This window comes from Streptomyces sp. NPDC001536, assembly GCF_042894505.1.
In the GTDB taxonomy this organism is placed as follows: domain Bacteria; phylum Actinomycetota; class Actinomycetes; order Streptomycetales; family Streptomycetaceae; genus Streptomyces.
The window spans coordinates 1-56,836 of record NZ_JBIAVQ010000008.1; the positions used below are offsets into that span (position 1 = coordinate 1).

Sequence of the window (56,836 nt, forward strand, 5' to 3'; positions counted from 1 at the left end):
TGCCGACGGGCGTGAAGTTCTTCAACTGGATCGGAACGATGTGGAAGGGCTCGCTGTCCTTCGAGACACCGATGCTCTGGGCCACCGGCTTCCTGGTCACGTTCGTCTTCGGCGGCCTGACCGGCGTGATGCTCGCTTCGCCGCCGCTCGACTTCCCGACCTCCGACACCTACTTCGTGGTCGCCCATTTCCACTACGTCATCTTCGGCACCGTCGTTTTCGCGATGTTCTCCGGCTTCCACTTCTGGTGGCCCAAGTTCACCGGCAAGATGCTCGACGAGCGCCTCGGCAAGATGACCTTCTGGACGCTGTTCATCGGCTTCCACGGCACGTTCCTGGTCCAGCACTGGCTCGGCGTGAACGGTATGCAGCGCCGGATTCCGGACTATCTCGCGGTGGAGGGCCTCACCCCGCTCAACACGTTGTCGAGCGTCTTCTCGTTCGTGCTCGGCGCGTCGCTGCTGCCCTTCTTCTACAACGTGTGGAAGGCGGCCAAGTACGGCGAGAAGATCGAGACCGACGACCCGTGGGGCTACGGCCGCTCGCTCGAGTGGGCGACCTCCTGCCCGCCCCCGCGCCACAACTTCGTGGCCCTGCCGCGGATCCGCAGCGAGTCCCCGGCGTTCGATCTGCACCACCCCGCCGAGCAGCAGAGGGAGTTGACCGCTCTGTGAGCAAGTTCCTCAGTGATGTCGAGGGCCATCTGCTGCTCGCCGCCACGCGCGAGGAGGGCCGCACGGCCGCCGAGCGCTTCACCGCGCCGCTGCACTGGCTCACAGACACCCAACGGGCCGAGGTGGAGCGGCGGTTCGAGGCGGAGTACCTCTCACTCGCCCGCGACTCCTGGCAACGCACCTCGACGCGTGCCGGGCGGCTGCGGGAGGAGTACGAGGCGAGGTACCACGAGCTGCGACGCCGACTGCTGGCCGGCTGCCTGCTGGGCTGTGCCGGGCTCGTCGCTGTCCTGGTGGTGTGGCTCCTCCCGCTGCTCCGGCCTTGACCTCCAGCGCAGTTGAGGTTCTACGGTCGGCACATGGCGATCAAGGAGTACTCGCAGGAGGAACTGGCCGCCCAGCCGATCGGGGCGTGGAGCGGTGAGGTGTACCGCCGGGTGGTGGGAGGCATCCGCGCCCAGCTGGCGGTGGAGAACCTGACGCAGCCCCACTGGTGGACGCTCAACCACGCCGCCGGTCATCCGGGACGGTGGACCCGTGCGGCGCTCGTCGAGCGGCTGACTCCCTACGACGACCAGGGCACGGACTTCGACGGCGTCTTCGACGACCTGGTCGCCCGCGGCTGGCTGACGGAGGGGCCCGACGGCATGCGGCTCACCGCGGCGGGCGAAGAGGGACGTGCCCGTGCCCGGGAGCGCAATCTGCGGGTCCACGAGCGGACGCACGACGGAATCGATCCGGCCGACTACGCGGTGACGGTCGATGTCCTGCGCCGGATGGTCGCGAACCTCGGCGGCGAGGGCGATCTCCCCGACTGAACGGCTCGCGGCCGCGGCGGAAGGGCGAGGCTGCGGTGGACACAGCCTCGCCCGCGCGGGGTGGTTCGCCTCCGCTAGTTCAGCGTCCACTTCTGGTTGGTGCCGGTGCCGCAGGACCACAGCACCAGCTGGCTGCCGTTGGCCGTCTGGTTGTTGTAGGCGTCCAGGCAGAGGCCGGAGTGGACGTTGGTGAGGGTGCCGTCCGTGTTGACGTTCCACTTCTGGTTGTTCTGGCCGTTGCAGTCCCAGATCACGACCTTGGTGCCATTGGTCGTGCCGAGGTTGTAGGCGTCGAGGCACTTGTTGCCGTACACCACGAGTTCCTTGCGGGAGGTGTACGTCCAGGCCTGGTTCTGACCGCCGTTGCAGTCCCAGAGCTGGGCCTGGATGCCGTTGGTGATGGTGTTGTCGTTGATGTCGAGGCAGCGGCTCGACTGGGTGCCGACGACCAGGTTGCCGTTGGCGCCGGGCAGCGGCCGCACCGTGATGTCGGCGAGGGTCGGGGCGCCCGTGAAGGTCAGTGTGTTCGAGGAGCCCTTGGAGAGGGCGACCTGGACGCTGATCGTGCCCTGGCTGGAGCCGGTCGGCGGGAAGGAGACCGCCGTGGTGCCCTGGCCGTTGACCTTGAGGGTGGCCTTGCGGGCGGTCGAGGTGTTGTTGGTGTAGGCGACGTCGACGGTCTTCAGGCCGGTGCTCCCGGCGACCACGCCGGAGAAGCTCGACGTGCCGGTGTAGGTGCTGCTCGCGGCCTCCGTGCCGCCCTTGACCGTGAGCATCACCGAGCCGCCCGCCGGGACGCTGGTGGTGTAACTCGTGCCGAACGAGCCGATGTTCTGCCGCGTCCACAGGTCACGGACGGTCGCGTTGGCGTTGGTCAGGCCGAGGTCGGACCAGCGGACGGTGATGTTCTGGGCGGCGGAGGTGCGGTTGAGGAGGACGACGGCGCGGTTGCCGGCGCCGGACAGGACCTTGCCGTACACCTGGAGTCCGGTGGTGTCCTCGGCGACCTCGACGCCCTGGAGGCCGCGCGGGTCCTGGTCGACGGCGATGACCTCGGGGTTCTTGAGGATGTTCGCGGTCTCGGTGGTCATGGTGGCGAGGTTGTTGCCGGCGAGGAGCGGGGCGCCGGAGACCGCCCAGAGGTTCATGTGGGTGCGGTTCTGGGCGGCGGTGAAGCCGTCCATGCCGACCATCAGCATGTCGGGGTCGTTGTAGTAGCCGGTGTGCTGGGCCGTGGGGTGCAGATTGGTGTCGTAGTTGGTCAGCAGACTGCTCATGGAGGGCTGGTTGCCCCAGTAGATGATGTCGGTGTTGGTCCGCCACATCTCGCCCTGGCCGGTGGCCCAGTTCCAGGGGTTCTGCTTGCCCCAGTTGCAGATCGACAGCGTGAGCGGGCGGCCCGTGGTGGCGGTGGCCGCGGCGACCGCGTCGCTGATCGCCTGGTACGTGCTCTTCGCGTCGAGGCCCTCGACGTCGCCGCCGCACCAGTCGACCTTGACGAAGTCGAAGCCCCACCGCGAGAACTGGAGCATGTCCTGCTCGTAGTGGCCCTCGCTGCCGGAGCCGGGCGCGGCCGGGCGGCCGGTCGGGAAGTAGTAGCCGCAGCCGTCCCTGCCGGCGTCGGTGTAGATACCGGCCTTGAGCCCCTTGCTGTGGATGTAGTCGGCGATGGCCTTCATGCCACCGGGCCACTCCGCCTCGTCGACGGTGATGTTGCCGGCACTGTCACGGGTGCCCTGCCACCAGCCTTCGTCGATGTTGATGTAGTCGTAGCCCGCCTCCGGCAGGCCGGCCGCCACGAACGCGTCGACCTGCTGCTTGATCACGTTGTAGTCGATGACGGCGGCGAAGCTGTTCCACGAGGCCCAGCCCATCGGGGCGGTGGGCACCGCTATCTGACGGCTCGTCGCCGCCTGCGCCTGGTTCGGCTGGGCGAACAGCAGAGCGGCGGTGGCTGTCAGGGCGAGGACCAGTGCGCGTACGGCTGCGGCTCTGACGCGGCCCACGAAACGCGGTGGGGGGTACATGCGGCTCCTTCGTGCGGTGAGGAACACTCACGATGTCGATATTTCGAACATGGATCGGCGAACCGAACACATCGCGCGCCGAAAGTAGAGCCCCGGGAGAGCGAAGTCAACGGATGTGACAGGCGTGAAGTCGCCGCACCCCACGGGTCGTTCGCCCGCCAGGGGCCGCCACCGCGCCATACTGACCGTCGTGCGCGTAGCGATCATGACGGCGGGATCGAGGGGCGACGTCGCCCCGTTCACCGGACTGGGGCACGGCCTGGTGCGGGCCGGACACGAGGTCACCCTGGTCACGCACGGCTCCTTCGAGCCGCTGGTGGCCGGGTCGGGGCTCGGGTTCCACGCCCTGCCGCTCGATCCCCGGGCGGAGCTGGAGTCCGCACGCGGGCGGGCGCTGCACGACAGTGCGACGGGCGCCGGAAAGCTGCTGCGGGTGGTGCGCATGGCGCGGACCCTGGCCCAGGAGATGGCGGACGACGTGCTGGCGGCCGCGCGCCGCAGCGATGTGCTGCTGCTGTCCGGTTCGCTCGCACCGCTGGGGCACACGATCGCCGAGGGCCTGTCGCTGCCCAGCATGGGCGCCTATCTCCAACCCCTCGCCCCCACACGGGAGTTCGGCCCTCCCATGCTCGGCGGCCGCTCCTGGGGAGCCGCCGGCAACCGGCTCGCCGGGCACGGCGTGGGTCTGGCCGTGGAGCAGGTCTTCGCCGCGACCGTCCCCGCGGTGCGCGGACGGCTGGGCATGCCCCGCGTCGGCGGCACTGCGGCGCTGCGGGCCCGGGAGCGGCAGGGGTGGCCGGTGCACCACGGCTTCAGCCCGCTGGTGGTGGCCCGGCCGCGCGACTGGCGGGCGGGACTGGACGTGACCGGCTACTGGTGGCCGTACGACGTGACGCCCGAACTCCCGCCCGAGCTGCGGGACTTCCTCGACGCGGGCGGGCCCCCGGTGTTCGTCGGTCTGGGCAGTGCGACCGTCCCGGAGCCCGAGCGGCTCAGCGCCGACATCGTGCGCGCGCTGCGCCGGGCCGGGCTGCGCGGGGTGATCCAGCAGGGCTGGGGCGGGCTCGCGGCCGACGGCGACGACATGCTGACCGTCGGCGAGGTCGCCCACTCGGCGCTCTTCCCGCACATGGCGGCGCTCGTCCACCACGCGGGCGCGGGCACCACCGCGGCGGGGCTGCGGGCCGGGGTGCCCGCCGTTCCGGTACCGGTCCAGTTCGACGCGGGCTTCTGGTCGGCACGGTTGGTCGCGCTGGGCGTGGCACCGCGTGCCGTACCACTGCGACGGCTCACCACGGACGCACTGGCCTCGGCGCTGACGCGGGTCACACGCGATCCGGGGTACCGGGAGCGGGCGCGGGCGCTGGGGGCGCGCATTCGCGAGGAGGACGGGGTCGGGCCGGTACTGGAGGCGGTGAACCGGCTCGCGGGGTAGGCATCCCCCGCAACCGCTTCAGCCTCCCGTCGGCTCCCACCCCACCGGCCGCAGAATCGCCAGCAGCTGCCGCACCAACTCCTCCACCACCTCGTCCAGCGTCGCGTCCACCCACCCCGCGCTCCAGTCGTGCAGCAGTCCGTTGACGGCGCCGATGAACGCCGCGGCCGGGATCCGGTAGTCCCGCGGCATCGCCTCCCCCCGCGTGACGGCCGCGTTCGCCTCGGTGCACAGCAGGTCGATCCACCCGGCGCGGCGGGCGAGGCGCTGTTCCTCCAGACGCGGGCTGACGCCGATGATCTCGACGAAGGTGATGCGGATGCGGCGGGGATCGCCGGTGACATTGGCGGCGTAGGCACGGAAGATCGCCGCCACTCGTTCGGCGAGCGGCAGCGACTCCGCGTCGGCCACCGCCGCGAGGACCGCTTCCTCGGCCCAGCCGTTGACCTGGAGGTGGAGGGCGGCGAGGACGTCCTCGAGGGTGCGGAACTCCTCGTAGAACTGCCGGGTCGACAGGCCGGCGGCCTCACTGAGCGCGGCGACCGTGGTGTTGCGGTAGCCGGGGGTGTCGCCGAACAGCTGGAGCGCGGCGTCCAGGAAACGCCCGCGCCGCAGCGCCTGCCGTTCTTCGGCGGTCTTGCCGCCGTAGCGGCCGGTCGGCGCCTTGAGCCTGCCCGCCACTGTCACCTCCGTTGATCGTCCCCCCGACTCGCCAAGTTTGTCGTGTACGCAGTCTTGTGGACAGGGCGCCCCTTCCTTACTTTTCAGTAAGTTGATTCTGAAAGCGTCTGTGTTCAGATTCACGAGCTTCGTCTTGGCATGTCCTACTCATGAACCCCACTCAGAGGAGAGAGCCGTCATGCCTGCCTTCAGACCCGGACACCTGTGCGCTCTGGCCGCCGCCGTCGCCCTGACCGTCACCGCCCCGGCGACCACCGCCACCGCCGCGGACGGCGCCGCCCTGCGCGAGGTGCTGTTCGTCGGCAACAACTGGGACGGCACCGCCGACGTCCTGAAGTCCACGGGCGATCTCGCGAAGATCGGCCGGATCAACGTCATCCCCGACAAGGACGCGCGGATGGCGGAGATCAACGCCGATCCGATCAAGTGGATCTACTTCATGGCGATCCGCAACGGCGTCGGCGAGGGCCACGACCAGTTCGTGGACGACATGTACACCACGCCGGACGGCGCGTCGGTCGTCGTCTCCCGGCCGAGCTTCGCCGACGTCGTCTCGATCAACCTGGCCACCGGGGCCATCAACTGGCGCTTCCCCGTGTCGGGTTACCGCTCGGACCACATGGCGGTCTCCCCCGACGGCAGCCGGGTGGCGGTGTCCGCCTCGACCTCGAACACCGTGCACGTGCTCGACATCGGCACCGGCAAGCAGCTCGGCAAGTTCGCCACCGGCGACAAGCCGCACGAGAACATCTTCACCAAGGACGGCAAGTACATCTACAACATGGCGATCGGCGACGTGAACACCGCCACCGACGCCCCGTGGCTGGACTGGACGAAGGGCGACCGGCGCATCACGGTCGTCGACGCCACGACGTACCAGCAGGTCAAGGTCATCGACATGCGGCCGAAGCTGGACGCGCTCGGTCTCACGGACTACTCCGACGCGGTCCGCCCGGCCGTGTTCTCCCCGGACGAGTCCAAGCTGTACTTCCAGGTGTCGTTCTTCAACGGCTTCTTCGAGTACGACCTCGCCACCGACAAGATCACCCGGACCAAGACCCTCCCCAAGAACCCGGCGACCAGCGACGACCGCACCACATACGTCAACGACTCCCGCCACCACGGCATCTCGATGAGCCCCGACGGCACCAAGCTGTGCGTCGCCGGGACCATGGACGACTACGCGACCGTCGTCAACCGCACGACCCTCCAGGAGGGCCCGCTCGTCACCGCCTCCAAGCCCTACTGGGCCACCGTCAGCGGCGACGGCAAGCTCTGCGTGGTCTCCGAGAGCGGCACCGACCAGGTCACGGCCATCGACTTCGCCACCGGCCGGAAGACGGTGTCCGTCCCGGTCGGCGACCACCCCCAGCGGGTACGGCTGGCGCACGTCCCGGCGAACTGGACGAGCCCCGCCTCCTGAACCTCAGCCGGCCAGCCGCTCCACGGCCTTGACCGCCTCACCCACCCCGTCCTCGGCGGCCAAGTGCTGTGCGGCGATCGCCGCGGCGCGGCTGTAGGCCTGCCGCCGTACGACACGGCCGAGCACGTCGGCGAGCACCTCGGCCGTGAGCGACCGGAACGGAACCGGGACGGTCGCGGCGCCCAGTGCGGCGAGCCGTCCCGCCCAGAACGGCTGGTCCGCCGTCACCGGCACGGGCACCGCGGGCACCCCGGCGCGCAGTCCGGCCGCCGCGGTGCCCGCTCCGGCGTGGTGGACCACGGCGGCGACCCGCGGGAACAGCAGCGCGTGCGGCACGTCCCCGACGGTCAGGACGTCGTCGCCGTCGGCCGCGAGCCCGGCGCTGCCGGTCTGCAGGATGCCGCGCAGCCCGGCCTGCCGCAGCGCCCCCACGGCGATCTCGCTCAGCCGCTCCCCCTGCCCGGCCGCCATGCTGCCGAACCCGATGAACACCGGCCGCGGTCCGGCCGCGAGGAAGCCCTCCAGTTCCTCGGGCAGTTGCCGCGCCGGGTCGACGTACGGCCACCAGGTGCCCACGACCTCCAGCTCCGGCCGCCAGTCGGACGGGCGGGGCACGAGGGCCGGGCTGAAGCCGTGCAGGACGGGCCATCCCGCCCTCTCCTGCCGTCGGCGCATCGCGTGGGGCGCGAGCGGGGAAAGGCCGAGGTTCCGGCGGAGTTCGGTGACCGCCGGTGTGTAGAGGCGGTCGGCCATGCGGAGCGCGAAGCGCCCGGCCGTGCGGTTGCCGAGGCGGCCCAGGGAGCGGGCTCCGGTGACCACGGACGGGAAGTCGCCGGTCGGGGCGGTGGGCACGAGGTAGGCGCCGAGCGCCGGGATGCCGGTGGCCTCGGACACGTGCCAGCCGAGGGGTGCCGTGGTCGTCGACAGCAGGAGCAGGTCCGTCTCCGGTGCCACCGCCTCGGCGAAACCCCGTCCGAGCTCGGTGATGAACTCGGCGGCGGTGCGCATCAGTTCACGCTTGGTCGCCGTGCCGCCGCCCTCCGCGCGGGCCGGGAGTCGGCGGTACTCCAGTCCGGCCTCCGCCACGAGGGGCGCGAAGGCGTCCGGTGCGGCGAGGGTCACCTCATGCCCGGCCCTCAGAAGAGCACTGCCGAGTCCCGTGTACGGCGCCACGTCGCCGCGCGATCCGGCCGCGGCGATCAGGATCCTCATCTCTCGTCCTCCGGGGAGTCGTTGCGGGCCGCGTTGGCGTGCACGGCCTTGCCCAAGTAGGCGGCGAGGCCGGGCCGTTGCTGCGACGGCGGGACGACGAGGGCGAAGGCGCGCGGGTCGGCGACGAAGTCGTCCGCGATCCGCCGGTGCATGGCGGGCGGACACGCGGTGAACCAGCGGGCGATGTGCTGCCGGTGCTCCTCGGCGAGGTCCATGGCCGCCTCGCCGTCGCTCGGCTCCCCCGCGTCGAAGGCCACGAGCAGCCGTGTCCGCCACTCGCCGGCCTCCGCCATGAGCCGCCGCCAGTCCTCCTTGGTGTGCGCGGCCGCCCGTGCCATCGACGCGCGCTGCCCCTCCGAGTCGGCCCACTTCAGCTGCCGTTCGGTGGCATAGCTGAGGTCGAAGCCGATCTCGCCGAAGACCTCGAAGCGTTCCTCGGGCGTCAGCCGCACCCCGGTCTGCTGGACCTCGATGGCCCGCTCGGCGACCTCGGAGAGCCGTTGGAGCCGGGCGATCTCCTCGCTCAACTCCCGTTGCCGGGCCCTGAGATGGTCCAGGACATTGGCTTGCGGATCCGCGAGGATGGCGGCGATCTCGTCGAGGGAGAAGCCCAGTTCGCGGTAGAAGAGGATCTGCTGGAGCCGGGCCAGGTCCGTCTCGTCGTAGAGGCGGTACCCGGCCCGGCTGCGGGTGCCGGGCGTGAGCAGGCCGGTCCGGTCGTAGTGATGGAGCGTGCGCACCGTCACTCCGGCCCAGGACGCGACCTGCCGCACGGAGTAGCTCATTCACCTGCCCTTTCGTCGGGGTCCAGCCTCAACCCTGACGTAAGGAGAGGGTCAAGCTCGGTCAGCTGAACTTCGACGCCGTCCAGGCCGCCAGTTCGGACCTGGCGGCGCTGAGCAGGGCTGCGGAGGGGGAGGTGGCCCCGTTGGTGACCAGTGCGTAGTGCAGGGTGCCGCTGTCGGTGTCGGTGAGCAGGAGGCGGCGGCTTCCGGTGCCGCCCGGTTCGGCGGTCGTGCCGATCGGGGTGGTCGAGGTGTACGCCGGCGGGGCGTACGCCGTGCCGAGGTCGGAGACCACGGTGGTGGAGGCGTTCGGGAAGGACGCCGGGAGGTGCAGTTCGGTCGGTGCCGAGCCGCTGTTCGAGCGCCACACCAGCAGGGAGTACTGGCCGGAGCCGACCAGCGAGGACACGTTCGGCAGACTGCTGGGGACCGGGTTCCAGGTCAGGGTCGTGGAGCCGTCGCGGGAGCGGTCCTCGTAGGTGAAGGCGAGGGTGCTGCCCGAGGTGGCGCTCGGGTAGATCCGGTCGAGGAGCCGGGCGTCCTGCCGCAGCACCGCCGTACCGGAGTCGTCGAGGCGTACGGCGGACAGGTCCTCGTCGTTCCAGGCGTCGCCGGTGGTGAGCACCTTGTCGGGGTTGCCGTTCATGAGCTCGTGGTGGCGGCCGTTGTAGATGTCCCACTGCCACTGCGAGCCGGACAGGACCGGGCCGGAAGTGGCGGGCGCGGTCCACCAGTTGGCGCCCTTCACCCGGGAGTCCAGGGCCTGGTACATCGCCTTGAGGACGGTCGGCGCCTTGCCGGCGGTGGAGCCGTTCAGGGGATGGCCGAACTCGCTGACGATGGCCGTGGTGCCGAGCGCCGAGGCCCGGTCGCGGACCGTGCCGAAGTCGGTCGTGTACTGGCCGTCCGAGGCGTTGCCCCACATGAGGATGCCGGAGATGGCCTTCTGGTCGTAGAAGTGGGTGTTGAAGACGTACCGGGAGCCGATGGTTCCCACGTCGAGGAGGCCGCCCTCCTCCTTGCTGACGTTGCCGTTCCAGAAGAGGTTCGGCTCGACGAGGGCGGGCTTGTCGGTCCAGCCGGCCGCGTCCATCCGGGCCCGGAACTTCACGTAGAAGGGCCACAGCAGGTCGCGTTCCCAGGTGCGGCTGGCCTGGCCGGAGTCGTAGGTGCCGGCGTAGGGCTCGTTGTAGGGGTCGAAGCCGAGGACGCCCGTGAACTGCTCGGCGGACAGGTTCTGCTTGATGTACGCCATGGTCTTCTGGGCCGTGGTGAGGAAGGAGTCCTGAAGGCCGTAGGCGTTGTGCCAGAAGTCGTACTGGGCGGCCTTCACCGCGCCGTTCTGGGTGATGTTCTGGCCCCAGAGGAAGCAGATCCCGCAGGATTCGTCCGGATAGTTGCCGAGGTCCACCGCCCATTTCGGGGCGCCGTCGCCGGTGTACCAGCTGTCCGGGTCGAAGAGGTGGCGGGAGTAGAGGTCCTGGTGGAAGTCGGGGTAGACGCGGATGCCCGCGTCCAGGAAGGCGCCCATCTGTGCGGTGGCGGCGGCCAGGTAGGCCGTGTCCACCTGGCCGCGCACCGGCTCGGCGTACGCCCAGGAGAGCAGGAAGCGGACGGAGTTGCCGCCGCCGAGGGCTCTCAGCGCGGTCGCCGACTTCCTGGCGTCGGCCACGGAGGCGAAGGGGAGTCCGTGGTTCTCGTCGAGCTTGGTCTCGCCGGAGACGTTGTAACCACGAAGGACCACCTCGCGGCCTTGGCCGTCGACGAAGCGGCCGTTCGACACGGTGAGCGCCGTGCCGTCGAACCAGAGGGAGTTGGGGACGGCGGCGGTGGCGGGCCCGGCACCCGCCACCGTCAGGGATCCGAAGAGGACAACCAGAACAGCCAGCAAACGCAACCGGATATTCGGCATGTCCACTACAGTCGGGTGATTTCCGGACACCGTCAACACTTCTGACTCATGAGTAAGTCTCAGGTTTTCTTCACACGTTCTTTCTCAGCCACCTCAACCGCCCACTCGGCGCGTCACGTTCAACAGGTACTCCTTGCGGTTCAGCGGGTTGTGGTCGGTGCGCGGACGGCTCGGCACGTCACCGCGCACGACCGGCGCGTAGTGGTCGAACCCGCTCTCCAACTCGCCCTCGCCGCGCGTGAGTCCGGGCAGCCGCTGCTCCAGCCCGTGCACCCGGGCCGCCGGTACCGCGCCCTCCAGAACGCACAGGTCACCACGGGTCTCCGTGGTCTGCGGCACGGCGCCCGAAGCGGCCAGCACCGGGAGCAACGCGCCCAGAGTGTCCGCCGGGGCCTCGATCCGGAAGCGGTGCATCGGCTCGTACACCTGGCTCCCGGCCCTGCGCAGCGCCTCGATCAGGACGAGCGGTGTGAGGCCGCGGAAGTCGGCTCCGGTGCTGGACATGCTCTTGTCGAAGCCCTGGTGGGCGTGGCTCTGTCGGGGCCAGTAGCCGGAGTGGGTCATGGTGACCGTGCAGTCGGTGACCTGCCAGCCGTTGAGGCCCTGGCCGAGGGTCTCGCGGACGGTGTCCTCGACGGCCTTGAAGAAGGCGTACGGCATGGCGCCCAGCTCCACCTCCAGCCGGAAGGCGACTCCCGACCCGGCCGGAGCGGGGTCGACACGCAGGCCGACGGTGGCGAGGAACGGGTTGGCGTCCTTCTTGATGAACTCGGCGGCCGCCCCTGTCCCGGCCGGCCTTTCGATGCACAGCGGAGTCGTCTCGCGGAAATCGACGGTGAGCCCGAACTCCTCCGCCAGAGTGGCTTGAATGACCTCCTTCTGGACCTCCCCGTACAGGGAGACGGAGGTCTCCTGGCGTACCTCGTCGTGGCGCAGCCCGATCAGCGGGTCCTGTTCGGCGAGTCGGCCGAGCGCGAGGTGCAGGGCCCTGCGGTCCGTGTCCGGGCCCGGCACGACCACGGTCTCCAGGGTCGGCGGGGCGAAGAAGTGGCCGTGTGTCTTGCGGGGTTCGCCGATCGCGTCGCCGATCCGCACCTCGGCGAGACCCCAGAGCCGGGCGATCCGCCCCGCCGGGACCGCGTCCTCGCGGATGTCCGTGCCGTGGTCGAAGACGCTGACCGCGGTGATCCGGCCCTCGGCCTGTGACTCACCGAAGTGGACGTGGTCACGGGTGCGCAGGGTGCCGGAGAACATCCGCGCGTAGGCGACCTTCTCCCCCGCCGGACCCCGCTCGACCTTGAAGACGGTCCCGGAGACCGGACCGTCGGGGTCACCGTCGGCGCGGGGCAGCAACTCCTTGATCCCGGCGATGAGTTCGGGCACGCCCGCACCGGTGACCGCGGAGCCGAAGAACACCGGGTGCGCGAGGCCCTGCCGGGTCCGGGCGACGAGGGCCGCGCGCACCCGGTCCTGGGTGAGCGTCCCCTCCACATAGGCCGCGAGCAGCTCGTCGTCGTGGTCGGCGAGGACATCGACGGGAACACGGTCGGGAACGAACGCGGCCTCACGGGTGCCGAGCCCGACGGCCCGCCCCATCGGGACGACCGCGGGCGTGAGCCGCTCGGAGAGCGCGCGCAGGACACCGTCGTACCGCGCCCCGCGGCGGTCGATCTTGTTGACGAAGATCAGCGTGGGGATCCCCAGCCGCTGGAGGGTGCGCATCAGGACGCGGGTCTGCGCCTGGACGCCCTCGACGGCCGAGACCACCAGCACGGCGCCGTCGAGAACACCGAGCACCCGCTCCACCTCGGCGATGAAGTCCGGGTGGCCGGGGGTGTCGATGAGGTTGACGGTGACGTCGTCGACCGCGAACGAGACGACGGCGGACTTGATGGTGATGCCGCGCTGCCGCTCCAGCGCGAGGGAATCGGTCTGTGTGCTGCCGGCGTCGACGCTGCCGATCTCGTCGATGACTCCGACGGAATGCAGCAGCCGCTCGGTGAGGCTGGTCTTACCGGCGTCTACGTGGGCGAGAATCCCGAGGTTGAGCAAGTGCACGAAGCGTCATGTCCTTTGAAGAGGGGGTCATTCCTTCTCGGGTGGACATGCGTGCTCCTCGCATTACTGCGCTCCTCGGTTGATCGCCTGTCGGTCCCTCGCAGTGCAGCAGACCCGTACGCCGGACGCCAACGAATTAACGGTCAACAAAGCCGCGTCCCAGCCCTCGCCCCCTCCCCCGACCGGTCCTAGAGTGACGCGCATCACGTCCGGTGTTTCCTGGGAGGGCACATGACCCGTATCTCGGTGAAGGTGGACGGCACGAACTACCAGGACGAGGTCGAACCCCGTCTGCTGCTGATCCACTACCTGCGTGACCGCCTCGGCCTGACCGGGACCCCGATCGGCTGCGACACCTCCAACTGCGGGGCCTGCACGGTCGACCTGGACGGCGCGAGCGTCAAGAGCTGCTCGGTCCTGGCCGTCCAGGCGGACGGGAGCGAAGTGACCACCGTCCAGGGGCTGGCGTCCAACGGGGAGTGGACCGGGCTCCAGCGGGCCTTCCACGAGCGGCACGCGCTCCAGTGCGGCTACTGCACTCCGGGCATGCTCATGGCGGCGCGGGATCTGCTGCGGGACAACCCGCACCCCACGTCGGACGAGGTCCGCCACGCCCTGGAGGGCAACCTGTGCCGCTGCACGGGCTACCAGAACATCGTGCGCGCGGTGCTCGACGTCTCCGAGGACGCCGACGCCCACGCCTCCGACCAGGAGGTGCGGACATGAGCGAGACCGTCGAACGCGAGGTCGGCCGCTCCCGCCCCCGCAAGGAGGACGCCCGGCTGCTCACCGGGCAGACCAACTGGACCGACAACATCACCGTGGGCGGACTGCTCCATCTGGCGATCCTGCGCAGCCCCATGGCACACGCCCGCATCGACCGTGTCGACGTGGCCCCCGCTCTCGAACGCCCGGGCGTCGTCGCGGCGTTCAGCGGCAGTGACCTCGCGGAGGGGATGGGCTCCCTGCCCTGTGCCTGGCCGGTGACCGAGGACATCGTGCTGCCCGACCACCCGCCGATCGCCGTCGACGAGGTGCGCTACGCCGGCGACCCGGTGGCGGTCGTCGTGGCCCGCGACCGGTACGCGGCCGCCGACGCCCTCGAAGCCATCGAGGTCGACTACACGCCCCTGCCGCCGGTACTGGACCTGGAGGCGGCCCTCACCGAGGACTCTCCCCTGGTCCACTCGGACAAGGGCACCAACCGCAGCTACCTGTGGCCGCTGAGGACCGGCGAGGACTTCGACGCCGTACGCGAACGCGCCGAGGTCACCCTCAAGCGCCGCTACGTCCACCAGCGGCTCATCCCCAACGCCATGGAACCGCGCGGAGTCGTCGTCACCCCGCTCGCCGCCTCCGGCGAGTACACCCTCTACTCCTCCACCCAGATCCCGCACATCCTGCGGATCATGCTGGCCGTGGTGACCGGGGTCCCCGAGCACAAGCTGCGGGTGATCGCCCCGGACGTGGGCGGCGGCTTCGGCTCCAAGCTCCAGGTGTACGGCGAGGAGGCCATCGCCCTCACGGTCGCCCGCCGCCTCGGCCGCCCGGTCAAGTGGACCGAGTCCCGCTCCGAGGGCTATCTGGCCACCCACCACGGCCGCGGCATGATCCAGGACATCGAGATCGCCGCGAACCGCGACGGCACACTGCTGGGCCTCAAGGCCGACCTGCTGGTCGACATGGGCGCCTACCTGATGCTCGTCACGCCGGGCATCCCGATCCTGGGCGCGTTCATGTATCCGGGGATCTACAAGATGGGCTCCTACGAGCTCAATGTCACCGGCGTCTTCACCACCCGGACCCCGACCGACGCCTACCGCGGCGCCGGGCGCCCGGAGGCGACGTACGCCATCGAGCGGATCATGGACGAGCTGGCCGTCGAACTCGGCCTGGATCCGGTGGAGTTGCGGCGCAGGAACTGGATCGGGCACGAGGAGTTCCCGTACACCACGATCGCAGGGCTCACCTACGACAGCGGCAACTACGAGGCCGCGACCGAGAAGGCACTCGCGCTCTTCGACTACGACAAGCTCCGCGCCGAGCAGGCGGACCGCAACCGCCGGGGAGACTCCGTACGCCTCGGCATCGGCGTCTCGACGTACACCGAGATGTGCGGGCTCGCGCCGAGCCGGGTGCTGCGGGACCTGCGGTACGCGGCCGGCGGCTGGGAGGCGGCGAGCATCCGGGTGCTGCCCACCGGCAAGGTCGAGGTGGTCACCGGGACCAGTCCGCACGGACAGGGCCATGTGACCTGCTGGAGCCAGATCGCCGCCGACGTCCTGGGCGTGCCGTTCGAGGACGTCCAGGTGGTGCACGGCGACACCAGGGCGGCCCCGCAGGGCATGGACACCTACGGCTCGCGCTCCCTCGTGGTGGGCGGCACCGCCATCCACCACGCGGCACGGAAGGTGGTGGACAAGGCCCGCAAGGTAGCCGCCCATCTACTCGAAGCCAGCGAGCAGGACCTGGAGTTCACCGACGGCGTCTTCTCCGTCAAAGGCTCCCCCGACGCCCGCAAGACCCTCCAGGAGCTCGCCTTCGAGACGTTCTCCGCACACGACCTGCCCGACGGCATGGAACCCACCATCAACGCCGGACACGTCACCGACCCGGACGACTTCTCCTACCCGCACGGCACCCACCTGTGCGCGGTCGAGGTGGACACCGAGACGGGGCGGACCCACATCCGGTCCTACGTCTGCGTCGACGACGTCGGCAAGGTCATCAACCCGATGATCGTCGAGGGGCAGGTGCACGGCGGCCTCGCACAGGGCATCGCGCAGGCGCTGTACGAGGAGGCGGTCTACGACGACCAGGGCAACCTCGTCTCCGGCACGATGGCCGACTACCTCGTCCCGTCCGCGCCGGACCTGCCCGACTTCGTGACGGACCGCACGGAGACGCCGTCGACCACAAACCCCCTGGGCGTCAAAGGCGTTGGGGAAGCAGGCACGATCGCGTCGACGCCCGCCGTCGTCAACGCCGTCGTGGACGCGCTGCGCCCGCTGGGCGTGACGGAGGTACGGATGCCCTGCACCCCCGAACGGGTGTGGCGAGCCATCGAGGAGGCCTCGGCATGATCCCCCCGGCATTCGACTACGCCCGTCCCGCCGACGTCGACGAGGCGGTCCGCACCCTCGCCGAGGCCGGCGAGGACGCCAAGGTACTGGCCGGCGGGCAGAGCCTGCTCCCGTTGCTCAGGCTTCGCCTCGCCTTCCCCGAACTGGTCGTGGACGTCGCCCGCATCCCCGAGCTGCACGGGGTGCGGGAGGACGGCGACGCCCTCGTCATCGGCGCGATGACCACCCACCACGAGGTGCTCCGCGATCCGCTGGTCCGCCGCCACGCGGGCCTGCTCGCCGCCGCCACGGCGACCGTCGCGGATCCCGCCGTACGGCACCGGGGCACCCTCGGCGGCTCGCTCGCGCACGCCGATCCGGCGGCCGACCTGCCCGCGGTGGTGCTGGCGCTGGACGGCGAGCTGGTGGTCCAGGGGCCGCGCGGACGGCGCACGATCCCGGCCCGGCAGTTCTTCGTCGACTATCTGCAATCCGCCCTGGAATCCGACGAGTTGCTCGTCGAGGTGCGGGTGCCCAAGACGGACGGCTGGGGCTTCCACTACGAGAAGTTCCACCAGGTCGCCCAGGCCTGGCCGATCGTCGGGGTGGCCGCGCTGGTGCGCCGGGACAACGGACGGATCGCCGAGGCACGCGTCGGTCTGGCCAACATGGGCACGACCCCGCTGCGCGCCACGGCCGCCGAGGAGGCCCTGACCGGTGCCGGCGACGCGGAGGCCGTGGCGCGGGCCACGGAGGCGGCGGCGGTCGGGACCCAGCCGGCGCAGGACCTGTCCGGCTCGCCGGAGTACCGGGCGCATCTGGCCCGCGTGCTCACCAAGCGGGCGGTGCTGACCGCCGCCGGAATGGGGTGAGGGGCGATCACGGAGCTCGACGGCCCGGAACAGGTGCGGGCCCGCCTGGAGGAGACGGGGTACCTCGTCGACCACGGGCTGGCCGTCGCCTGCTTCCTGGCCCTGCGGCTGGCCCGGCCGATCTTCTGCGAGGGCGACGCGGGCGTCGGCAAGACCGCGCTCGCGTCCGCCCTCGCCGAGGCCCTCGACGCCCCGCTGATCCGGCTCCAGTGCCACGAGGGCATCGAGGCCTCGCAGGCCCTGTACGACTGGGACTTCCCACGCCAGCTGCTGCATCTGCGCGCCGCCGAGGCGGCCGGGGTCACCGACGCCGACCGGCTGGAGAGCGAGCTGTACGACCGGCGCTTCCTGATCGCCCGGCCGCTGCTGCGCGCGCTGGAGACCCAGCCGTCGGTCCTGCTGGTCGACGAGATCGACCGCGCGGACGACGAGTTCGAGGCGTTTCTGCTGGAGCTGCTCTCGGAGTACTCGGTGACGATTCCGGAGCTGGGGACGCTGCGGGCCTCGTCGCCGCCGGTGGTCGTGCTGACCTCCAATCGCACCCGTGAGGTGCATGACGCGCTGAAGCGGCGGTGCTTGTACCACTGGTTCGACCATCCCGGGTTCGCCCGCGAACTCGCCATCGTGCGGCGGCGGTTGCCCAAGGTGTCGGCGCGGCTGGCGGAGCAGGTGACCGCACTCGTGCAGGCCTTGCGCTCGGAGGATCTCGTGAAGCCGCCTGGGGTGGCCGAGACGATCGACTGGGCCGAGGCGCTGGATGCGTTGGGTGCGAGTGAGGTGGACGCGGAGTTGGCGGTGGTGACGCTGGGGGCGGTGCTGAAGTATCGGGAGGATGCGGAGCGGGCGCGGGGGCTGGATTTCGGGGCGGTGCTGGGTGCTTCTCTGGAAGTGCAGTGATGGGTCGTCAGTCGTCCGCGGCATCGTCGTGGCTGGTCGCGCAGTTCCCCGCGCCCCTTGAGGGCGACGCCGTGCTGCTCGGATTTGCCCGTGCCCTGCGTGCGGCTGGCGTCGAAGCGAGCGCTGACCGACTGCATGCTTTTCTGCGGGCGGTGGACGAGTTGGGGCCTGCACTGCGGGCGGACGTGTACTGGGCGGGGCGGCTGACGCTGTGCGGGGACCGGGACGATCTGGAGCGCTATGAGCGGGTGTTCGCCGCCTACTTCGGGACCGCTGAACGGGCAGGCCGCGTGACGTCCGTACCTCCACCGTCCCGGCTGCGGCTGGTCGTACGGGACGCCTCTGAGCCTCGTACGGCATCTGCGGGCGACGCCGAAGGACCGCCCACCGCCTCTCTCGCCAGCCCCGCCGAGGTACTCCGCCACCGTGACATCGCCGAGCTGGCCGGCGCCGATCGCGATCAACTGCGGCGCCTGCTCGCCGCGTTCGCGCTGCGCGGCGCGTCCCGGCGCAGTGCGCGGCGGCGGCCGGCCCGGCGCGGGGAGGTCGATCCTCGCCGGACGGTACGGGAGCTGCTGCGCCGGGGCGGGGAGCCCGGGCGGCTGCGCCGGCACGCGCGGACCGAGCGGCCCCGGCGGGTCGTGCTGCTGGTGGACGTGAGCGGCTCCATGGCGCCGTACGCCGACGCGCTGCTGCGGTTCGCGCACGCGGCGGCCCGTGGTCCACGCACGGAGGTGTTCACGATCGGCACCCGGCTGACCCGGGTGACCCGCGAGCTGGCCCACCGCGATCCCGACCTGGCGATGGCGGCGGTCGCGGCGGCCGTGCCCGACTGGCGCGGGGGTACCCGGCTGGGTGTGCTGCTGCGTGAGTTCCTGAACCGCTGGGGGCAGCGCGGGATGGCGCGCGGCGCGGTCGTGGTGGTGCTGTCGGACGGCTGGGAGCGTGGCGATCCGGAGGTGCTGGCGGCGCAGATGCGACGCTTGCGGCGGCTGGCGCACCGGGTGATCTGGGCCAATCCGCGCAGGGCACGCCCCGGGTACGCGCCCCTGGCGGCCGGGATGGCGGCGGCGCTGCCGAGCGTGGATGCGTTCGTCGACGGGCACAGCCTGGCCGCGCTGGAGAGCCTGGCGGCGGTCGTGAGAGGAGCCGATCGTGCGTGAGATTCTCCCGGCGCTGAGCGCCTGGTACGCGGCGGGAGTGCCGTTCGGGCTGGCGACCGTCGTCGCCGTGAGCCGCAGCGCGCCGCGCGACCCCGGTGCGGCGATGGCCGTGGGGCCCGCGGACGAGGTCGTCGGCAGTGTGTCCGGCGGCTGTGTGGAGGGGGCGGTGTTCGAGCTGGCGCAGGAGGTGGTGGCGAGCGGCGAGGCGCGGTTGCAGACCTTCGGGTACAGCGACGAGGACGCGTTCGCGGTGGGTCTGACCTGCGGCGGCGAGATCACCCTGCTGGTACGGCCCGTCTCCCCGGCCACCGACCCGGTCTTCGGCGAGGTCGCCGGGTCGGTGGCGGCGGGGCGCCCGGTGACCGTGGCGACGGTGACCGACGGACCCGCACCGCGCGGGGCGACGCTCGCCGTGTGGCCGGACCGGGTCGCGGGGAGCCTCGGCGCCGACGGTCTGGACGTGGCGGTCACCGCCGACGCCCGCGGCGAACTCGCCCTGGGGGCAACCGGGTTGCGTCACTACGGCCCGCACGGCGAGCGCCGCGAGGACGCGGTCACCGTCTTCCTGCACTCCTTCGCGCCTCCGCCGCGCATGCTGGTCTTCGGCGCGATCGACTACGCCGCCGCGGTCGCCCGTATCGGTGACTTCCTCGGCTACCGGGTCACCGTGTGCGACGCCCGCCCGGTCTTCGCCACCCCCAAACGCTTCCCGCGGGGCGTGGACGTGGTCGTGGAGTGGCCCCACCGCTATCTCCAAGGCACGGACACCGACGAGCGCACGGTGATCTGCGTCCTCACCCACGACCCCAAGTTCGACGTCCCGCTCCTGGAGGAGGCGCTGCGCCGGCCCGCGGCGTACATCGGGGCGATGGGCAGCCGCCGTACGCACGACGACCGGATGAAGCGGTTGATCGAGGCCGGACTCACGGACCGTGAACTGGCCCGGCTGCGCTCCCCGGTCGGGCTCGACCTCGGCGCTCGCACGCCGGAGGAGGTGGCCGTGTCCGTCGCCGCCGAGATCGTCGCGCTGAGGTGGGGCGGCACGGGAACCCCGCTGACCGCCACCGCAGGAGCCATCCACCCCCATTGACGGAGGAAGCCATGGAACTGCACCACGAGTTCACCGTGCCCGTCCCGGTCGACGACGCCTGGCGGGCGCTCCTGGACATCGAGCGCGTCGCGCCGTGCATGCCGGGGGCGACCGTGGAGGACTACGACGGCAAGACGGTGAACGGCTCGGTGAAGGTCAAGGTCGGCCCGATCACCGTGACGTACAAGGGCACCGCCGTCTTCGAGGAACAGGACGAGGACGCCCACCGCGTCGTCCTCATCGCGAGCGGCCGCGAGACCCGCGGCCAGGGCACCGTCCGCGCCAACGTCACCGGCACGCTCACCGAACAGGACGGCGGCACGGCCGTGTCGGTGCGCACCGACCTGACGGTCACCGGGCGTCCGGCGCAGTTCGGCCGCGGGGTGATGGCCGAGGTGGGCGACCGCATCATCGGCCAGTTCGCGCAGAACCTCGCCGAGCAGCTGGGCGACAAGCCGCAGGAGACATCGCCGCCGGTGGACGAACCGCTGGACCTGTTCCGTACGGCCGGGGTACCCGTCGCCAAGCGGGCGGCGGCCGCGGTGGCCGTGGTCGTCGCGCTGGTGGTGGTGCTACGGCGGTGGCGGCGCCGCTAGCCCCGCCGGCGCCGGCGTGATCCGCCGGGTCGGCGACGGCCAGTGGCGGCCGCGGGGTCGGCCGGGGCAGCCGCACCGGCAGGTCGTCGCCGAGTCGGAAGGTCGCGTTGTCCATGCCGGACTGCTGAACCGGGGTGAGGGGGAGGTCGGCCCATTGCGGGAACTGGGTGGTGAGCAGACGGCGTACGAGCGTCGTGTCGATCAGCGCGCCGTCCATCTCAGCGGGGCGACGCCTCCGGCGTCCAACGAATCGGGGGGTTGGGAGCCGCGCCGACGGGTAGCCGCGGCACAACGGAAGAGGGCGCACTCCCTCTTGGGCACCTCTGGCGGAAGGAGGTCCGTGACAGCGCACACTCGCAGCGCCCGGGCCGCTTCCGCGAACACGGAGCGGCCCGGATCTTGTCTCCTCAGGCCGTCCGCGGCGGCAGCCGGTGCAGGAGGACGTCCGTGAGACGGCCGTCGTCGACGGTCGCTGTCATGTAGGTGCAGTACGGCTGACGGCGGCGGTCCGTCGGGGAACCCGGGTTGAGCAGGCGCAGGCCGGTGGCGGCGGTGGTGTCCCAGGGGATGTGGCTGTGCCCGAAGACGAGCACGTCGAGGTCGGGGTAGCGCGCGGCGCAGCGTGCCTCGCGGCCCTGGGCCGGGCCGGTCTCGTGGACCACTCCCCAGCGCAGTCCGCCGAGTTCGGCGTAGGCGACCTCGGGCAGCCGGGCGCGCAGTCCCGGTCCGTCGTTGTTGCCGTACACACCGATCAGACGGCGGCTGAGGCGCTCCAGCAGATCGAGGGTGGCGGTGTCGACCCAGTCCCCGGCGTGCAACACCACGTCGGCGCGCGGCAGTTCGGCGAGCAGGGGGGCCGGCAGCGCCTTCGCGCGCTTCGGGAGATGCGTGTCGGACATGAGGAGCAGGCGCACGCGGTCAGACTATCGGCGGAGATCGTCAACGTTCACCTGATCGGTATGCGATCTAGGCGGTGGCCGGAGCGAGAACCGCGGTGTCGTCGGGTTAGCATCTGGCCACAAGCACCGCACCATGACAGAAACGACAAGCGACCCAAGGGGGACCGAGCCTCATGCCGGTCAAGGTCAGCGTCGTCGTCCCCGTGTACAACCCCGGGGTTTACATCGAGGACTGCATCGCGTCTCTGAAGAGGCAGTCACTGCCTCCCGACGAGTACGAAGTGGTCTTCGTCGACGACGGTTCCACCGACGGAACACCAGCCCGGCTCGATGAGCTCGCTGCCGAGGATTCCCGCGTCCGAGTCATCCACCAGGAGAACTCCGGATGGTCGGGCAAGCCTCGCAATGTGGGGATCGAGGCGTCCCGGGGCGAGTACGTCATGTTCGTCGACAACGACGACTACCTCGGCGACGAAGCCCTCGAGCGGATGTACGACTACGGCGTGGCCAACGGCGCCGACGTGATCGTGGGGAAGATGGCCGGCAAGGGACGTCCCGTCCCCGTCGAGCTGTTCCGCCGCAACCACCCGCGCGCGTCCGTCGAGAACGCGCCGCTCATCGACAGCCTCACCCCGCACAAGATGTTCCGCCGGGCCTTCCTCGACGACATCGGACTGCGCTTCCCCGAGGGCCGGCGGCGCCTCGAGGACCATGTCTTCATCGCCGAGGCGTATCTGCGCGCGGACAACGTCTCCGTGCTCAGCGACTACGTCTGCTACTACCACGTGCGCCGCGACGACGCCTCCAACGCCGGTTTCCAGCAGTTCGAACCGGCGGGGTACTTCAAGAACCTGCGCGAGGCCCTCGACGTCGTCGAGACGTACACCAAGCCGGGAGACCTGCGGGACCGTCTCTTCCGCCGCTGGCTGCGCAACGAGATGGTCGAGCGGATGCGTGGCAAGCGGCTGCTGGCGATGCCCGAGGAGTACCGCCGCAGTCTGTTCACGGAGATCCACGCCACCGTCGTGGAGCGCTTCGGCCCCGGCGTGGCGGCCGGGCTCCCGCCCACGCAACGGGTCGTGGCCGAGCTGATCGCCGCGGACCGCTACGCCGATGTCGTCGCCTTCGCCGAGTGGGAGGCCGGTATCGCGCTCAGGGCGGTCCCGGAGGGTGTCGAGTGGCAGGACGGCTCGCTGCGGGTCGCTCTGCGCACCGAGTTCACCTCGGGCGGCGAGCCGATGCTGTTCCCCGCCGAGGGCGTCAAGGCGACGGGCGGTCCGCCGCTGGACGCCGCCGAGGCGATCGCGTGGGTGTCCGCCGACTCCGTGGCGCGTTTCGACACGACGACCGGCGATCTGTTGCTGCGCGAGCGCGCCAGCGCCGCCCAGCACTTCCAGCCGGTGCAGGTCACCCGGGAGACGGTGCCGGAGGGCGACGGCGACCGGGTGCGGCTGGTGCTGCGGGTGACGGCCACCGTCGACCCGGCCACCGCGGCGGGCGGTGCGCCCCCGGCCGGCGGACTGTGGGACGCCTTCGTCCGCGTCCGTCTCGGCGGCTGGACCAAGGAGTGCCGGCTCGGCCCGGCCCCGGCACACGACCGGCCCACGCCGCAGGCCGCCGTCGGGGGCGGCCGTACGGTCCTGCCGTACTGGACCCACCCCCACGGCAACCTGGCCCTCGCCGTGGACCGCGCTCCGGAACGGCTCGGCCTGGACCGTGCCACGCCCGGGAGCGTCACCGTCTCGGACGAACGCATCCAGGTGGCGCTGCCGCTGCATGTGTCCGGTGAGCGCAAGGTCGTGCTGCGGCTCGGCTCCGGGAGCATCGTGGACGTGCCCGGCACTCTCTCCCCCGCCGCGGACGGCGCGGGATCGGTGCTGGAGGCCGAGCTGCCCCTCGCCGAACTCAGGGCCTCCACCTGGCGGGTCGCGCTGAGTCCCGTCCCGGAGGCGGCCGAACCGCGTTTCCTCGTGCTGCCGTTCGCCCTGCGCGTCCGCGGCGAGACGGTCCGCGCGGTGCGCGCGCCCAACCCGGGTGGACTGGAGCGGCTGGCCCGTCGGGTGCGCCGCAAGCTCGGCAGGGTGGTGCGCGGTGCGCGGTCCCGGATCAAGAACGGCAGGAGGTAGCGGCGTGCGACCGCTGGGCATAGAGGGCGCCTGGGTGCTGGAGCCCAAGGTGTTCCCGGACGAGCGGGGCAGTTTCCACGAGTGGTACCGCGGCGAGGAGTTCCGCGAGGCCACCGGGTACGACCTGGAGCTGGCGCAGGCGAACTGCTCGGTCTCCAAGCGGGGCGTGCTGCGCGGCGTGCACTTCGCGGACGTGCCGCCCGGCCAGGCCAAGTACGTCACGTGTGTGCGTGGCGCCGTCCTGGACGTGGTGGTGGACATCCGCGTCGGCTCACCCACCTTCGGCAGCTGGGAGGCGGTGCGGCTCGACGACGACACGCGGCACGCGGTGTTCCTCGCGGAGGGGCTCGGGCACGCGTTCATGGCGCTGACCGACGACGCCACGGTGGTGTACCTGTGCTCGACCGGCTACGCGCCGGGACGTGAGCACGGGGTGCACCCGCTCGACCCGCGGCTGGGCATCGCCTGGCCCGAGGGGATCGCGCCGGTGCTGTCGGACAAGGACGGGCAGGCGCCGTCGCTGGCCGAGGCGGAGCGGTCCGGGCTGCTTCCGTCGTACGCGGAGTGCTCCGCCTACTACGAGCGGCTGCGCGCCGGGCGGTCCGGCGACTGACGGCGCTTCGCCGAGCGTGGCAGCAGTGGACCCCGTCCTTCGGAGATGAAGGGCGGGGTCCACTGCTGCCGTGCCATGGGCACGGCCCGGCGTCCTAGGACGCCTTCGTCGTCTTGGCGGGGGTGGCGGTGCCGTAGCGGGCCTTGAGGGCCTGGCGCTTGTTGCTGCCCTCCGCGTTCACGCCCTTCTCGATGATCACGAGGTTGTGGAAGAAGTGCACGCCCACGATGTTCTTGTCGGTGTACGTGGGCTTGTAGTCCTCGTCCACGAACTCCTCGTAGTTCAGTCCGTCCGTCAGCCGCTTGAGCAGGCCCATGCTGGTGTCCGGGGAGTCGAGGTCCTCGCTGCCCATCCACTCGGGCCAGTAGGAGCTCTGGGTGTCCTCGACCACGTAGATGCCGCCGTCGGCGAGCAGCGGGAACAGGGTCTTGAACGTGGTGATGACATGCGGGCTGCGGTGGCTGCCGTCGTCGATGATGACGTCGAGCTTGCCGATCTTCCCCGCGATGGACAGCAGCGACTCGGGATCGGACTGGTCGCCGATGTACGTCGTGATCCGGTCCTCGTCGACGAACGACTTGTCCTGGATGTCCACGCCGTGGATCTGCGCCTTGGGGAAGAACGCCTTCCACATGCGCAGCGACGCACCGCCCTGACCGGCCCGGGCGTAGCCGCCGATGCCGATCTCCAGGAGGTTGAACTCCTTGTTCTTCAGGTGCTGGAGGTAGCGCTGGTAGTGCTGCGCGTACTTGTGGGCGCCCCACTTGTCGGTCTTGAAGTGTGCGGCCAGCTTGCACAGGTCGTCGGAGATCGCGGCGACACCCGTGGGGGCCTTCGGCTTGGGCTTCGGCTGGGGGCCGACCGTCCGTTGCTTGACCTTGCGCAGGGTTTCCCAGCCGCGCTCACCGACGACGGGTTTGACGGCCTTCTTCACGGCCGACTTGATCGACATGCTCCGGAATCTCCCTCTGTGATGGTCACGCCAGAGACGGGAAGGCCGCTGCCAGCGCCTCCCGCCAGTCTCGGATGGGGGTGAGGCCGGCCTGCTCCCAGCGCGTATGACCCAGCGCGCTGTACGCGGGGCGGGGCGCGGGCCTCGGGTAGGCCGCACTGCCCACCGGCCGTACCCGGTCGGGGTCGGCACCGAGGTGCCGGAACACCTCGCGGGCCAGTCCGTACCAGGTGGTCTCGCCGGAGCTGGTGGCGTGGAAGACCCCGCTCGCGCCCTGGCCGATGCGGGGGCCGAGGTCGGCGATGCGGGTCGCCACGTCCGCGCTCCAGGTGGGCTGCCCGCGCTGGTCGTCGACGACGTCGACGGTGTCGCGGGAGGCCTCCAGTGCGATCATGGTGCTGACGAAGTTGCGGCCGTGGGCGCCGTAGAGCCAGGCGGTGCGCAGCACGGCGCCGGTCTCGGGCAGCTCCTCGAGCACGGCCTGTTCCCCGGCCAGTTTGGTGCGGCCGTAGGCGGTGCGCGGCGCGGTCGGGTGGTCCTCGGGGTACGGGGTGCTGCGGGCGTCGCCGGCGAAGACGTAGTCGGTGGAGACGTGGACCAGCCGTGCGCCCTGGGCCGCGCAGGCGCGGGCGAGGTGGCGCGGCCCGTCGCCGTTGATCAGCAGCGCCTGCTTCTCGTCGGTCTCGGCGTCGTCGACGGCGGTGTACGCGGCGCAGTTGACCACGAGGTCGGGGCGCTGCCCGGCGAGGACGGTGTCGACGGCGTCGGGGTCGGTGATGTCGAGCGCGGCATGACCGAGGGCCGTCACCTGCTCGCCGCGGCGGGTCAGTTCGGCGACCGTGTCCTGGCCGAGCATCCCGCCGGCTCCGGTGACCAGCCACTTCATACGTGCTCCTGGGCGACGCGCCGCTTCAGCGGCTCCCACCAGGAACGGTTCTCCCGGTACCAGGCGACGGTCTCGGCGAGGCCGGTGGCGAAGTCGTGCCGGGGCTGGTAGCCGAGCTCGGTGTGGATCTTGGTCCAGTCGACGGAGTAGCGCAGGTCGTGGCCCTTGCGGTCCTCGACGTACTCGACCATGTCCCAGTCGGCGCCGCTCGCTTCGAGGAGCAGTCCGGTCAGTTCCTTGTTGCTGAGTTCGGTGCCGCCGCCGATGTTGTAGACCTCGCCGGCCCGGCCCTTGGTGCGCACCAGGTCGACGCCCTGGCAGTGGTCGTCGACGTGCAGCCAGTCGCGGACGTTGCGGCCGTCGCCGTAGAGGGGGACCTTCAGGCCGTCGAGGAGGTTGGTGATGAAGAGCGGGATGACCTTCTCGGGGAACTGGTGGTGGCCGTAGTTGTTGGAGCAGCGGGTGACGCGCACGTCCATGCCGTGGGTGCGGTGGTAGGCGAGGGCGAGCAGGTCGGAGGAGGCCTTGGAGGCCGAGTACGGCGAGTTGGGCTGGAGCGGGTGGTTCTCGGGCCAGGAGCCGTGCTCGATGGAGCCGTAGACCTCGTCGGTGGAGACGTGCACGAAGGGGCCGGTGCCGTGCCGCAGGGCCGCGTCCAGCAGGGTCTGGGTGCCGACCACGTTGGTCATCACGAAGTCGGTCGCTCCGGCGATGGAGCGGTCCACATGGGACTCCGCGGCGAAGTGCACGACCTGGTCGGCGTCGGCCATGAGCTTGTCGACCAGCTCGGCGTCGCGGATGTCGCCCTGGACGAACTCGAGCCGGGGGTGGTCGAGTTCGAGGTTGTCCAGGGTGCCCGCGTAGGTGAGCTTGTCCAGCACGGTGATCCGCGGCGCGTCGGGGGTCTCCGAGGCGAGGAGTCTGCGCACGTACTGGGAGCCGATGAAGCCGGCGGCGCCGGTGACGAGGAGATTCATGAATGGATCTGCACCTTGCTGTGGTCTCCGAGCACGAGGCGGTGGACAGTGGGCATACCGACCGTCGGGGTCACCTCGACATGACGGCCGATGAGGGAGGACTCTATACGCCCCACGCCCTGGATCGAGGAGTCCCGCAACACGATCGAGAACTCCAACTCGCTGTCCTGGATACGGCAGTTCTCGGAGACCGAGGTGAAGGGGCCCACGTAGGAGTCGCTGACGACCGTCCCGGCGCCGATGATCACGGGTCCCACGACACGGGAGCCGGTGATCCGCGCGCCCTCCTCGACGACCACCCGGCCGACGAGCTCGGACCGTTCGTCGACCTCGCCGTCGACGCGGTGCTCGATGGTCTCCAGGACCGTCCGGTTCACCTCCAGCATGTCGACGACGTTGCCGGTGTCCTTCCAGTAGCCCTTGATGACCGTGGAGCGGACGTCGGCGTGGAGGTCGATGAGGTGCTGGATGGCGTGGGTGATCTCCAGCTCGCCGCGCCAGGAGGGTTCGATGGCGCGGACCGCTTCATGGATCGCGGGTGTGAAGAGGTAGACGCCGACCAGGGCGAGGTCGCTCTTGGGGGTCTCGGGCTTCTCCTCCAAGCCGATCACCTGACCCGCGGAGTCGAGTTCGGCGACGCCGAAGGAGCGCGGGTCGGGCACATGGGTGAGGAGGATCTGGGCGGCGGGCCGGTTGACGCGGAACTCGTCGACCAGTTCGGAGATGCCGCCGACGATGAAGTTGTCGCCGAGGTACATCACGAAGTCGTCGTCACCGAGGAAGTCCCGTGCGATCAGCACCGCGTGGGCCAGCCCGAGCGGGCGGTCCTGGGGGATGTAGGTGATCTCCAGGCCGAACTTGGAGCCGTCGCCGACGGCTTCCTCGATCTCGGCGGCGGTGTCACCGACGATCACCCCGACTTCGGTGATCCCGGCGTCCGCGATGGACTCCAGGCCGTAGAAGAGGACGGGTTTGTTGGCCACGGGAACGAGTTGCTTGGCCGAGGTGTGGGTGATCGGCCGCAATCGCGTACCGGCGCCACCAGACAGGACAAGAGCCTTCATTTGGTTCACCTTAGTCTGGTTCGCCGGTAACGGACCGTTCGCGAGATGGCTTGCATGTTACGAAAGCCCGTGGTGGCACGGGGTGCATTCGATCAACTCGCGACGTGTTCGGTCAGTTCCCGGTGCACTCGTACGAGTGGTCAGTTCGAGGCCTCAGTCCTCTCCCCTGACGATGTTGCCCTCCGCGGCCGCGCTCATGGCGTACGCGCCGTCGGAATCCACGACGGCCGGCACACAGGTCCGCACGACGGCCCGGCCTCGCAGCCGACGGGCCCTGGCCCAGCCCGTCTCGGGCCGGCGGGCTACGGGTTTCTCAAGAATGTGCGCGGTCACGGCGGTCATCTTCCTTCTGCAGCACGGATGCACGGTGTCCTCGCCACCGGGTACCCCGTCGGCGCCGCTCGGCACTCACCCCGCCGGACTCACTCCTCCAGTGAGATCTCGCTCCACACCTGTTTGCCCCCGCTGACCGGCAGCGTCCCCCAGGCGTCCGACACGACCTCGACCAGAAGGATGCCGCGCCCGCCGGTGGCCTCCCAGCCGATCCGGGTCGCCCTCGCGGGGGTGCGCGGCGAGGAGTCGGCGACGGCGACGCGCAGCCGGTGGTTGACGAGGGTGAGGTCGAGGCGGACCCGGCCGTCGGTGTGCACGAGGGCGTTGGTGACGAGTTCGGACACGACGAGCAGCACGGTGTCCAGGGCGTCGTCGGACACGCCCCAGGTGCGCATGGTGCGCCGGGTGAAGCGGCGGGCGTGTCCGACGGCCTGGGGGACGCGCCACACCGTCCAGCTCTCGCGCTGCGGACGGGTGGCCATGCCGTCGTAGCGCATGAGGAGCAGGGCGACGTCGTCGCTGCGGCGGGCGTTGCCGAGCAGGGCGTCGGCGACCAGGCCCAGATGGGCGGGGTCGGAGACGGACAGCCCGTGGGCGAAGCGGTCCATGCCCTCGTCGATGTCGGAGTCGACGGACTCCACGAGGCCGTCGGTGGTCAGGGCGAGCGTGGTGCCGGGCTGGAGGCTGAGCGGAGTCATCGGGAAGTCCGCCTGCATGACCACACCGAGGGGCGGGCCGCCGTCGGCCTCGGCGATCTCGGTACGGCCGTCCGGGTGACGCAGCACCGGCGGCAGATGGCCGGCGCGCACGCACCAGGCGGAGCCCTCCTCCATGTCGACGTCGACATAGCAGCAGGTGGCGAAGAGGTCGGTCTCCATGTCCATGAGGAGCCGGTTGGCGTGCGAGACGACGACGTCCGGGGGGTGGCCTTCGACGGCGTAGGCGCGCAGGGCGGTGCGCATCTGGCCCATCAGGGTGGCGGCGGCCGCGCTGTGGCCCTGGACGTCGCCGATGACGAGGGCGACGTGGTTGTCGGGCAGCGGGATCACGTCGTACCAGTCGCCGCCCAGCTCCAGCCCCGCGGTGCTCGGCAGATAGCGGGCGACGGCGATGGCACCGGGCAGCTTGGGCAGGCGGCGCGGCAGCAGCTGGCGCTGGAGCATGCCGACGAGCTCGTGTTCGGCGTCGAAGGCGTGGGCCCGCATCAGGGCCTGTCCGGCGAGGCCCGCGGAGGCGGTGAGCAGGGCGCGTTCGTCGGGGCCGAAGTCGTGCGGGTTGTCCCAGCCGATCAGACAGGCGCCGGCCATGCGGCCCCCGCCGGGCAGCGGCAGCACGGCGAGGCCGCCGGGGCCGACCTCGGCGAGGGCGGGTTCCAGGGCGGTGCCGGCGGGCCAGATCTGGGCGCGGCCCTCGCTCAGGGCGGCGGCGAGGGTGGGCATGGCGCGCACCGGCGCGTCGGGCCATTCGGTGCGCCACTCCAGGCGCCACAGCTCGGGCCAGGACTCCTGTTCGGGAGGGTCGAGGACGGTGACGATGAGCCGGTCGCCCTCCAGCTCGGCGAGCGCGATGCGATCGGCCTGGAGCGGCTTGCGCAGGGCGGCGACCACGGCCTGGCTGACGTCACGCACGGTGCCGGCGGTGGCCAGGGCGGCGGCCAGGCGCTGGACGCGGGCCACGTCGGTGACGTCGGAGCGCAGGGTGGAGGCGTCGGCGACGGTGCCCACCAGGCGGGCGGGCCGGCCCTCGCGGCCCGGCAGGAGGCGGCCGCGCAGTCTGAGCCACTTGGGTGGGCCGGTGGGCTGGAGGACGCGGAACTCCAGCTCGCGGTCGCCGATGGACATGTGGTCGGCCTCGACGACCGACATCAGGGACGGCAGGTCCTCCGGCACGGTCAGTGCCAGCAGGGTCTCCACCCGGCCGTCGAAGTCCTCGCGGCCCATGCGGAACAGTTCCAGGATGTCGACGCCGACCTCGATGCGTCCGGTGTCCATGGCGAGGCTGAACGCGTTGGCGAGCAGTTCCTCGCCCTCCGCGGGCCGGGCCGGGGCGGCGTAGGCCACGGCGTCGGCGATCAGTTCCAGGCATGCCCGGTCGTCGGCGTCGAAGCCGTCCGGGCGCTCGCTCACCGCGACCAGACAGCCTGTGCCGCCGTCCCCGCGGGCCGGCAGGGCCGCGAGGCAGAAGTCTCCCGCCGGGGTGCGCCGCGACTCGGCGGCCTCGGCGAGCTCCTCGGGGCCGAGCCAGGCGGCCTTGCCGGTGCGGTGGACGTCGGCCACCGGGGACCGTCCGGAGGCGGGGTAGCCGTCGCGCACGCCGTACAGGGTCCGCGGCACCCCGACCGACTCCACCAGGCACAGCAGCTCCCCGTCCTGGCTCGGCGTGTACACGCCGGCGAAGGAGGCCCTGGCGAAGACGAGCACCTGCTCCAGGACGCGCCGCAGCCGTTCGGGCGAGCCCGGATCGGCCGTGACCGCCTTGAGGGCGATTTCGGCACGCGGCGATCCCGTTCTGCGTCCCGCAGCGCCCTCACTGACCACGTCCGCCATTACAGCGCTTATGAGACACCCGCGCAGCCCCTGTGACCGTTCCGTGGAGTCTCCGTGGTGACTCCACGGGGGTCGCGCTCGAAACTCACCGAACAAGTCTTGACCCATGCGTTCCGCACGGTGATCTCGTGACAGCCATGACTGTCCGTGCCCGCCGTCCCCGCAGGAAGCTCGATGCCGGGCCACGGAGGGGGTCGTATGGACAAGCGGTACGAGGTGTACGCGCTCGCCGACCGGCACTTCTACGAGACGCCGGACCGGCTGTCCGCGGGAGTGACCGAGGCGGCGCCCCAGTACGGGACGGCACGGCGCGAGGTGCCCGCCGGCTGGGACGCGTCGCGGATCGGCGACTGGCTGACGCTGACACCGCTCGGCCCGGACGGCGCCCCCGCGCCGGGACCGGCCCAGGGCTGGAAGATCCACGCTTCGGCCACCCGGGCGAACGCCGAGCGGATCGCGGCGATCGTGTGGGACTACTGCGTGCCGCGGCGCATCGCGTTCAAGTTCGTGCCGGGACCGCATCTGCTGCACCTGCGCAACACCAAGTACGCCGGCCGCGACACCAGCGGCAAGTTCGTCACGATCTACCCGGCCGACGAGCAGCAGCTGCATGTCGTCCTGCGTGAGCTGGGCAAGCTCCTCGAAGGCTTCGAGGGCCCTTACATCCTGACCGACCTGCGCTGGTACGACGGTCCGCTCTACGTCCGCTACGGCGCGTTCGCCCGCACCTTCGTGGTCGACGAGCGGGGCTCGCTGGTGCCGGCGGTGCGGGACGGCGCCGGGAAGCTGATTCCCGACCGGCGGGCGCCCTCCTTCCAGGTCCCCGAGTGGGTGACGCTGCCGGCGTTCCTGGAGCCGCATCTGGCGGCGCGGAACACGACGACGGTGGGCGACCTGCCGTACCGGATCGAAAAGGCGCTGCACTTCTCGAACGGCGGCGGGGTGTACGCGGGCACCGACACCCGGGACGGCAGCAAGGTCGTCCTCAAGGAGGGGCGGCCGCACGCGGGGCTGGCGTCGGACGGGGCGGACGCGATCTCTCGGCTGGAGCGGGAGAAGTACGCCCTGGAGCAGGTGGCGGGGACGGGTGTGGTGCCGGAGGTGCGGGACTGGTTCACACTCGGCGACCACCGGTTCCTCGTCATGGACTTCCTGGAGGGGCGCCCGCTCAACTCGTTCTTCGCGGAGCGGCATCCGCTGCTCACCCCGGATCCGGATCCGAAGGCCGTGGCGGACTACACGGCGTGGGCGGTCCGTATCCACGGGGCCGTGGAGCGGGCGGTGGCGGCGGTGCACGCGCGCGGGATCGTCTTCAACGACCTGCATGTCTTCAACATCATGGTCGGCCCGGACGAGGAGTCGGTGTCCCTGCTCGACTTCGAGGCGGCCGCGCCCGTCACCGAGAACGGCCGCCAGGTGGTCGCCCACCCCGGGTTCTTCGCCCCGCCGGACCGTACCGGCGTCGACGTCGACCGGTACGCGCTGGCCTGTCTCCGGCTCGCCCTGTTCCTGCCGGTCACCACGCTGTTCGTGGTCGACCGGGGCAAGGCGGCCCATCTGGCGGAGGTGATCTCCCGTCAGTTCCCGGACGTGCCCCGCGAGTTCCTCGACGAGGCGGTCGCGGAGATCACCCGGGGGACACCGGGGCGCACAGCGTCCTACGTGGCGCCCGGCGACTGGCCCTTCAGCCGCGACTCGATGGTCAAGGCGATCCTCGCCTCGGCCACCCCGGAGCGCGAGGACCGGCTCTTCCCCGGCGACATCACCCAGTTCTCCGACGGCGGCGGCCTGGGCCTCGCGCACGGTGCGGCCGGGGTGCTGTACGCGCTGGACGCGGTCGGCGCCGACCGGTACGAGGAGGGCGAGCGCTGGCTGCTGGCCCGCACCGCGCCACCGCCGAGGGGCACCCCGCTGGGGCTGTACGACGGTCTCGCGGGCGTCGCCCACGTCCTGGAACGGCTCGGGCACCGGCAGCGCGCCCTCGACCTGATCGCGTCGATCCTCGCCGAGCGCTGGCAGAACCTCTCCTCCGACCTGCACGGCGGGCTGGCCGGGCTCGGCCTGGTGCTCGGCGAGTTGGCCCGCACGACGGGCGAACCGGAGCTGCGGGAGCGGGCAGCGGAGGCCGCCGGCATCCTCGTACGGCGTCTCGCGGAGCCGCCCCCGGACACACCGCGGCGGCGCCGGGCCGGGCTGCTGCGGGGCGCGAGCGGGGCCGCGCTGTTCCTGCTGCGGCAGTACGAACTCACCGGTGAGCCGGGGCTGTTGGCGGCGGCCGAGGTGGCGTTGCGGCGGGACCTGGAGTGCTGCGCGACCCGCGAGGGCGGAGCGATGGAGGTCGACGAGGGGTGGCGCACGCTGCCGTATCTCGGCGACGGCAGCGCGGGCATCGGGATGGTCCTGGACGACTACCTCGCCCAAGTCGGCTCCCCGGCCGAGGAGTTCGTCGGCGCCAGGAACGGCATCCTGACGGCCGCCACCTGCCGCTTCTATGTACAGCCCGGCCTCTTCCAGGGCCGTGCCGGACTGATCCTGCACCTCGCCCGCACCGGCGACGCACGGCTCGCCGGACAGATCGACGGGCTCGGTTGGTTCGCGATGGACTACCAGGGCCAACTGGCCTTCCCCGGACACCAGATGATGCGGCTCTCGATGGACCTGGGCACCGGAACGGCAGGGTGCCTGCTCGCGCTCGGCGCGGCCCTCGACAGCGATACGCATGCCCACCTGCCGTTCCTGCCGCCGCTCGGGCGGCCCCCACAGCACGGTCCCGCGAACTGACGGAGCCGTGACCCAACCCCGTCCCCACGGGTGGACGACACCGATGGAAGGAAGCGACATGGCACTTCTCGACCTGCAGACGATGGAGTCCGACGAGCACACCGGCGGCGGCAACAGCACCCTCAGCCTGCTGTCCTGCGTCAGCGCCGCGAGCATCACGCTCTGTCTCTGACGCGCACCCTGCGTACCTAGGCTCCGGGCGGTCCGCTCCCGTGCGGGAGGGGCCGCCCGGAGTCCCGCACATCGAGGGGTGACATGGCTGAGAACGTCGTCACACCGCACGGGCCGCTCGGTCCGGCGCCCGCCCGCTGGCTGGCCCTGTGCCTGGCGAGCACGGCGGCGACCGGCGCCGCCCTGCTGCTGCCCGCCGTGCTGGGCCGCACCCTGGACCTGCTCCTCGCGCACGACCCGGCGACCCGCTGGGTGCTGTACTGCGCCGCGCTCGTCCTGCTGATCGCCCTCCTCGACGCTTGCGAGACCGTGCTCACCGGCACGGTCGACGCCCGCACCACCGCCTGGCTGCGCCGCCGCCTCACCGGTCATGTCCTGGCCGTCGGCCCGCGCGCCGCCGCCCGCTTCGGGCCAGGCGATCTCGTCGCCCGCCTCGTCGGCAACGCCGCGCAGGCCGGCACCGCGCCGACCTCCCGTGCCGCCCTGCTGTCCGCGCCGGCCGGACCGGTCGGCGGTCTGGTGGCCCTCGTTCTGATCGATCCGTGGCTCGCGGCCGTGTGGCTGGCCGGAGCACCGGTCCTGGCGCTGCTGCTGCGCGCCTTCGCCCGCGACACCCGGGAGTGTGTGACGCGTTACCAACAGGTGCAGGGGCGGATCGCGGCGGCGCTGTCCGAGGCCGTCGGCGGACACCGCACGATCGCGGCGGCCGGGACGGCGGACCGCGAGACGGCGCGGATCCTGCGTCCGCTGCCCGAACTCTCCTCGGCCGGGCACCGCATGTGGCGGGTGCACGGGCGGGCGGCCGGCCAGTCCGTGGCCGTCGCGCCGCTGCTCCAGCTCGGTGTCGTCGCGGTGGCCGGTGTCCTGCTCGCCCGGCACCGGCTGACCGTGGGCGAGGTGCTCGCCGCCTCGCGCTACGCGGTGCTCGCGACCGGCGTCGGCGTCCTGGTGGGACAGCTCGCGGGACTGGCCCGCGCCCGGGCCGCCGCCGGACGGCTCACGGAGGTGCTCGCGGAGCCCGCCGTTGTTCACGGCGAGCGCCGATTGCCCTGTGGCCCCGGCCGGTTGGAGTTGCGCGGTGTCACCGCCCTGCGCGGCGGACGGGCCGTGCTCGACGGAGTGGACCTCGTCGTGCCCGGCGGGACGACCCTCGCCGTGGTCGGCCGCTCCGGCGCCGGCAAGTCGCTGCTGGCTGCGCTCGCCGGACGCCTCGCCGACCCGGACGCCGGGGAGGTCCTGCTCGACGGGGTGCCGCTGCGGGAACTGACCCACGACGAGCTGCGCCGGGCGATCGGCCACGCCTTCGAACGACCCGCCCTGCTGGGCGGCACGCTGGAGGAGGAGATCGGCCTCGGCCTCGCGTCCCCCTCCCCCGCCCGGATCCGCGAAGCGGCCCGCGCGGCCCACGCGGACGACTTCGTGAGCCGACTGCCCGCCGGCTACGCCACCCGCTGCGCCGACGCCCCGCGCTCCGGCGGCGAGTCCCAACGTCTGGGCCTGGCCCGCGCGTTCGCCCACGGCGGCCGCCTCCTCGTCCTCGACGACGCCCTGTCCAGCCTCGACACCGTGACGGAGGCCCGCATCACCGAGTCCCTGCTGGGCACCGGCACGAACGGCACCCGCCTGCTCATCGCCCACCGAGCCTCGACGGCGGCCCGCGCGGACACGGTCGCCTGGCTGGACGAGGGGCGGGTACGGGCGGTCGGCCCGCATGAGGAGTTGTGGACGACGCCGGGGTACCGGGCGGTGTTCGCGGGCGGGGAGGGGGCGTGAGGGGCGGGGGCGATCGAGCGGAGCCGGCCGGCGGGGTGCTGCGTCCCGGGCTGCGCTTCCTGCGGGAGCGCCGGCGGGTCGTGTTGCGGCTCGGGGCGTGGTCCGTGCTGGAGACCGGGCAGACCTTTCTCACCGGGTACGCGCCGGCCCGCGCTCTGGACGAGGGGTTCCTGGCGGGGCGGGCGGGCACGGGGCTGTTGTGGCTCGGGGTGGCCGGGATCGGGGTGCTCGTCGGGGCGTACGGGACGGTGCGGGTGTATGACGCGGTCGCCTCGCTCGTAGAACCGCTCAGGGACCGGCTCGTGACGCGGGTCGTCGCGCGCGGGGTGCGGGAGGGGGACGCCGGGGCCTTGTCCGGGCTCACCCAGCAGGCCGAGATCGCGCGGGACACGTTCGCCGGGCTGGTGATGGTGTCGCGTTCGTTCGTGTTCACCGCGGCCGGTGCCCTCGTCGGCCTGTTCTCGCTCGCCCCGTTGCTCCTTGTGGTCGTCGGGCTCCCGCTGCTCGCCGGGGTGGCGCTGTTCGCGGCGACGCTACGGCCGCTGGCCCGTCGTCAGGAGGCGTTCCTGGTCGCCGACGAGGCGCTGGCGGAGCGGCTCGGTGCCGTCTGCCCGGGGCTGCGGGACATCACGGCGGCCGGTGCGGAGCAACAGGTCGCCCACGGCACCGGGGAGCGGGTCGACGCCGAACTGCGGGCCGCGACGTCCCTGGCCCGCTGGAGCGTGCTGCGCGTGGCGTCGCTCGCGATCGGCGGCCAGTTGCCGATCGTGCTGCTGCTCGCCACCGCGCCCTGGCTGCTCCGCAACGGCGTCACCACGGGCGCCCTGGTCGGCGCCCTCGCCTACGTCACCCAGTCCCTGCTGCCCGCCCTGAACAACCTGGTGCACGGGCTGGGCACGAGCGGATCGCGGCTGGTGGTCGTGGTGCGGCGGCTGGTCCGGGACAGCACGCGGGAGACGGGTGCGACGGGGAAGAGGGCGCCCCTTTCCGCGGGCGAACCGTCCGAACGGCCGCCCATGAGCGAGCCGCCTGCCCAACTCGCTCACCCCACCGGCACCCCCGCCCTCTCCCTCACGTCCCTCACCTTCGCCTACGGCCCCACCGCCGCCCCCGTCGTCCAGGACCTCCACCTCACCCTCCCGCCCGGCGCCCACCTCGCCGTCGTAGGACCGAGCGGCACAGGGAAGTCCACGCTCACCGCACTGGTCGCCGGGCTGCTGGAGCCCGGGGAGGGCTCGGTCCGGGTGTACGGGCATCCCGTACCCGGAGCGGAGGCCGCCGCGCTGCGCGTGCTGATCCCGCAGCAGGCGTACGTCCACACCGGCACCCTCGCCGAGAACCTCGAGCATCTGCGCCCGGACCCCGTGCCCGAGGCGGAACTCCTCGCCGCGGCCCAGGCGGTGGGACTCCTGCCGTTGCTCGAAACGCTCGGCGGACCGCGGGCGACGGTCGATCCTTCGGCGCTCTCCGCGGGCGAGCGGCAGCTCGTGGCGCTGACCCGTGCCTATCTGTCGTACGCCCCCCTCGTCCTGCTCGACGAGGCGACGTGCCATCTGGACCCGGAGGCCGAGGAGCGTGCGGAGCGGGCCTTCGCCGAGCGGCCCGGCACCCTGGTGGTCGTGGCGCACCGCATGAGCTCGGCCCGGCGCGCCCACCGGGTCCTGGTCATGGACGGCCGGGAGACGGCGTACGGGACGCATGACGAGCTCATGCGGGGCTCGGCGCTCTACCGGGATCTCGTCGGCAGGTGGACGCCCGTGGTGTCAGAGCCAGCCCTCGCCCTGCGAGATCCGGATCGCGTCGACGCGGTTGCGGGCCCCGGTCTTGCGGGTGATGGCCGCCATGTAGTTGCGCACCGTCCCGTGGGACAGATGCAGGCTCCCCGCGATCTCCTTGACGGAGGCGCCCTCGGCGGCCAGGACTAACACGCTCAACTCCCGTCTGGTCAGCGGCATTTCGGCGGCCCTGAGGAAGCCGAAACCCAGCGAGTCATCGATGAAACGTTTCCCTTCCGCGACCCGCCGGATGCCGCGCACCAGGTGTTCCGGTGAACCCTCCTTGTCGACGTAGCCGAGCGCTCCCGCCTCGGCGGCGCGTTTCAGGAGTCCCGGCCGGTTGGCGCTGGCCAGGACCAGGAGGCGGGGCGGTGGCGCGTCGGAGTGGCGCGTGCCCAGGTCGCGCAGTGGAGGGATGCCGTAGCTGTCCGAGCATTCGAGGTCGGCCGCGCAGACGTCCGGCGCCACGGTTCGCAGCCGGCTCGGGGCGCTGCGCCACGGGGCGTCGAACACCCCGAGGTCCGGCTCCCGGCGCAGCCACTCCGCCAGAACCGATCTGACCAGACACTCGTCGTGCACCAGAAGAACCCGGATCAACTGCCCGTCCCTTCGACTCACGTTCGCCGGTTCCATGGGGTGAGGAGCGCGTGCCCCATTGTTCGCGCCCCGCACCTTTCACGGGCGCGAAGAACCGGCCAACAGGGTGCGTGGGGGCGCACAACCGGAGCCCGTACGCCCGCCGCGCGCTTCGACTGTGGGGGCATGGGAGGGGGCCGATGGGGTAGGCGTCGGCGCTCATCGTCGTGCCGGGACGCACGAACGGTCCGGCCCTCCCGCCGGAGGGCCGGACCGTGTCCGTGGACTGCTGGTGGGGCTCTGTGGGTCAGTGGGTCAGTGGGTCTCGGTCAGATCGGAGGCGCCGTCCTCCGCGCCCGCGCCGGCTTCCTCGCCGCCGACCTCCTGGCCGCCGACCTCCTGGCCACCGACCTCTTCACCGCCGACCTCCTGGCCGCCGACCTCTTCACCGCCGACCTCCTGGCCACCGACTTCTTCGCCGCCGACCTCTTCACCGGCACCGGCTTCCTCGCCCGCACCCGCTTCCTCGCCCGCGCCGGCCTCCTCGCCGCCGCCCGCCGCGTCGCCCGCGCCGAGGGTCGCGCCGACCGCCTCCAGAGCGGTGGTGACCGGCTGGAAGAAGGTCTCGCCTCCGACGGTGCAGTCGCCGCTGCCGCCGGAGGTCAGGCCGACGGCCAGGCCGTCCTGGGTGAACAGCGAGCCGCCGCTGTCGCCGGGTTCGGCGCAGACGTTGGTCTGGATGAGCCCGGTGACGGTGCCCTCCGGGTAGTTCACGGTGGCGTCGAGTCCGAGGACCTGGCCGTCGGCGAGGCCGGTGGTGCTGCCCATCCGGAACACCTGGAGGCCGACCGTGGCGTCCGCGGCCTGGGAGATCGCGACGGTCTGGTCGCCGACGTTGACCTCGCTGGGCGCGACGGTCGCCGGGTCGTCGTACTTCACCAGCGCGAAGTCGCCCTCACCGGGGAAGGTGGCCTGGTCGACGGTGGCGATCGGCGCGCCACCGTCCGCGTCGGACCACTCCGCCGCCGCGACACCGCAGTGACCGGCGGTCAGGAAGGCCGGGGTGCCGTCGCCCGCGGTGACGTTGAAGCCCGCCGAGCAGCGGGCGCCGCCGGCGAAGATGGCGTCGCCGCCGGAGAGGAACGTCTTGAAGGTGCCGGCCGACTTCTTGATGGTCGCCATGCCGGAGCCGAGGGTCTGGACGGTCGACTCCAGCTGGTCCCACTTGGCGCCGGTGACCGTGCTGTCGGCGGTGACGAGGATCTTGTTGGTCCGGGGGTCCACGGCCCAGGCCGTGCCCGGGATGGTCGCGTCGGACTTCAGCGTCTGCGCGCCGGCCGCCAGTTCGGCGAGGCTGTTGTCGACCTCGCGTATCTCCGCGCCGGCCTTCTTCGCCTGGACGATCACGTTGTTGTTGTCGCCCGAGATGACGTTGACGACGAGCTGCTGCTGGTCCGCGTCGTAGTACGACCCGGCGAACGCCTCGCCGAGCAGGTCCGCGAGCTGCGAGGCGAGGTCCGAGGCGTCCGCTGCCTTGAGGGTCTTGGGGGCGGCGGCCTGGCCCGTGGAGCTGTCCTGGTCGGCGTTCGCCTGCGGCAGGAGAATTGCGGCTGCTCCGAGCGCCACCACGCTGCCCGCTGCGATCGCGGCCTTGCGCTTCGGAATTCGCTTGTGACTCAAACTACTCGACCTCCAGTAGGACGGGGTCAGTGCCGCCGGTCGTCGGCGGCTTGTCGGGGCGCCTGGATGGCAGTGGGTACGCAGGAGTCACGTGGGGCGTTCAATTCCGTTTGCAGGCAATCTCTTTACGCAACCGCGAATCGGCCAGGGTCCGCGTCCGGCGGGCCGGGAGCGGGAACAATCCCCCATATGACGATGACCACCGCCGAAGCCGACAAGATCCTCGCCGACAACTTCGCCCCCTGGGTCCTGGATCTGGGCCTGTCGGCCGAGGCCCTGGGCGACCGCCGCGCGACCCTGCGTCTGCCCTGGTCGGACCGCCTGTCGCGGGAGGGCGGGGCGCTGTCCGGACAGGCGTTGATGGCAGCCGCCGACACCGCCACCGTCATCGCGATCTCGGCGGCGCGCGGTGCCTACGGACCGATGACGACGGTGCAGCAGTCGACGTCGTTCCAGCGCGCGGTGGCCGGTTCGGATGTCCTGATCGAAGCGGTCGTCACCAAGCTGGGCCGGCGCATGGCGTTCGCGGACATCACGATGACCGACGCGGATTCGGGCGAACTCGCGGCCCGTGCGAGCACGGTGTACGCACTACTGGGCTGACACGGTCCGCGACCGATCGACAACGGTCTGTTTCAAATTCCGTGCCGAATCCTGGCTTCAGGGAATCTGCACATCCAATACTCACCGAAGTCACCGGGCGCGGCGGTTCTGCACAAGCCCGCGCGGCCGCCTACGTCATTGGGGCGGGAGTGTCGGATTCGTTTCCCGGGCCGCAAGGGCGCGTATGAACGGAACACGTGCCAGGTGTGAAGAAGTCGCCACCGAGACGTGCGCACTCCTGCACGGTTCGGTGCCTGTGGGGCTCAAGTCGCCTGGTGAGGCCATTGGTTGATTGGAAGGGCACGGTCGCCGCGTGCTTTGATCCATCGCACCGCAGGGGCCGCACAGGGCTTCGGAAACGGGCGCTTGGCGCCTGCGGTCGCGGCCGTCCCCAGAGGGGTCACCGCTCCCCCTTGTGAATATCCATATGAAGGGAAGTTCCATCATGAACTCCACCCCCCAGGTTGAGACCGTCGAGATCTCCGACGCCGAGCTCGACAACGTCTCCGGCGGCCTGCAGCTGAACGCCCTGGGCACCGTCACCGGCGTGGTGGACGGCATCGCCCCGGTTTCCGGCCTGGTCGACACGGCCGTCGGCACCGTCGAGGGTGTCACCGGCCTCTCCGTGGCCCCGGTCACGAACCTGGTTGCCGGTCTCTGATCGCACCTCGTGCCGTGAGTCCCGGAGCCGTTTCCCCGGCTCCGGGGCTCTCGGATGCCACAAAACAACCGGCTCCCAGGGGCGCCGGTCCACTTGTCGTTTTCAGGTGAGGGAAAGTTCCGTGCAGTTCCGCCAACAGGCCCTCGCCAAGCTCCAGTCACCGGAGGAGCTCGACCTCCCGGTGCGTTTCGCCCGCCCTCAGGGCTGGCTCGCCCTCTCCGTGACCGTGGTCGTCATGGCCGCCGCGTCCGTGTGGGCGGTGACCGGTTCGGTCGCCTCCACCGTGAGCGCGTCCGCGATCCTCACCCACGGACAGGGCAGTTACATCCTCCAGAGCCCCGTCGCGGGCCAGGTCACCGCGGTCCTCGCCGAGCAGGGCGAGCGGCTGCCGGCCAACTCCCCCGTGCTGAAGGTCCGTACGTCCGAGGGCGACACCGTCGTCCGCTCGGTCGCCGCGGGGCGGGTCACCGCGCTGGCCGCGACCATCGGGCAGATCATCCAGACCGGGGCGAACGTCGCCGCCGTGGAGAAGGTCGCGCACACCAAGGACCCCCTGTACGCCACCGTGTACGTGCCCGCCGAGAACGCGGCCTCCATCCCCGCGCACGCCGCCGTGGACCTCACCGTCTCCTCGGTGCCCACCCAGGAGTACGGCGTGCTGCGCGGCCATGTGAAGTCGGTGGACCGCTCGGCGCAGTCCGCGCAGCAGATCTCCGCTTTCCTCGGGGACAGCCAGCTCGGTGAGCAGTTCACCAAGGACGGCAGGCCGGTGGCCGTCCTGGTGAAGCTGGACCGGTCGTCCGACACGAAGAGCGGCTACAAGTGGTCCTCCGAGGACGGGCCGCCCTTCACCCTCACCTCCATGACCGTGGCCACGGGTTCGATCCGGCTGGCCGACCAGCGCCCCGTCGATTGGCTGCTGCCGTGAGCACCGCACAGGACACCCGCGGCAGACGCCGGGCCACCCCGCCCAAGCGCCCGGTACCCAAGGGCAGGGCGAAGACCGTCCGTACGCCCACCGTCCTCCAGATGGAGGCCGTGGAGTGCGGTGCCGCCTCGCTGGCGATGGTCCTCGGCCACTTCGGCAAGCACGTCCCGCTGGAGGAGCTGCGCATCGCGTGCGGTGTCTCGCGCGACGGCTCCCGGGCGAGCAACCTCCTCAAGGCGGCCCGCAGTTACGGTCTGACCGCCAAGGGCATGCAGATGGACACGGCCGCCCTCGCCGAGGTGAGGACGCCGGCCGTGCTGTTCTGGGAGTTCAACCACTACGTCGTCTACGACGGCATGGGCCGCCGCTTCGGCCGCCGCGGGGTGTACATCAACGACCCCGGCAAGGGCCGCCGGTTCGTGCCCATGGAGGACTTCGACTCCAGCTTCACCGGTGTCGTGCTGGTGATGGAGCCGGGCGACGCCTTCACCAAGGGCGGGCGCAAACCGGGGGTGCTCGGCGCGATGCCGGCCCGGCTGCGCGGCACCGCGGGCACGATGCCCGCCGCGGTGCTGGCGAGCCTGCTCCTGGTGCTGGTCGGCGCGGCGGTGCCCGCGCTCAGCCGTACCTATATCGACATGTTCCTGATCGGGGGACAGACCTCCCTGCTCGGCGTGCTGTTCGCGTCGATGGGGACGTGCGTCCTGCTCACCCTGGTCCTCACCTGGCTGCAACAGGCGAACCTGCTGCGCGGCCGCATCATCTCCTCCACGCTCTCCAGCGCCCGCTTCCTGCGCCATCTGCTGCGACTGCCGGTGACGTTCTTCTCCCAGCGCAGCCCCGCCGACCTGGTCCAGCGCCTCCAGTCCAACGACGCCGTGGCCGAGACCCTGGCCCGCGACCTCGCGGCGGCGGGCGTGGACGCGGTGGTCGTCGTGCTGTACGCCGTGCTGCTCTACACCTACGACCCGCAGCTCACGTTCGTCGGCATCGGCGTCGCCCTGTTCAACATCGTCGCCATGCGGGTGGTCATCCGGCTGCGGGCCACCCGGACGGCGAAGCTCCGCGCGGACAGCGCCCGGCTCACCAACACCGCCTACACCGGCCTCCAGTTGATCGAGACGATGAAGGCGACCGGCGGCGAGGACGGCTACTTCCGCAAGTGGGCCGGGCAGCACGCCACCACCCTGGAGGAGCAGCAGCGGCTCGGTGTGCCGAGCGCCTGGCTGGGCGTGGTCGCCCCGACGCTGGCCTCGCTGAACAGCGCGCTGATCCTGTGGATCGGTGGGATGCGCGCGGTGGAGGGCGGCATCTCGGTCGGTCTGCTGGTGGCCTTCCAGGCGCTGGTCACCCGCTTCACCGCCCCGATCACCCGTCTGAACGGAGTCGCCGGGCGCATCCAGGACTTCGCGGCGGACGTGGCCCGCCTCAAGGACGTGGAGAACTTCCAGGCGGATCCGCTCTACGGCCGCCCCGGCGCCGGCGACTCCACGCGCCGTCTGCACGGCCATGTCGAGCTCCAGAACATCACCTTCGGCTACAACCCCCTCGACAAGCCCCTGCTGACCGGCTTCGACCTCACCGTGGGCCCCGGCCAGCAGGTCGCCCTCGTCGGCGGTTCGGGCAGCGGCAAGTCCACGGTCTCCCGGCTGATCTCGGGCCTGTACACGGCCTGGGAGGGTGTCATCCGCATCGACGGACAGCGTCTGGAGGACATTCCGCGCGGGGCGCTCGCGTCCTCCGTCTCCTTCGTCGACCAGGACGTCTTCCTCTTCGAGGGCTCGGTCCGCGACAACGTGGCGCTGTGGGACCCGTCGATCCCGGACGAGGCGGTCGTGGAGGCGCTGCGGGACGCCGCGTTGTACGACGTGGTGATGCGCCGCCCCGGCGGCATTCAGAGCAGGGTCGAGCAGGACGGCCGCAACTTCTCCGGCGGGCAGCGCCAACGTCTGGAGATCGCCCGGGCGTTGGTCCGCCGTCCCAGCATCCTCGTGCTCGACGAGGTGACGAGCGCGCTGGACGCGGAGACCGAGCAGCTCGTGATGGACAACCTCCGCAGGCGCGGCTGCGCGTGTGTGGTGATCGCGCACCGGCTCAGCACCGTGCGCGACAGCGACGAGATCGTCGTGCTCCAGCACGGCACGATCGTGGAACGCGGGCGGCACGAGGAGCTGTTGGCGCACGGCGGTGCGTACGCGGCTCTGGTCAGGGAGCGTTGAGATGACGACCGCACACGAAGGGGACGTCGTCCTCACCGCGCTCGGCGCCATGGGCACCGCCATCGACTGCTCGGGGCTCAACCGCCTCGACCTCGAAGGCCCGCAGGTGCTGTGGCTGGTGGCGTCCGGTGCCGTGGACCTGTTCGCGGTGGACGTGGAACAGCAGGGCCACTGGCACCACCTGGGCCGACTGGAGGCGGGCTCCCTGATCCTGGGGCCCGGCCCCGGCCCGCAACACACCCTGGTCGCCCGTCCGTTGCGGGACTGCGTGGTCCACCGCATCGGACTGCGCGAGTTGTACCAGCCCGCGAACACCCAGACCTGGTCCTACGACGAGTACGGCAACCCCCAGTATGTACCGCCGACTTCGAGCCCGCTGGAGTACGCCCTCGCCCTCGGCGTCGGCCGCAGCCTCTCGATCCTCTTCCAGGCGCCGATGGCGAACGAGCGTGCGGCGGAGGTGACCGACGACGACGTGTTCTGGATGCAGGTGCCGCCGGGCAGCGTGCAGTACGGATCGCTGTACGGCGCCGAGGCGGCTGCCGATCTGCTGATGGACCCGGCGGTCTGGCAGAGCATGGTCGACCAGCAGTACCGGCTGCTGACCACGCTGGACCGCTGGATCGAACAGCTGGAGCGCACCCACGAGACCCGGACGGCGGAGGGCATCAAGGCGGGTGAGGCGGTCCGCGCCCAGGCCGACCGGACGCTGCTCGCGTCGATCGGCAAGTCCTCGGGCAAGCGCACGACGGCCGCCGACGCGGACGCCTCGTACGCGGCGTGCAAGCTGGTCGCCCAGGCCGCCGGGATCACGCTCGCCGACCCGGCGCAGAGCGGTACCGGCAGCGATCGTCTCGACCCGGTCGAGCAGATCGCGCTCGCCTCGCGCATCCGGGCCCGGGCCGTGCGTCTGGACGGGAGCTGGTGGCGGGACAACGTCGGTCCGCTGGTGGGTCATCGCGCGCTGTCCGGTACGCCGGTCGCGCTGCTGTGGCGGCGCGGCGGCTATGTGGCGGTGCATCCGGCGACGGGCCGTGAGACACCGATCGAGAAGGCCAACGCGGAGGAGTTCGAGCCGCGTGCCGTCATGTTCTACCGGCCGCTGCCCGAGCGGCGGCTCAGTCCGCTCAGGCTGCTGCGGTTCAGCATGCAGGGCATGGGCGGAGACCTGACGAACCTCCTGCTCAGCGGGCTCGTCACGGTCGCGATCGGGGCGATCGTGCCGATCGCGACCGGCAAGGTGCTCGGTGAGTTCGTGCCGAAGGCGCAGACGAACCTGATCGTGCAGGTCTGTCTCGCGGTGATGATCAGCAGTTTCGTCGCGGCGGCGTTCATGCTGCTCCAGAACCTGACCATCCTGCGCCTGGAGGGCCGGATCGAGGCGACCCTCCAGCCGGCGGTCTGGGACCGGCTGCTCCGGCTCCCGACGAAGTTCTTCACCGAGCGGTCCACCGGTGAGCTGGCCAGCGCGGCGATGGGCATCAGCTCGATCCGCCGACTGCTGGCGGGAGTCGGTCCGGTCGTCGCCCAGTCGGTGACCGTGGGCGCGATGAATTTGGGGCTGCTGTTCTGGTACAGCGCCTCGATGGCGTTGGCGGCGATCGGCATGCTCGTGGTGATCGCCGGGGTGTTCCTGGGGCTCGGGCTGTGGCAGGTGCGCTGGCAGCGGCGCCTGGTGGTGCTCGGCAACAAGCTGAACAACCAGGCCTTCCAGACCCTGCGCGGGCTGCCCAAACTGCGGGTCGCGGCCGCCGAGAACTACGCGTACGCGGCCTGGGCCTCGGAGTTCGCGCGCAGCCGGGAGCTCCAGCAGAAGGTGGGGCGGATCAAGAACCTCACCACGGTGATGGGCGCGGTCTATCTGCCGATCTGCACCCTGCTGATGTTCATGCTGCTCGCGGGGCCGGCGCGCGGGTCGATGTCGGCGGCGGCGTTCCTCACCTTCAACACCTCGGTGACGATGGTGCTGACCTCCGTCACCCAGCTGACCGGCTCCTTCGTCTCGGCGGTGGGCGCGCTGCCGCTGTTCGAGGAGATCAAGCCGGTCCTCGACGCCGCCCCCGAGGTGCGCACGGCCAACACCCGCCCCGGTCCGCTGTCCGGCGGGATCGAGGCGCGCAGGCTGTCCTTCCGCTACTCCGACGACGGCCCCCTCGTCCTGGACGACGTGTCCTTCGAGGTGCGCCCCGGCGAGTTCGTGGCGGTCGTCGGCCCCAGCGGCTGCGGAAAGTCGACGCTGCTCAGGCTGCTGATCGGCTTCGATCCGCCGGTCTCGGGCAGTGTGCTCTACGACGGTCAGGACCTGGCGGCGCTCGACCAGTCGGCGGTGCGCCGGCAGTGCGGGGTGGTGCTCCAGCACGCCCAGCCGTTCAACGGCTCGATCATGGACGTGATCTGCGGGACCGAGCCGTTCACGCCGGAGGAGGTGATGGCGGCGGCCGAGATGGCGGGGCTGGCGGAGGACATCAAGCGGATGCCGATGGGGCTGCACACGATCGTCTCCGGCAGCGGTGCGGTCTCCGGCGGCCAGCGCCAACGGCTCATGATCGCGCAGGCGTTGATCCGCCGGCCGCGCATCCTGTTCTTCGACGAGGCGACCAGCGCCCTCGACAACGAGACACAGCGCAGGGTCATCGAGTCCACCAAGGCCCTCAACGCCACCCGGATCGTCATCGCGCACCGCCTCTCGACGGTGCTGGACGCCGACCGGGTGATCGTGATGGAGGACGGCAAGGTCGCCCAGCAGGGTCCGCCCGCGCAACTGCTCGCGGACACGGGCGGGCGGCTGCACGAACTGGTGCGCCGACAGCTGGCGTGAGGGGTCAGTCGAGGCCCGGGACAGGGGCGCCGGAGGGGACACCGGCGGCCACGTAGGCGTCGTAGAACTCCTTCCAGAGGGCCCGACTCCCGCTGGGCGCCTCGTCGGCATAGGTCTCCAGGGCGGCCAGGCAGACCTCCCAGCCGGCGCCGTTGCGGGCGGCGGTGTTCACCTCGCTCAGCACGTTGGTGAGGGTGAAGCGGCTGCGTTTGTCGTCCAAGGCCTCCAGGTCGAAGTGGAGTTCGTCGCCGCCCCACTCGAAGGACAGGTGACGGGGCGCGTCGACGGACAGGACGCGGCCCTTGGAGTCCGTCATGTTCGGGTCGCCGCTGAACCTGATCTCCCCGCCGGGGCGCAGGTCGATCTCGGCGCGGGACGGGAACCAGTGGGCGAGTTCGCCGGCGTCGGTCACGAAGTGCCAGACGCGGTCGACGGGATGGTCGTAGGTACGGCTGAAGCGGACGGCCGGGCGGCCGTCGTCCAGGGTCAGATAGGTGCCGGTGAGGTCTGCGGACATGGGGATCAGTCCTTCGGAGAGGGTTCCTCGGGGTCGTCCGGCGCGGTCTCGTCGAGGCGACGGCCCAGCGCGTCCAGGCTGCTGTTCCACAGCCTGAGGTAGGGGGCCGACCAGGCATCGAGTGCGGCGATCGGGGCCGGGTCGAGGGCGTAGACACGGCGCTGCGCGTCCTGCCGGACCCGGACCAGACCCGCCTGCCTGAGCACCTTCAGATGCTTCGAGGTGCTCGGCTGGCTCAGACCGCATTCCTCCACGATCTCCCCGACGGGCCGCGGCCGCCCCAGGAGCAGCGCGACGATGCTCCGCCGGTGAGGGTCGGCGTCGTCCGAGTGCGCCCAGGCAACCCCGCATGTGCCGCTGCTCACACTCGACCTCTCCCCCCAGCGAAACTTTGCCGTTTCGCTAAAAGTGCTCTAGCCTCGATGTGTACGAAACAGTTTCGTTTACGACTAGGTAAAATCCGAACGACTTCCCTGGAGTGGTTCCGCCATGTCCCAGAAGACCCTGACCGAGAGCGCCTCCACGGGCGCGGTCCCGGAAGCGCCCGAGGCCTCCGCCAAGCGGTGGTGGATCCTCGCGGTCATCGCCCTCGCGCAGCTGATGGTGGTCCTCGACGCGACCATCGTGAACATCGCCCTTCCCTCGGCCCAGGCCGACCTCGGCTTCTCCGACGGCAACCGGCAGTGGATCGTCACCGCGTACGCGCTGGCCTTCGCCTCCCTCCTGCTGCTCGGCGGCCGCATCGCCGACCTCTTCGGCCGCAAGCCGGCCTTCCTGATCGGAGTCGTCGGCTTCGCCGCGGTCTCCGCGCTCGGCGGCGCCGCCACCAACTTCGAGATGCTGGTCACCGCCCGCGCTCTCCAGGGCGCCTTCGGCGCACTGCTCGCGCCCGCCGCGCTCTCCCTGCTGAACACGACGTTCACCGACGCCAAGGAGCGCGCCAAGGCCTTCAGCGTCTACGGCGCCATCGCCGGCGCGGGTGGCGCGGTGGGTCTGCTGCTCGGCGGCATCCTGACCGACGCCCTCGACTGGCGCTGGACCCTCTACGTCAACGTGATCATCGCCGTGGTCGCCTTCGTCGGCGGCTGGTTCCTGCTCCACAACCACCGTGACGCCGCCGGCTCCAAGCTGGACGTGCCCGGCACGATCCTGGTCGCCGCCGGTCTGTTCTCCGTGGTCTACGGCTTCTCCAACGCCGAGACGCACGACTGGAGCTCGCCCGAGACCTGGGGCTTCCTGATCGCCGGCGGTGTGCTGCTGGCCGCCTTCACCTGGTGGCAGACCAGGGCCGCGCACCCGCTGCTGCCGCTGCGCATCCTGCTCGACCGCAACCGGGCCGCCTCGTTCTTCGCGGTGCTGATCTCCGGCGCGGGCATGTTCGGTGTCTTCCTCTTCCTCACCTACTACCTCCAACTCAACCTGGGCTTCAGCCCGACCAAGACCGGTGTGGCGTTCCTGCCGATGGTGGCCGCGCTGATGGTGATGGCCCAGCTCGGCACGACCGTGCTGGTACCGCGGATCGGCCCGAAGGCCGTCGTCCCGTTCGGCTTCGCGGTCTCCGTGGCCGGCATGGCCTGGCTGACCGGGATCGGCACCGACTCCGACTACCTCACAGCCGTCCTGCCCCAGCTGATCATCATCGGTGCCGGTCTCGGCCTGGTCATGCCGGCGGCCATGCAGCTGGCCACCGGCGGGGTGGCGGCCGAGGACGCCGGCGTCGCCTCCGCCACGGTCAACGCCATGCAGCAGGTGGGCGGTTCGATCGGTACGGCGCTGCTCAACACGCTGGCCGCGAGCGCCGCGACGGACTATCTGGCCGGGAAGGACCCGAGCGACAAGCTGGTCCAGGCGCAGGCCACGATCGAGAGCTACACCACCGCCTTCTGGTGGTCGGCGGGCTTCTTCGCCGCCGGTGCGCTGATCGCCTTCCTGCTCTACCGGCGCGGGGTTCCCGAGCAGGACGCGGACGCCGCGCCCGTCGTGCACATGTGACCGCCACCTGAACCGAGGGGCCGCCGTCCGCAGGGAGACGGCGGCCCCTCCGCGCTGTCATGGTGGCGGTATGCGCTCACCGTCGGCGGCCCTCGGCAGCACGGTCTTCTTCGCGCTCGCGCCCGGCACGGTCGCCGGGCTGCTGCCGTGGTGGCTGACCGGATGGCACTCCGGCGACTGGTGGCCGCCCGTCCGTCTGCTCGGTCTGCTCCCGCTCCTGGCGGGCACGGCAGTCCTGCTGGCCGCCTTCGTGCGGTTCGTGCGCGAGGGCCTGGGCACCCCGGCGCCGGTCGCGCCGACCGAGCATCTGGTGGTGGGCGGGCTGTACCGGCATGTGCGCAATCCGATGTACGTCGCCGTGGTCGCGGCGATCGTCGGGCAGGGGCTGCTGCTCGCCCGGCCGGTGCTGTTCGGCTACGGCGCCGGTGCCTGGGCGCTGATGTGGGCGTTCGCGCGGTGGTACGAGGAGCCCGCGCTCGCCGACCGGTTCGGCGCGCGGTACACGCGCTACCGCGGTGCCGTACCTGGCTGGTTCCCTCGGCTCACGCCCTGGCGCGGTGAGTGACGGCGCGTAAACGGGTACTCACGCATCCATGCGACTCAGCGTGATGGATGTGGGCTCGAACACGGTCCGGCTGGTTGTGGCCGATGCGAAGGGCGGGGTGCCGCTGCCGGTGCACACCGCGAAATGGCGCCTGAGGTTGTCCGAACAGGTCGACCCCGGCGGCCCGTTGCCCGAGGAGGCCGTCGAACGGCTCGTGGGCGCGGTGGCCGAGGCGAGCAGAACCGCGGCCAAGTGGGGCGCGGGACCACCGCAGGCCTTCGCGACCGCCGTGGTGCGCAACGCCTCGAACCGCAGCGAGGTGCTGCGCGAGGTGCGTTCACGCACCGGGGTCGGGCTGTACACGCTGTCGGGCGAGCTGGAGGCCGAGCTGACGTTCCTCGGGGCGCGGCGCTGGATGGGCTGGCGGTCGGGTCCGCTGGCCCTGCTCGACATCGGCGGCGGCTCGCTCGAAGTGGCCTTCGGGCGCGGCCGGTTGCCGGATTTCGTCGCCTCGCTGCCGCTGGGCGCGGGGCGGCTGACCCATGAGTTCTTCGAGAGCGGTGATCAGCCGACGCCGGAGCTGGTGCGGGCACTGCGCCGCCGGGTCCGCCACCAACTTCGGGACGTCGCGGCCCGGATCCGCTGGGAGGGTCCGCACACCGCGGTGGGCACCTCCCGCACCTTCCAGCAGCTGGGGCGGTTGTGCGGGGCCCCGCCCGGACGGCACGGGCCCTTCACGGAACGCCGGTTGCACCGCGCGGACCTGCGGGAGGCGATCGTCCGCCTCGCCGCCCTCCCCGCCACCCAGCGGTCCCTGCTGCCGGGCATCTCCGCCCCGCGCGCCAACCAGAGCCTCGCCGGTGCGCTGGTCGGGCACACGGCGCTGAAACTGACCGGCATCAAGACGGTCACCCTCTGCCCCTGGGCGATCCGTGAGGGCGTCCTGCTGCGCCGCATCGAGGACGGCGCTTCCTGGTGGGCGGAGATCGGCCGCCTCAGCGAGGAGACCGCCCTCCAGGAACCGGTGACCCTGCGCATCGCGGCCGCGGGGAGCTGAGGAGGGCGTACGCGGCGGGGGTCCGTCGTGGTGGATCCGGTCCAGGCGGATCGGCACGGTGAGTTGCAGAAATGCCGAATGAAAGTCAAGAACCTCCGGGCCAATTCACCATGTCGAGTGAACCAGATCTTGCACCGGTCCCCTCAGGGATGCTCCGCACCTCACCGGGGTAGCTACCGAGATCGACAGCGCGCCCCTGCCGAGGTGGAGCCGACATGACACCGGAGTCCGGCGATCGTGCCCCCGGACCCTCCGAGGGCACCGGCGGAACCGGGCCCCCGGCGGCGAACCCGTATGCCCGTACCTACCGGCACGGCACCCTCACGGTGGTCGAGGCCGCGGGCGAGATCGACATGGCGTCCGCTGGCTCCCTGGCCGAGCATCTGCACACCGCGACCGAGGGCGAGCGGCCGGACGTCCTCGTCGACCTGCGCACCGTCGACTTCTTCGACTGCTCCGGCCTGCGGGTCCTGTGCCGGGCGGACTCCCGGGCGCGGGAGCACGGCGGGCGGCTGCGGATCGTCTCGGGGAGTGCGCGGATACGGCGGCTGCTGCGCGCCTCGGGGCTGCTGGGCCGTTTTCCGCCGCTGCCGGAGCTTCCCGAACCACAGGGTTGATCCGAAGGCCGGCCGGGCGGCCCCACTCCGCCCAGCCGACCCCCGTACGAGATCGCGAGGGGTCCCGCGTCAGGGCTCGCGCTCCCCAGCCACGAACCGCTGTCGGTTCACGAGGACCCCGCGACCCCGGTCTCTAGAACGCGAAGAGGCTGGTCCCGTGGGTGCTCTTCACGCACTCGTTGGCGAAGGTCCGCTCGTAGGAGACGCGTCTGCCCTGCCAGACACCGTCGACGGTGACGACCACCGGGTCGTACTCCTTGGTGCACATCACGTCGTTCCGGCCCGTCAGCGCGTCGAAGTCGCCGCCGGCACCGCGCAGTTCGGCACAGGCGAGGGCCGCCGCGGGATGGCTCCCGGAGGACGTCGGGGCACAGGTCAGGGTGACGGCGCGGGTCGGCGTGGCGAGGGCGGCGTCCTCACCGTGGCCGACGGTGAGGACCAGGGCCGAGGGGGCGTAGAGCGAGGCGGGGGCGGCGAGCGCGGTCCCGGCGAGGGGGCCGCAGACGGCGGTGGCCGTCAGAGCGAGGGTCGCTGCCCAGCGTGCGGTGTTCCGCATTGTGTGCATCCTTCCGCTGATACGGGGGTGGTACCGGGCCCGGCGCGATCGGTGCCGGACCGGCGAGCGGGAGTCTGCCGAGTCCGCGGCCGAATCTCACATCGACCCCATGTGATTCAGTAACCTTGCGTGTTGAATCAGTGGCGTGAAGTCACGTAATTCGAACGCGACAGCGCCGCAACCACGGGATTCTTGATCGTCCCGACCGACCGAATGGCCGGTTCACCCCGGTTCTGCAATAGGCCTGAAACATTCCGGTTGAGCTCTCGGCGGACCCCCCGCGCACCCCTTGCGTTCATGTTCCGGTGGAGTAATCGTCATTACATGATTACGACAGAGCAGCGAGAGAAGCTGCGCGGCTGGTTCGCCGGCCGCTTGCCCGACGACCTCTTCGAGGAACTGGCCGAGCTGACGGTCGACCGCGAGGAGATCACCGTGATCGGCCGCATCCCCGCGCCCCGGCTCAGCGAGGGTGTCTCGGCCACCGAGCGGGAGGCCGCCGTGCGCAGCCGTATCCAGGAGTTCCGCGAGCGCACCCGGCAGGCCCGGATCGAGGTGGCCGCCGAGGCCGAGCACCAATTCCGCAGGAAGGTCTCCTGGGGTGTGGAGTGCGACGGGGAACGCGCCCTGTTCACCCACGTCGCCGCGCCCGTCATGACCCGGCTGCGCCAGCCGGAGCGCCAGGTCCTCGACACCCTCATCGCGGGCGGGGTGGCGCGCAGCCGCAGTGACGCGCTCGCCTGGTGCGTGCGTCTGGTCCAGAAGCACACCGACGACTGGCTCGCGGAACTGCGGAACTCCCTCGAACACGTCCAGCGGGTGCGGGCCCAGGGCCCCGACGCCGAACCGGAGGACGCGCCCTCGGACACCGAGTAATGGAGGTTTCGTACAGCCGCGACACAAAAGATGGATGAACCGTCCTCTGGTGTGGTTCTTCACCCCGGCCGTACCGTCGGCAGACCCCCGAGAGGACGGCATCCCCTCGCGCCGCACACCCCTGCCGACGCGAGCGGCCGTCCCTCACCCCACATCTCCCGCGCCACGACGCGCTCCACCGCCGGTCCCCTCGATGGAGCCCCCTTGTCCCCGCAGCCCGACACCTCCCCCGCGCCGTCTCTGACCGAGGTCGAGACCCACGGCGTCGACCGCATTCCCGACGCCGAGCGCACCGCGACCCCGCTGGACCTGTTCCGGCTCGCCTTCGGCGGCGCCAACACGTTCTCCACCTGTGTGCTGGGCGCCTTCCCGATCCTGTTCGGCCTCTCCTTCTGGCAGGGCCTGGCGGCCACGCTGCTCGGCGTCGTCGCGGGTGCGCTGATCCTGTGCCCGATGGCGGTGTTCGGTCCGGTCAACGGCACCAACAACGCCGTGTCCTCGTCCGCGCACCTCGGTGTGCACGGCCGGGTGATCGGCTCCTTCCTCTCCCTGCTGACCGCGATCGCGTTCTTCTCCATCTCGGTGTGGAGCTCCGGCGACGCCCTGGTCGGCGGCGCCCACCGGCTCTTCGGCCTGCCGCGCGGCGACCTGTCGTACGTCGTGGCGTACGCGCTGTTCGCCTGTCTGGTTCTCGCGGTGTGCGTGTACGGCTTCCGGTTCATGCTGTTCGTCAACAAGGTCGCGGTCGCCGCGGCGAGCCTGCTGTTCCTGCTCGGCGCGATCGCGTTCGCCGGCGACTTCGACCCGTCGTACGCGGGCGTCTTCACCGACTCGGCGGACGCGGCCACGCAGTCGCTGTTCTGGCCGTCCTTCATCGGCGCGGCGCTCATCGTGCTGTCGAACCCGGTGTCGTTCGGCGCGTTCCTCGGTGACTGGTCGCGCTACATCCCGGCGAGCACCCCGCGCCGCAAGGTGATCGGCGCCGCGTTCCTCTCGCAGATCGCCACGCTGCTGCCGTTCCTCTTCGGCCTGTCGACCGCCAGCATCATCGCGGCCAAGGCGCCCGACTACGTCGACCCCGCGGCCCCCGACTTCGTGGGCGGCCTGCTCGCGATCTCGCCGGGCTGGTTCTTCCTGCCGGTGTGTCTGATCGCGCTGATCGGCGGCATGTCGACGGGCACGACCGCGCTGTACGGGACCGGCCTGGACTTCTCGTCGGTGTTCCCCCGCCTCAGCCGGGTGCAGGCGACGCTGTTCGTCGGCGTGCTGTCGATCGCGTTCATCTTCATCGGCCGGTTCGGCCTGAACCTGGTGCAGTCGATCTCGACGTTCGCCACGATGATCATCACCTGCACCACGCCGTGGATGGTCGTGATGATGCTGGGCTTCTGGACCCGCCGAGGCTGGTACGACCCCGACGCGCTCCAGGTCTTCAACCGCCGTCAGCGCGGCGGCCGCTACTGGTTCGCGCACGGCTGGAACTGGCGGGGCATGACCGCCTGGTGGGTGTCGGCGCTGATCGGTGTGCTGTTCACCAACATCCCGGGCCAGTTCGTCGGACCGCTCGGCGATCTCGCCAACGGCGTCGACATCAGCCTGCCGCTGTCCCTGGTCGTGGCCGCCGTCCTGTTCCTGTCGCTGCTGCGGCTCTTCCCCGAACCCCGGGCGGTCTACGGGCCCGAGGGCGCGCGGCTGGCCCGTACCGTCGACGTGCCGGTGCCGCCCATCACGGGACCGGGCGCGGAGTCCGGCGAGCCGGAGCCCGTCGTGGCGGCGAACGGCGGCTGACCCCGGGGTTCTGACCGGCGTTTACCCGCCAGTATCGTCAAGGCGCAACGCGTTCTCAGCGACGAGAGGCGGGACGTACGACATGGCCAGGCACTGGGCGGACTTCCAGTACGAGATCTATCTGAACGGCATGTCGGGCGCCGTACCGCGACTGCCCACCGATCTGACCCGGCTGGAGGAGCTCACCGAGCAGCGCCTCGGCCCCGGCCCGGTCGGATACGTGGCGGGCAGCGCGGGTGACGGGAGCACCGCCCGGGCCAACCGGGCGGCCCTGGAACGGCGTCGGATCGTGCCGCGGATGCTGCGGGACGTGCACGAGCGGGATCTGTCGGTCGAGATACTGGGCCGCGCCCTGCCCGCCCCGCTGGCCCTGGCACCGGTCGGGGTGCTGTCGATCATGCACCCGGGCGCCGAGTCCGCCGCCGCCCGGGCCGCCGCGGCACAGGGCGTGCCGTACATCCTGTCCTCGGCGTCCAGCACACCGATGGAGCAGGTCGCCGAGGCGATGGGGGACGCCGAGCGGTGGTTCCAGCTGTACTGGCCGAAGGATCCCCAGGTGGCCCTGAGCTTCCTCGACCGGGCCAGGGCCGCCGGGTTCACGGCGCTCGTCGTCACGCTGGACACCCCGCTGCTGGCCTGGCGGCCGCGCGACCTCGACCAGGCCTATCTGCCGTTCCTGCACGGGGTGGGCACCGCCAACTACTTCTCCGACCCGGCGTTCCAGGCGGGGCTGGCCAAGCCGGTGGCCGAGGACCCGAACGCGGCCGTGATGCACTTCGTGGGCATGTTCGCGGATCCGGGCAAGACCTGGCCGGATCTGGCGTTCCTGCGGGAGCACTGGGACGGGCCGATCGTCCTCAAGGGCGTCCTGCACCCGGACGACGCGCGGGCGGCCGCGGACGCCGGGATGGACGGGGTGGTGGTGTCCAACCACGGCGGCCGGCAGGTGGCCGGTTCCGTCGCGGCCGCCGACGCGCTGCCCCGGGTCGCGCAGGCGGTCGGCGACCGGCTGACGGTCCTCTTCGACAGCGGGATCCGCACCGGCGACGACGTCTTCAAGGCACTCGCGCTCGGCGCCCGGGCCGTGCTCGTCGGGCGGCCGTACGTGTACGGCCTGGGCCTGGACGGACAGCCCGGTGTCGAGCATGTGATCCGCTGTCTGCTCGCCGAACTGGACCTCACCCTCGCCCTGTCCGGGCACGCCTCCCCCACCACCGTGGGCCCCGCCGACCTGGTCGAGGACCCCGTATGACGACCCCGAAGAACGTGCTCGCCGTCGTCGCACCCCATATGGAGGCGCTGCGCGCGGCGCATGGGGCCGTCACGGCGCTCTCCCCCGTGACGGGCGAACCCCTCGCCGCCGCGCCCGAGTCGGAGGCGCCCTGGCCGGGGTGGGCATCGACGGCTTCGACGCCGAACCGCCCACCCCGGCCCTGCGGTTGCTGCGGGCCCCCGACGTGGTGCTGTCGCCGCACGTCGGGGGTGTCACCCGGGGGACGGTGGTGCGGATCGCCCTGGCCGCCGTCCAGAACGCGGCCGGCCGTCTGGCGGGCGACCCGCCCCGCGGCATCGTGAACTAGACGGGCCCCCCGACCGCCCGCGCGGACGGGGTCCCCGAACCGGGGACCGAGAGCGCACCGGCGCTCGGCGACACCGGGTCGGTCACCCAGCGCTGCCCGTCGGAACCATCACGCACCTTGACGACGATGTCGGCGTCCGCCGCCCCGGTGGTGGAGGTCAGGGCCAGCTGCTCGTCCCAGCGGGTGAGCAACTCGCCCTGCACGGTGATGTCGTAGCGCACGT

Annotated in this window: 49 protein-coding genes and 1 pseudogene (1 of these 50 cut by a window edge); 31 read left to right on the forward strand and 19 right to left on the reverse strand. The window is 71.3% G+C overall.

Annotated features, from left to right (window positions below):
- From ACFY0U_RS21960 to ACFY0U_RS21970, 3 genes are all read left to right on the forward strand, one after another.
- Positions 1-674 (forward strand): cbb3-type cytochrome c oxidase subunit I (locus tag ACFY0U_RS21960; protein ID WP_388638292.1); only part of this gene is annotated, 674 nt, incomplete at its 5' end.
- Positions 671-1,000: a hypothetical protein gene (locus tag ACFY0U_RS21965; protein WP_388638294.1), complete on the forward strand. Its 330-nt coding sequence runs from the start codon at positions 671-673 to the stop codon at positions 998-1,000. The genes ACFY0U_RS21960 and ACFY0U_RS21965, both read left to right, overlap by 4 nt.
- A gap of 33 nt (positions 1,001-1,033) precedes the next feature.
- Positions 1,034-1,492, forward strand: a complete 459-nt coding sequence (locus ACFY0U_RS21970) for a MarR family transcriptional regulator (protein ID WP_388638296.1) — start codon at positions 1,034-1,036, stop codon at positions 1,490-1,492.
- Between the two features lie 74 nt (positions 1,493-1,566).
- Here the strand turns inward: ACFY0U_RS21970 and ACFY0U_RS21975 are convergent, their stop codons facing one another.
- Positions 1,567-3,519, reverse strand: coding sequence for a ricin-type beta-trefoil lectin domain protein (locus ACFY0U_RS21975; RefSeq protein WP_388638298.1), 1,953 nt, complete (start codon positions 3,517-3,519; stop codon positions 1,567-1,569).
- 205 nt (positions 3,520-3,724) lie between these two features.
- On the opposite strand from ACFY0U_RS21975, the gene ACFY0U_RS21980 reads away from it, so the two are divergent.
- Positions 3,725-4,954 (forward strand): glycosyltransferase, encoded by a 1,230-nt coding sequence (locus ACFY0U_RS21980; RefSeq protein ID WP_388638972.1) that lies wholly within the window; start codon positions 3,725-3,727, stop codon positions 4,952-4,954.
- Positions 4,955-4,972: 18 nt separating this feature from the next.
- On the opposite strand, the gene ACFY0U_RS21985 is transcribed toward ACFY0U_RS21980, so the two are convergent.
- A complete protein-coding gene (locus tag ACFY0U_RS21985) occupies positions 4,973-5,635 on the reverse strand; it encodes a TetR/AcrR family transcriptional regulator (RefSeq protein ID WP_388638299.1) in 663 nt (220 codons plus the stop codon).
- Positions 5,636-5,813: 178 nt separating this feature from the next.
- On the opposite strand from ACFY0U_RS21985, the gene ACFY0U_RS21990 reads away from it, so the two are divergent.
- On the forward strand, positions 5,814-7,058 hold the full coding sequence (locus tag ACFY0U_RS21990; RefSeq protein ID WP_388638301.1) for a YncE family protein: 1,245 nt from the start codon (positions 5,814-5,816) through the stop codon (positions 7,056-7,058).
- A 3-nt stretch (positions 7,059-7,061) separates the two neighbouring features.
- Here ACFY0U_RS21990 and ACFY0U_RS21995 read toward each other — a convergent pair whose 3' ends face one another.
- The 4 genes from ACFY0U_RS21995 to ACFY0U_RS22010 all read right to left on the reverse strand — a co-directional run bounded on the left by ACFY0U_RS21995 (position 7,062) and on the right by ACFY0U_RS22010 (position 13,025).
- Positions 7,062-8,270, reverse strand: coding sequence for a glycosyltransferase (locus tag ACFY0U_RS21995; RefSeq protein ID WP_388638303.1), 1,209 nt, complete (start codon positions 8,268-8,270; stop codon positions 7,062-7,064).
- On the reverse strand, positions 8,267-9,055 hold the full coding sequence (locus tag ACFY0U_RS22000; RefSeq protein WP_388638305.1) for a MerR family transcriptional regulator: 789 nt from the start codon (positions 9,053-9,055) through the stop codon (positions 8,267-8,269). The genes ACFY0U_RS21995 and ACFY0U_RS22000 overlap by 4 nt, the downstream gene beginning before the upstream one ends.
- A 61-nt stretch (positions 9,056-9,116) precedes the next feature.
- The gene (locus ACFY0U_RS22005; RefSeq protein WP_388638307.1) at positions 9,117-10,967 is read right to left on the reverse strand and encodes an endoglycosylceramidase; all 1,851 of its coding nucleotides are present in this window, start codon (positions 10,965-10,967) and stop codon (positions 9,117-9,119) included.
- Positions 10,968-11,060: 93 nt separating this feature from the next.
- Entirely contained in the window at positions 11,061-13,025 is a 1,965-nt protein-coding gene (locus ACFY0U_RS22010; protein ID WP_388638309.1) for a GTP-binding protein, read from the reverse strand.
- 231 nt (positions 13,026-13,256) lie between these two features.
- On the opposite strand from ACFY0U_RS22010, the gene ACFY0U_RS22015 reads away from it, so the two are divergent.
- Genes ACFY0U_RS22015 through ACFY0U_RS22045 form a run of 7 tightly spaced genes read left to right on the forward strand, consistent with a single transcriptional unit; the run spans position 13,257 to position 20,705 of the window.
- A complete protein-coding gene (locus ACFY0U_RS22015; protein WP_388638311.1) occupies positions 13,257-13,751 on the forward strand; it encodes a (2Fe-2S)-binding protein in 495 nt (164 codons plus the stop codon).
- A complete protein-coding gene (locus tag ACFY0U_RS22020; protein WP_388638312.1) occupies positions 13,748-16,108 on the forward strand; it encodes a xanthine dehydrogenase family protein molybdopterin-binding subunit in 2,361 nt (786 codons plus the stop codon). The genes ACFY0U_RS22015 and ACFY0U_RS22020 overlap by 4 nt, the downstream gene beginning before the upstream one ends.
- A complete protein-coding gene (locus ACFY0U_RS22025; protein ID WP_388638314.1) occupies positions 16,105-16,959 on the forward strand; it encodes an FAD binding domain-containing protein in 855 nt (284 codons plus the stop codon). Before ACFY0U_RS22020 ends, ACFY0U_RS22025 begins: the two co-directional genes overlap by 4 nt.
- A 6-nt stretch (positions 16,960-16,965) precedes the next feature.
- The gene (locus tag ACFY0U_RS22030) at positions 16,966-17,856 is read left to right on the forward strand and encodes an AAA family ATPase (protein WP_388638973.1); all 891 of its coding nucleotides are present in this window, start codon (positions 16,966-16,968) and stop codon (positions 17,854-17,856) included.
- Entirely contained in the window at positions 17,856-19,019 is a 1,164-nt protein-coding gene (locus tag ACFY0U_RS22035; protein ID WP_388638316.1) for a VWA domain-containing protein, read from the forward strand. The genes ACFY0U_RS22030 and ACFY0U_RS22035 overlap by 1 nt, the downstream gene beginning before the upstream one ends.
- Positions 19,012-20,109, forward strand: coding sequence for an XdhC family protein (locus tag ACFY0U_RS22040; protein WP_388638318.1), 1,098 nt, complete (start codon positions 19,012-19,014; stop codon positions 20,107-20,109). Before ACFY0U_RS22035 ends, ACFY0U_RS22040 begins: the two co-directional genes overlap by 8 nt.
- Positions 20,110-20,120: 11 nt before the next feature.
- Positions 20,121-20,705: an SRPBCC family protein gene (locus tag ACFY0U_RS22045; RefSeq protein WP_388638320.1), complete on the forward strand. Its 585-nt coding sequence runs from the start codon at positions 20,121-20,123 to the stop codon at positions 20,703-20,705.
- A gap of 407 nt (positions 20,706-21,112) precedes the next feature.
- Here the strand turns inward: ACFY0U_RS22045 and ACFY0U_RS22050 are convergent, their stop codons facing one another.
- The gene (locus tag ACFY0U_RS22050; RefSeq protein ID WP_388638322.1) at positions 21,113-21,619 is read right to left on the reverse strand and encodes a metallophosphoesterase family protein; all 507 of its coding nucleotides are present in this window, start codon (positions 21,617-21,619) and stop codon (positions 21,113-21,115) included.
- 158 nt (positions 21,620-21,777) lie between these two features.
- Here ACFY0U_RS22050 and ACFY0U_RS22055 point away from each other — a divergent pair, with 158 nt between their 5' ends.
- Together ACFY0U_RS22055 and rfbC are read left to right on the forward strand one after the other, a co-directional pair.
- Positions 21,778-23,730: a glycosyltransferase family 2 protein gene (locus ACFY0U_RS22055; protein WP_388638324.1), complete on the forward strand. Its 1,953-nt coding sequence runs from the start codon at positions 21,778-21,780 to the stop codon at positions 23,728-23,730.
- A gap of 4 nt (positions 23,731-23,734) precedes the next feature.
- Positions 23,735-24,343 carry a dTDP-4-dehydrorhamnose 3,5-epimerase gene (gene rfbC / locus ACFY0U_RS22060; RefSeq protein WP_388638325.1) on the forward strand — a complete coding sequence of 203 codons (609 nt, stop codon included), beginning with the start codon at positions 23,735-23,737 and terminating at the stop codon, positions 24,341-24,343.
- 94 nt (positions 24,344-24,437) lie between these two features.
- Here rfbC and ACFY0U_RS22065 read toward each other — a convergent pair whose 3' ends face one another.
- The 6 genes from ACFY0U_RS22065 to ACFY0U_RS22090 form a co-directional block, all read right to left on the reverse strand.
- Entirely contained in the window at positions 24,438-25,295 is an 858-nt protein-coding gene (locus tag ACFY0U_RS22065) for a hypothetical protein (RefSeq protein ID WP_388638327.1), read from the reverse strand.
- 25 nt (positions 25,296-25,320) lie between these two features.
- A complete protein-coding gene (gene rfbD, locus ACFY0U_RS22070; RefSeq protein WP_388638329.1) occupies positions 25,321-26,181 on the reverse strand; it encodes a dTDP-4-dehydrorhamnose reductase in 861 nt (286 codons plus the stop codon).
- Positions 26,178-27,158 carry a dTDP-glucose 4,6-dehydratase gene (gene rfbB, locus ACFY0U_RS22075; RefSeq protein WP_388638330.1) on the reverse strand — a complete coding sequence of 327 codons (981 nt, stop codon included), beginning with the start codon at positions 27,156-27,158 and terminating at the stop codon, positions 26,178-26,180. Before rfbB ends, rfbD begins: the two co-directional genes overlap by 4 nt.
- Positions 27,155-28,222: a glucose-1-phosphate thymidylyltransferase gene (locus tag ACFY0U_RS22080; RefSeq protein ID WP_388638332.1), complete on the reverse strand. Its 1,068-nt coding sequence runs from the start codon at positions 28,220-28,222 to the stop codon at positions 27,155-27,157. Before ACFY0U_RS22080 ends, rfbB begins: the two co-directional genes overlap by 4 nt.
- Before the next feature lie 153 nt (positions 28,223-28,375).
- A complete protein-coding gene (locus tag ACFY0U_RS22085) occupies positions 28,376-28,555 on the reverse strand; it encodes a hypothetical protein (protein WP_388638974.1) in 180 nt (59 codons plus the stop codon).
- An 89-nt stretch (positions 28,556-28,644) separates the two neighbouring features.
- Entirely contained in the window at positions 28,645-31,101 is a 2,457-nt protein-coding gene (locus ACFY0U_RS22090) for a SpoIIE family protein phosphatase (RefSeq protein WP_388638334.1), read from the reverse strand.
- Between the two features lie 198 nt (positions 31,102-31,299).
- Here ACFY0U_RS22090 and lanKC point away from each other — a divergent pair, with 198 nt between their 5' ends.
- The 4 genes from lanKC to ACFY0U_RS22110 all read left to right on the forward strand — a co-directional run bounded on the left by lanKC (position 31,300) and on the right by ACFY0U_RS22110 (position 37,751).
- Positions 31,300-33,882, forward strand: a complete 2,583-nt coding sequence (lanKC, locus tag ACFY0U_RS22095; protein WP_388638335.1) for a class III lanthionine synthetase LanKC — start codon at positions 31,300-31,302, stop codon at positions 33,880-33,882.
- A gap of 58 nt (positions 33,883-33,940) precedes the next feature.
- Complete coding sequence (locus ACFY0U_RS22100; protein WP_030045333.1) at positions 33,941-34,054, forward strand: SapB/AmfS family lanthipeptide; 114 nt, start codon at positions 33,941-33,943, stop codon at positions 34,052-34,054.
- 83 nt (positions 34,055-34,137) lie between these two features.
- Entirely contained in the window at positions 34,138-35,826 is a 1,689-nt protein-coding gene (locus ACFY0U_RS22105) for an ABC transporter ATP-binding protein (RefSeq protein WP_388638337.1), read from the forward strand.
- Positions 35,823-37,751, forward strand: a complete 1,929-nt coding sequence (locus ACFY0U_RS22110) for an ATP-binding cassette domain-containing protein (RefSeq protein ID WP_388638339.1) — start codon at positions 35,823-35,825, stop codon at positions 37,749-37,751. Before ACFY0U_RS22105 ends, ACFY0U_RS22110 begins: the two co-directional genes overlap by 4 nt.
- Here the strand turns inward: ACFY0U_RS22110 and ACFY0U_RS22115 are convergent.
- Positions 37,674-38,234, reverse strand: a pseudogene (locus ACFY0U_RS22115) (LuxR C-terminal-related transcriptional regulator); the annotation flags it as partial. The gene ACFY0U_RS22110 and the pseudogene ACFY0U_RS22115 overlap by 78 nt on opposite strands.
- A gap of 258 nt (positions 38,235-38,492) precedes the next feature.
- A complete protein-coding gene (locus ACFY0U_RS22120) occupies positions 38,493-39,857 on the reverse strand; it encodes a S1 family peptidase (protein ID WP_388638341.1) in 1,365 nt (454 codons plus the stop codon).
- Between the two features lie 189 nt (positions 39,858-40,046).
- Between ACFY0U_RS22120 and ACFY0U_RS22125 the strand changes: the two genes are divergently transcribed.
- From ACFY0U_RS22125 to ACFY0U_RS22145, 5 genes are all read left to right on the forward strand, one after another.
- Positions 40,047-40,460 carry a PaaI family thioesterase gene (locus ACFY0U_RS22125; protein WP_388638343.1) on the forward strand — a complete coding sequence of 138 codons (414 nt, stop codon included), beginning with the start codon at positions 40,047-40,049 and terminating at the stop codon, positions 40,458-40,460.
- A 445-nt stretch (positions 40,461-40,905) separates the two neighbouring features.
- Positions 40,906-41,121, forward strand: a complete 216-nt coding sequence (locus ACFY0U_RS22130; protein ID WP_388638344.1) for a type A2 lantipeptide — start codon at positions 40,906-40,908, stop codon at positions 41,119-41,121.
- A 121-nt stretch (positions 41,122-41,242) separates the two neighbouring features.
- Entirely contained in the window at positions 41,243-42,049 is an 807-nt protein-coding gene (locus ACFY0U_RS22135; protein WP_388638346.1) for an HlyD family efflux transporter periplasmic adaptor subunit, read from the forward strand.
- The gene (locus ACFY0U_RS22140) at positions 42,046-44,268 is read left to right on the forward strand and encodes an NHLP family bacteriocin export ABC transporter peptidase/permease/ATPase subunit (RefSeq protein WP_388638347.1); all 2,223 of its coding nucleotides are present in this window, start codon (positions 42,046-42,048) and stop codon (positions 44,266-44,268) included. Before ACFY0U_RS22135 ends, ACFY0U_RS22140 begins: the two co-directional genes overlap by 4 nt.
- 1 nt (position 44,269) lies before the next feature.
- Positions 44,270-47,086 (forward strand): NHLP bacteriocin export ABC transporter permease/ATPase subunit, encoded by a 2,817-nt coding sequence (locus tag ACFY0U_RS22145; protein ID WP_388638348.1) that lies wholly within the window; start codon positions 44,270-44,272, stop codon positions 47,084-47,086.
- Between the two features lie 4 nt (positions 47,087-47,090).
- On the opposite strand, the gene ACFY0U_RS22150 is transcribed toward ACFY0U_RS22145, so the two are convergent.
- Together ACFY0U_RS22150 and ACFY0U_RS22155 are read right to left on the reverse strand one after the other, a co-directional pair.
- Positions 47,091-47,603, reverse strand: coding sequence for an SRPBCC family protein (locus tag ACFY0U_RS22150; RefSeq protein ID WP_388638350.1), 513 nt, complete (start codon positions 47,601-47,603; stop codon positions 47,091-47,093).
- 5 nt (positions 47,604-47,608) lie between these two features.
- Positions 47,609-47,968 (reverse strand): ArsR/SmtB family transcription factor, encoded by a 360-nt coding sequence (locus ACFY0U_RS22155; protein ID WP_388638352.1) that lies wholly within the window; start codon positions 47,966-47,968, stop codon positions 47,609-47,611.
- A gap of 124 nt (positions 47,969-48,092) precedes the next feature.
- Between ACFY0U_RS22155 and ACFY0U_RS22160 the strand changes: the two genes are divergently transcribed.
- The 4 genes from ACFY0U_RS22160 to ACFY0U_RS22175 all read left to right on the forward strand — a co-directional run bounded on the left by ACFY0U_RS22160 (position 48,093) and on the right by ACFY0U_RS22175 (position 51,813).
- Positions 48,093-49,595 carry an MFS transporter gene (locus ACFY0U_RS22160; RefSeq protein WP_388638354.1) on the forward strand — a complete coding sequence of 501 codons (1,503 nt, stop codon included), beginning with the start codon at positions 48,093-48,095 and terminating at the stop codon, positions 49,593-49,595.
- A 70-nt stretch (positions 49,596-49,665) separates the two neighbouring features.
- Positions 49,666-50,160 (forward strand): methyltransferase family protein, encoded by a 495-nt coding sequence (locus ACFY0U_RS22165; protein ID WP_388638356.1) that lies wholly within the window; start codon positions 49,666-49,668, stop codon positions 50,158-50,160.
- Between the two features lie 28 nt (positions 50,161-50,188).
- Positions 50,189-51,196 (forward strand): Ppx/GppA family phosphatase, encoded by a 1,008-nt coding sequence (locus ACFY0U_RS22170; RefSeq protein WP_388638357.1) that lies wholly within the window; start codon positions 50,189-50,191, stop codon positions 51,194-51,196.
- A gap of 215 nt (positions 51,197-51,411) precedes the next feature.
- Positions 51,412-51,813, forward strand: a complete 402-nt coding sequence (locus tag ACFY0U_RS22175) for an STAS domain-containing protein (protein WP_388638358.1) — start codon at positions 51,412-51,414, stop codon at positions 51,811-51,813.
- Positions 51,814-51,946: 133 nt separating this feature from the next.
- Here the strand turns inward: ACFY0U_RS22175 and ACFY0U_RS22180 are convergent, their stop codons facing one another.
- Complete coding sequence (locus tag ACFY0U_RS22180) at positions 51,947-52,369, reverse strand: protease inhibitor (protein ID WP_388638359.1); 423 nt, start codon at positions 52,367-52,369, stop codon at positions 51,947-51,949.
- 324 nt (positions 52,370-52,693) lie between these two features.
- On the opposite strand from ACFY0U_RS22180, the gene ACFY0U_RS22185 reads away from it, so the two are divergent.
- The 4 genes from ACFY0U_RS22185 to ACFY0U_RS22200 all read left to right on the forward strand — a co-directional run bounded on the left by ACFY0U_RS22185 (position 52,694) and on the right by ACFY0U_RS22200 (position 56,613).
- On the forward strand, positions 52,694-53,245 hold the full coding sequence (locus ACFY0U_RS22185) for a hypothetical protein (RefSeq protein ID WP_388638360.1): 552 nt from the start codon (positions 52,694-52,696) through the stop codon (positions 53,243-53,245).
- Positions 53,246-53,449: 204 nt separating this feature from the next.
- Positions 53,450-55,033: a purine-cytosine permease family protein gene (locus ACFY0U_RS22190; RefSeq protein ID WP_388638361.1), complete on the forward strand. Its 1,584-nt coding sequence runs from the start codon at positions 53,450-53,452 to the stop codon at positions 55,031-55,033.
- 82 nt (positions 55,034-55,115) lie between these two features.
- The gene (locus tag ACFY0U_RS22195) at positions 55,116-56,285 is read left to right on the forward strand and encodes a lactate 2-monooxygenase (RefSeq protein WP_388638362.1); all 1,170 of its coding nucleotides are present in this window, start codon (positions 55,116-55,118) and stop codon (positions 56,283-56,285) included.
- 139 nt (positions 56,286-56,424) lie between these two features.
- A complete protein-coding gene (locus tag ACFY0U_RS22200) occupies positions 56,425-56,613 on the forward strand; it encodes a hypothetical protein (protein ID WP_388638364.1) in 189 nt (62 codons plus the stop codon).
- Here ACFY0U_RS22200 and ACFY0U_RS22205 read toward each other — a convergent pair.
- On the reverse strand, positions 56,610-56,836 hold the 3' portion of the coding sequence (locus ACFY0U_RS22205; RefSeq protein WP_388638366.1) for an RICIN domain-containing protein. 1,375 nt of this gene lie beyond the right edge of the window; only the last 227 of its 1,602 coding nucleotides appear in the window; its start codon lies beyond the right edge, outside the window; its stop codon occupies positions 56,610-56,612. The genes ACFY0U_RS22200 and ACFY0U_RS22205 overlap by 4 nt on opposite strands.

What these genes read in the sequence shown, in the direction of transcription:
- ACFY0U_RS22055 (WP_388638324.1), top strand. Translation starts at nt 21,778, where the DNA reads ATGCCGGTCAAGGTCAGCGTCGTCGTCCCCGTGTACAACCCCGGGGTT.
- ACFY0U_RS22145 (WP_388638348.1), top strand. Translation starts at nt 44,270, where the DNA reads ATGACGACCGCACACGAAGGGGACGTCGTCCTCACCGCGCTCGGCGCC.
- ACFY0U_RS22125 (WP_388638343.1), top strand. Translation starts at nt 40,047, where the DNA reads ATGACGATGACCACCGCCGAAGCCGACAAGATCCTCGCCGACAACTTC.
- ACFY0U_RS22130 (WP_388638344.1), top strand. Translation starts at nt 40,906, where the DNA reads ATGAACTCCACCCCCCAGGTTGAGACCGTCGAGATCTCCGACGCCGAG.
- ACFY0U_RS22170 (WP_388638357.1), top strand. Translation starts at nt 50,189, where the DNA reads ATGCGACTCAGCGTGATGGATGTGGGCTCGAACACGGTCCGGCTGGTT.
- ACFY0U_RS21975 (WP_388638298.1), bottom strand. Translation starts at nt 3,519, where the DNA reads ATGTACCCCCCACCGCGTTTCGTGGGCCGCGTCAGAGCCGCAGCCGTA.
- ACFY0U_RS22105 (WP_388638337.1), top strand. Translation starts at nt 34,138, where the DNA reads ATGGCTGAGAACGTCGTCACACCGCACGGGCCGCTCGGTCCGGCGCCC.
- ACFY0U_RS22015 (WP_388638311.1), top strand. Translation starts at nt 13,257, where the DNA reads ATGACCCGTATCTCGGTGAAGGTGGACGGCACGAACTACCAGGACGAG.
- ACFY0U_RS22025 (WP_388638314.1), top strand. Translation starts at nt 16,105, where the DNA reads ATGATCCCCCCGGCATTCGACTACGCCCGTCCCGCCGACGTCGACGAG.
- ACFY0U_RS22065 (WP_388638327.1), bottom strand. Translation starts at nt 25,295, where the DNA reads ATGTCGATCAAGTCGGCCGTGAAGAAGGCCGTCAAACCCGTCGTCGGT.
- ACFY0U_RS22100 (WP_030045333.1), top strand. Translation starts at nt 33,941, where the DNA reads ATGGCACTTCTCGACCTGCAGACGATGGAGTCCGACGAGCACACCGGC.
- rfbB (WP_388638330.1), bottom strand. Translation starts at nt 27,158, where the DNA reads ATGAATCTCCTCGTCACCGGCGCCGCCGGCTTCATCGGCTCCCAGTAC.
- rfbD (WP_388638329.1), bottom strand. Translation starts at nt 26,181, where the DNA reads ATGAAGTGGCTGGTCACCGGAGCCGGCGGGATGCTCGGCCAGGACACG.
- ACFY0U_RS21990 (WP_388638301.1), top strand. Translation starts at nt 5,814, where the DNA reads ATGCCTGCCTTCAGACCCGGACACCTGTGCGCTCTGGCCGCCGCCGTC.
- ACFY0U_RS22035 (WP_388638316.1), top strand. Translation starts at nt 17,856, where the DNA reads ATGGGTCGTCAGTCGTCCGCGGCATCGTCGTGGCTGGTCGCGCAGTTC.
- ACFY0U_RS22165 (WP_388638356.1), top strand. Translation starts at nt 49,666, where the DNA reads ATGCGCTCACCGTCGGCGGCCCTCGGCAGCACGGTCTTCTTCGCGCTC.
- ACFY0U_RS22195 (WP_388638362.1), top strand. Translation starts at nt 55,116, where the DNA reads ATGGCCAGGCACTGGGCGGACTTCCAGTACGAGATCTATCTGAACGGC.
- ACFY0U_RS22160 (WP_388638354.1), top strand. Translation starts at nt 48,093, where the DNA reads ATGTCCCAGAAGACCCTGACCGAGAGCGCCTCCACGGGCGCGGTCCCG.
- ACFY0U_RS21995 (WP_388638303.1), bottom strand. Translation starts at nt 8,270, where the DNA reads ATGAGGATCCTGATCGCCGCGGCCGGATCGCGCGGCGACGTGGCGCCG.
- ACFY0U_RS22020 (WP_388638312.1), top strand. Translation starts at nt 13,748, where the DNA reads ATGAGCGAGACCGTCGAACGCGAGGTCGGCCGCTCCCGCCCCCGCAAG.
- ACFY0U_RS22175 (WP_388638358.1), top strand. Translation starts at nt 51,412, where the DNA reads ATGACACCGGAGTCCGGCGATCGTGCCCCCGGACCCTCCGAGGGCACC.
- ACFY0U_RS22005 (WP_388638307.1), bottom strand. Translation starts at nt 10,967, where the DNA reads ATGCCGAATATCCGGTTGCGTTTGCTGGCTGTTCTGGTTGTCCTCTTC.
- ACFY0U_RS22090 (WP_388638334.1), bottom strand. Translation starts at nt 31,101, where the DNA reads ATGGCGGACGTGGTCAGTGAGGGCGCTGCGGGACGCAGAACGGGATCG.
- ACFY0U_RS22045 (WP_388638320.1), top strand. Translation starts at nt 20,121, where the DNA reads ATGGAACTGCACCACGAGTTCACCGTGCCCGTCCCGGTCGACGACGCC.
- ACFY0U_RS22080 (WP_388638332.1), bottom strand. Translation starts at nt 28,222, where the DNA reads ATGAAGGCTCTTGTCCTGTCTGGTGGCGCCGGTACGCGATTGCGGCCG.
- ACFY0U_RS22185 (WP_388638360.1), top strand. Translation starts at nt 52,694, where the DNA reads ATGATTACGACAGAGCAGCGAGAGAAGCTGCGCGGCTGGTTCGCCGGC.
- ACFY0U_RS21980 (WP_388638972.1), top strand. Translation starts at nt 3,725, where the DNA reads ATGACGGCGGGATCGAGGGGCGACGTCGCCCCGTTCACCGGACTGGGG.
- ACFY0U_RS22180 (WP_388638359.1), bottom strand. Translation starts at nt 52,369, where the DNA reads ATGCGGAACACCGCACGCTGGGCAGCGACCCTCGCTCTGACGGCCACC.
- ACFY0U_RS22000 (WP_388638305.1), bottom strand. Translation starts at nt 9,055, where the DNA reads ATGAGCTACTCCGTGCGGCAGGTCGCGTCCTGGGCCGGAGTGACGGTG.
- ACFY0U_RS21970 (WP_388638296.1), top strand. Translation starts at nt 1,034, where the DNA reads ATGGCGATCAAGGAGTACTCGCAGGAGGAACTGGCCGCCCAGCCGATC.
- lanKC (WP_388638335.1), top strand. Translation starts at nt 31,300, where the DNA reads ATGGACAAGCGGTACGAGGTGTACGCGCTCGCCGACCGGCACTTCTAC.
- ACFY0U_RS22150 (WP_388638350.1), bottom strand. Translation starts at nt 47,603, where the DNA reads ATGTCCGCAGACCTCACCGGCACCTATCTGACCCTGGACGACGGCCGC.